This window comes from Limisphaerales bacterium, from assembly GCA_014382585.1.
Lineage (GTDB): Bacteria > Verrucomicrobiota > Verrucomicrobiia > Limisphaerales > UBA1100 > JACNJL01.
Genome location: JACNJL010000020.1, coordinates 1 through 44937 on the forward strand (window position 1 = coordinate 1; position 44937 = coordinate 44937).

Sequence of the window (44937 nt, forward strand, 5' to 3'; positions counted from 1 at the left end):
TGGCGAGGTTGCCGTACAGGTTAGCTCCCTGCTTGAGCAGCGCCTGAGGGTTCTGAAAATTTTGTAGTAACATCTGCGCGCGTGAGTATTGCGTGCCGTCGGTGAGTAGCATGTTTACCTTACCATCGGCCCCCATACTGTAGGAGCTGATGCTCGCTCCACCGGTCAGGGTAAGCGACGAGACAGTGCCCGTGTCCTTGTAAAGTTTGAACCCGCTTCCCGCCGTGGTGATGTCCACCGTGTTGGTGCCCGCCGTGGCGTCGGCGGAGGTGGTGTGGAAATAAATATCATTGGTGGATATCCGGGCGTAGTACGCCTTGCCGTCGGTTAACCCGCCGGGCATGGTGCCGCCGGTTACATAAAATGTATCGCCCGTAGACATCCCGTGGCCGGTGGCGAGAGTCATTTTATCGCTGGCGTAGGTGACACTGCTCACGGTGACCTCCGTTGGGCTGGCGACGGTGTGATTCACTTTATTTGCACCGGAGGCCGCATCGGCAGCGGTGTTGTGCAAACTGAAGGTGTCATCGGTGACCTTTGCCACAAAATAAACGGTGGACGTGGTAGCCGTTCCGCCGGCCACACTGGGCACGGTGCTGCTGAATTTCACCTGGTTGCCCGTGGTGTATGCATGGGCGGTTTTTGTGAAAATATTGGTGGAGGTATCCAGAGACACGCTGGAGCGATCCTCGGTGTATTTACCCACATCGAGCTTGATATCGCCAATCTCCGCCTGCTCAGCCGTAGTATTCGCGGGAGCCTGTTTATTGAGGCCCTGCACGCGGTAACCATCGTTGGTCACCAGCATACCATTCTTGTCCTCACGGAAATCTCCCGCGCGGGTGACGAACAACTCGTTGGTGGTGGCATCTTTCACCATGAAAAAGCCTTCACCAGTGATGGCCATATCCGTGCGCACGCCGGTTTGCTTGATGGCGCCTTGAGTAAACTGGTTTTTGATGGCCGACACGGTGACACCATTACCCACCTGCATGCCGGCTTGGCCACTGGTGGTTTCACCGTCTGGCGTGGGGGCCCGCATGGTTTGCGCGAGGGTGTCTGAGAAATCGACGCGGGCGCCCTTAAAGCCAACGGTGTTGATGTTGGCCAGGTTATTACCAATGGCATCGAGACTGGTTTGAAACTGCTTGATGCCGAGTACGCCGGTATTGAGTGATCGAATCATGACTTATTCCGTGGTTGTTTGTTGATTAGCTGCTGGCGTCTCCCCGCTCACGGAGGTGACTTGGTCCAGAGTGTAGGTTTTATCGCCTACAATAATCCTCGCTTCGCCATCCTTGACGTTGAGGTCGGTCACGATTCCTTTCGTAAATTCCATATCTCCAAGGTTCAGTCGCACCTCCTTGCCCAGCAGATTGGTGGCCTGCAGGAAGTCGTTGCCTTGGCGCAGTTTGGTGATGTCGGCACTCATTGTCTTGGTTTGCTCCAAGCTGCTGAACTGTGCCATTTGCGCGATAAACTCAGTATCGCTCACCGGCTGCATCGGGTCCTGATTGCGCATCTGGGTGACGAGCAATTTCAAAAATTCATTCTGACCCAGCATCTTCACCGGCACGCGCTCATTCGCCTCGGGCGCTTCGGCTTGAAGGCCGGTTATCTGTGTTGCGTTAACAATCATGGTTCGTTCCTCTTTGTTTCGTTAAACTAATTAGGCCCAACTTTCCCAGTTGACATTTTGGGCACGCGCGGTGGCGCGGCGGGGCGCAGATTGTTCTTCTTCATCACGGTTATTTTCCAGCTCACCCCAGTTGAGTGGCTCCTCATCATCCTCTCCGGCCGACGCGTGGCGGCGGCTTTCGGAAGGGTTAAAATCGTCTAAATCATCGGAAAAACGGGGCAATTCGGCCTCTTCACGAGCCAAATCTCGCAAGGTTACGCCGCGTTCTGCGAGCGATTGCTGCAGCTCATTCCATTGGCCGGCAAGCTGTTGGCCCTCGCCCTGCCCCAACCGCGCCTGGATTTCCAAGCCGCCTTGGTTGTAGCGAATGGTCAACTCCATTTGCTGATTCTCCGTCTGCAGTTTCACCGTCATCTGATCAGCGCCCTTGGCGCGAAACGTGGTGACGGCATTCCAAATTTTTTCAAGCGTGGCCGAAATCTGTCCGGGCACTGGCGTAAACGCCTGAGTCGCCGCCGTGCCGGTGGCGGCGGGAGTGGCGACCGCTTGCACGGGCGCGGTCAGTTCGCGGGCTTGTTCGCGCGGCAAATCCTGTTGTTGGCTGGACGCACCGCCGCCGAGCTCGGCACTGGTCGCCGGGCGCAGCTCTTCCCATCTCGCTACGGATCCTTCCGGCGCGAGGGGGGTTGTTTTTGCCATCATAGCCATCTTCGGGTTGTTCTGAGCAAATTGCGTGCCGTTCACAATTTCCCAATCGCCTTCAGGTAAATTTCCGGTTTTATCAGTCGATTGCGCGGGTTTTACCGCCGCGCCTTTGGCCATCGTAGCCGTGGGTAAATTTTGCCGGTCGGCTTCTAATTCCGCTTTGGCAGTGGCTTGTTTCACATCTTCCGATTTTAACTGCGCGCGCGCGGCCTGTTGCTTTTTCAATCGACCCGTTTGTTTGGCAGCCGATTGCTTGCGCGCCTGCATCGCCTTCAGTTCTTCTTTGGCTCCATCGGATTGGGTCTCAATGTTCACCTTGGCCTTGGGATCAACTTTGGGTGTTAACAATTTGGATTCACTCAAAAGTTTTTGGGCACCCTCTTCAGCCGGCGCATTTGTTGCGACTTGTTTTCCCTCCGATGGGTTTACCTTGGCCTTACTTGCTAGGTCCGCCTGCAATGGGGATGCATGGCCCAACCCGGCAAATTCATTGGCACGTTTTTTTTGCCGTGCGGCTTCTTCTTTGACTTGGAGTTCGACTTTGTCCTCGGCAGCTTTTTCCTGTTCAGCAACCTCGGCTTCTCCCGCAGCTTCACGAAACACCTTGTCAAAGCCTTGATCTTCCGAGGCCGGCTTGGCCGGGGTCATGAGGTCAAAAGCGTCCGTACCGGTTGTGTCGGTGGATTGTGTGGGTAAGGAAGTCATTATGGAGTGGGGGTTGGTGCCAAGCCGGATTCCGGCATAGTGCGGCGCCAGTCTTTGATGATTGTGTTGTAGAGCTTCACGTCCTCGGCATCACCGGAGGAAACCAGCGTATTCACGATGGTCGCCTGATTGGTCGGAGCCATGAACTGAAATATCTTGGGGTTCAATGCAGGATCATTATCCTGCGTTGCTCGGATAAGGTTTCTGAGGTTCGCCTCACGCGCCGCCGCATCCCCTTGATTCATGATATCTTCATAAATACCTGCCAAACGCATCAGCTTATTCGTTTCGTTCTGGCGAATTTGAATCACTTTGCCCTCAAATAATTTATCCAAATGTGCGCGGATCGTGGTGATGTTGTTGGTGTGAAAATGCATTTCCTTGAGTTGTTCATTGATGTGACTGTTCAACTCTTCCAATTCCCTCTCACGTTGTTTTAGATAATTCTCGCGTGCCTGAAGCCGCTGAATCAGGTCGCTCAATCCGGGATCCGTGATTTCCAAATCACCCGCGGCGGTACTCCGATTGATATCCCCGAATCGCCGGTCAATTGTGCGTTTATTGGCCTCTTCGTTTACATCATGTTTAAGGGATTCAGCGGTCTCTGCCGTGTCCACCATGCTCCGGGGCTTTTCGGCTTCCTTCTTTTCCTCAATCTTTTTTTCCTCTGCCGCCTGCTCGGCGACCCCGGATTTCTCAAGTGCCTCCTGCAACAGCACGTCTTTCGATACCAACGTCAGCCCCACCAGCGTGGCGATAAATAAGATTCCTCCCAGCAAGGCGACGAACCATCTTGATTTCAAAATCTTTTTCATAATCATCCTCCGTTAAATTTTTGCGGCCGCTCCTCTGGCTTCGCGCAGCAACACCATTTCGTCGATGGCGTTTTGCTCCGTGCGACGGGCTTCGTGCTGGTGCAGTGTTTGTTTTTTGTCGCGCATTTTTTCGAGTGCCTCGCGGCGTTGACGGGCTTCCAACAGCGATTGCCATTTTTCATCCATCACACTTTGCAAGCGAAGCAATTCCGGTTCCAACTCAGCCAACTGCGCGCGCAATGATCGCAGAGAGCCCTGCAATTGAGCCAAATCGCCGCTCTGCGCCTGGCCGTCGAAGGCGCTGCGGCAAGCCGTTAAATTCGCATCCACCGCTTCATCCAACGCGCGCCAGTGCAGTTGCAGCGTTTCCACTGCGCCGCGCGCCTGGGCGTACACGTCGCTGGCGGCTTGTTCCTCATTGGAACGAACTTCCAGCACGGTCTTGAGTGAAAAGTTAAACGGTTTCATTTCAGGCCATCATTGGCGGTTGGCCGCCGGGTTGTTGTTGCGGTTGAAATGGTTGCGGCGCAAATTGATCTCCGGGCTGCCCGACCCCTTGTACGGCTTGGGCGGCTTGGGCTTGGCCTAAGGTTTGGATGAGTTGTTCCCAGCTTTCATCCCGGCCATTGCCGACGGTGGTTTCCTGCCGCAAAAAATCGCGCATTGGTTCGTGCAAACTGATGGCTTCGTCGATTTTTGGATTGCTGCCGGCTTGATACGCACCGATGGAAATCAAATCCTGACTCTTGCGATACACCGCCATGCTTTCGCGCGCGTGGCCCATATGGGCGCGTTGCTCGGGCGTGAGCAAATCATGCGCCAACCGGCTCACACTTTCCAAAACATCAATAGCCGGATAATGATTTTGCGAAGCCAATTCGCGCGAGAGCACCAGGTGCCCATCGAGAATGGACCGCGCGGCGTCGGCCACCGGATCGTTCATATCATCGCCTTCCACGAGCACATTAAACAATCCGGTGATGGAGCCGTGCTCGTTGTTGCCCGCGCGTTCGAGCAATTGCGGCAGCAACGAAAAGACTGAAGGCGTGTAGCCGCGCGAACTGGGCGGCTCGCCAATCGCAAGGCCGATCTCGCGCTGGGCCATTGCGAAGCGCGTGATGGAATCCATCATCAACAACACATTTTTGCCCTGACTACGGAAATGTTCAGCAATCGTCATTGCCAAAAAAGTTCCCTTCACACGGGCCAGCGCCGGCTCATTGGAGGTAGCCACGACGACCACGGATTTTGCGCGGCCTTCTTCATCGAGATCGCGTTCCAAAAATTCGCGCACTTCACGGCCTCTCTCCCCGATGAGCGCGATGACGTTTACATCCGCTTCTGATTTACTGGCCATCATTCCCATCAAAGTGGATTTACCCACGCCGCTGCCGGCAAAGATGCCCAGGCGTTGACCGCGGCCGAGCGGCGTAAAGGTATCGATCGCTTTGATGCCGGTTTCAAACGTTTGATCAATGCGGCCGCGTTTCAGGGGGTGCGGCGTTTCGAGGTTTAGCTCGGCGAGCGGCAATTGAGGGATGGCGCCCAAATCGTCGAGCGGTTGGCCCATTCCATCAATCACGCGGCCCAACAATTCTTCGCCCACGGGCACGCGCAGGGAATGGCCGGTGGCCACCACTTCGCTGCCGGGACAGATGCCCTGCACTTCGCCGAGCGGCATGAGCAGCAGATTGCGATCACGGAAGCCCACTACTTCGGCCAACAGTTTTTGGCCGGTGATGCGTGACTCGATGCGGCAAATTTCGCCGACCGACGCCAGCGGGCCTTGCGATTCGATGACCAATCCGATCATCTGCGTCACGCGCCCGCGGTTCTCGACGAGGCGGGTATTGGACAGGCGCGAGCGCAACTGCCGCACCCCTTGGCTCATGCGGGAACTGGTTTTTTGTTCGTCGGCAATCATATTAATTTAGGCACTCACCGCTTCGCGCAACAGGGATTCGCGGGTTTCGCGACGGCCATCGATGACGCCGCAGCGGGTTTCCACGAGGCAACCGCCACGGGAAACTTCCGTGCCTTCCAAGTACCGCACGCGGCGTTGGTGGGGCGAGTCCTGCAACAGCTCGCTTTGGTGAGCCTTCAATAATTTCAAATCTTCGGGATGCAAATGGACCGACACCTCGGCATCCTGCTCGCAGTGCTCGAGCGTTTCGCGGATGGCCGCTTCGATGACGCCGGTGCTAATGGGCAAGCCATGCACGAGGCGGATGGCCGCTTCGGTGGAAAATTCAATCAACTCCGCTTCGAGTTCGTTGAGGCGCGCAGTGAGTTGCGACTGCACAGTTTCCTCGATGATCGTCAATTGCTGGTTGGCGCCTTCGGCCTTGGCCGCTTTCAGTTCCGCACGTAATGCGGCGAGTTGCGGTTCGTACTCGGCGGCAGCCTCGTCGCGGCCGCGTTGATGTCCGGCGGTTTCCTGCTCGGTCAGTTGCTCCTCATGCGTGGGACCGGCGGATTCCTCGGGCAACAGCGCCTCGGCGGGGCCAATGGCCAGCCGAATGCCGCGCAGCGGGGCTTCGGTGAAAATGTTGTCGATGGCTTGGACCATAAAATATTTGTTTGCTTATTCGCCTTCGAGTGAGATTTCGCCTTCGGTTTCGAGTTGGCGCACCACATCGATGATTGAGTTTTGGTTGGCTTCCACTTCGCGCAGAGAGACTTTGCCCATGTTGTCGATTTCCTCGCGCACATTTTCGGCGGCACGTTTGGAGAGGGAACCGAGCATGGCATCCTTGAGCGTGTCGGTGGCGGCACTGAGGGCGACGGCCAGTTTGCTGGCATCCACTTCGCGCATAATTTTTTGAATGGTCTTCACATCGAGCGTTTGCAAATCGTCGAAGGTGAACATCTTCATGCGAATGGAGCGCACTAAATCCGGCGCGCGTTCGTCCATGTTGTCGAGCAGCTTCTTACGCTCGTCCTTGTTCATGGCGTTGAGCACGGCAGCGGCGGATTTCTCGCCACCCGTTTGGTTCAGCGCACGGCTGACGCGTTCGCCCACCTTGGCAGAAAGCACTTCACCAAGAGTTTCCACCACCTCAATGGGGGTGGACTCAAGGGTGGCGAGTTTTTCGACCACCATTTCGCGCACACGATCGGGCATGCTCATGAGCACCTCGGATCCTTTTTGCGCGGGCAAATAGCTGACCACCAACGCGATGGTTTGGGGGTCTTCTTCTTTGAGTAAATTACAAATCGATGTGGAATCCAGATCGATGATTTGCTGCATCGTCGCCACACTCGTGCGGGCGGTGCCCACGCGGCCGATAATTTCCGCCGCCTTAAAAAGACCCACGGATTTTTCCAGCACGGCCCGGGTGAAATCCACCGAACCACTGATGCCCGACTGCGCTTCCACGGCCATACCGGTGAATTCCTGCAGCACGGCGCCCTGTTCGATGCTATCGAGCAGGGGCAAGTTGGCCATCTCGGCACACACCAGTTCGCGTTCGTTATCATCAAAATTCTTGATGATATCTGCCGCCGCATCCTCGCCCATGACAATCAGGAAGGTCGCCAGCTTCTGCGATTGGGTCAATTGCAGTCCCTTGGAAGCTTTTTTCTTTTTTTTGTGTGCTTCAGCCATGGTTCAACTTGGTTTTAAGTTTGTTTCAGTTCAGCTTGCGGCTCCATCACCGCCATCTTCAGCCTTATCTTCACCGGAGCCACCGAGCCAGCGGCGGGCGGCCACGGCCATGGATTCGGGGTTCTCTTTAATCATATCGCGGAGCACCTCGATGTTCACGCGCTCAGGCTGTTTCTTGCCGAGACCAAAGTCCATAATCAGCTTTTGTTTTTCCTGCTCGATGACTTCGACATCATCTTCATCCTCTTCTTCTGCCATGGCTTCGAGCATCTTGCGGCGCTCTTTCTCTTCCTTGCGGCGTTCCATAAGCTGCTGGATTTCGGCGGTCGAAAGTTTGGATGGATCTTTCAAAGCTTCTTCAATATCTTCCGATGATTTGGCCGAAGCCTCCATTTGTGCCTCGGCATCCATGCCGCCAGTGAGCGCTCCGGCCGCCGGGGCTGCTATCGCCGCACCTCCAGCCATTGCACCAGCGGGCGCGGCCACCATCGCGGTACCGGCGAGCAATTGACCCACGGGCACGCCGGTGGGGATCGCCTCTTCGGCGCTGCGTTTCACGAGCTTCACAAATGCCATTAACGCACCCGCACCCAGTAACACGTAAAGGATGTTACGAACCAAGTCACTGATCATCGCCTTTGTGGCGGCGGATTCAAGTTCCTCTTTTGCCGCGGTGAGATGGGCATCGTTAAAGACAACTTCCTCTACCGAAATTTTATCACGCCGCACAGAGCTATCGTCCGGATCAAGATGCAGGCCGATGGCGTTTTTGACCACATTAGTGAGTTGCATCATTGCGGCAGCATCACGGGCAGTCGCACCTTGAGCCACTAACACGGTGGTGGTAATGCGCTCGGGCTTGCCGACGGCTTTCACCACATTGGTGGTGTTTTGGCTGTTGTTAAACGAAATCGTTTTCTCTTCCTTGTTTTGTGTGTTGTTGGCCAAGGCACCTCCGGTGTTGTTGGTGCTGGTATTGGTGTTGGCGGTGGCCCCGGCCACGCCGCCGGGGCGCGGAGTGGTGTTGCCGGTGGTGTCGAGGGTGGACTGAAATTGATTGGTCACCACGCCCTCAGGATCAAACTTGATGGCGGTGTGAGTGATTTGGTCATGATTGAGTTCCGCGCTAACGGTGACGATGACCTGTCCCGGACCCAGCGCCGGCTCCAGTGTGGAGCGCACTTGGGCGGCCAAATATGTTTCAAAATTTCGGCGCGCCGTGAGTCGGTTGTTGGCCATCGCGAAGGAACCGTTCCCTTCGCCTTCAGTGGTGAGTTTGTTGCCGTAATTATCAGTCACCACTACGTTATTGGGCTGCAAGCCTTCAATGCCCCCAGCCACCAAATGGCGAATGGAATGCACCGCCTCGGGCCGGATCGCCCCGGCGCTATTCAAATTTAACAGTACGGCCGCCGTGGCTTTTTTGCTGTCATCCACAATCAACCGCGTCTTGGGTAGCACGACGTGTACGCGGGCGCTGCTGACTCCTTGAATCATCGAGATGCTCCGGGCCAACTCCCCCTGCAACGCGCGCACTTTATTATTCTGCTGCACAAAATCCGACATGCTCACCGTATTTTTATTGTCGAATAATTCCCAACCCACATCGCCCGCTTTCGGCAGGCCACGGCTGGCGAGAGTCATCCGTAGGCTATACACTTTATCGCGCGGCACCTTAATGCTGGTGCCACCGGCTCCCGCTTCGTAAGGAATATTTTGCTCCTCCAGCACCGTGATGATTTCACCGGCGGACTTGGAATCCATATTGCCGTACAGCAATGCAAAATCCGTTTTACTCGTGAAGAACACCACCACCGAAAGCGCGCCGGCGACGAGCAGGCCGGAGGCGACCACAGTTACTTTTTGGTTCACGCCAAGCTGCTGCCAGATGGTCAGGAGCTGCATCGCCATTGCTTTTATTTTATCCATTGTTCAGTGGGTTGGGGTTTTCAAAATTGGGGACACTAAATCTGCATGCGCATGAGTTCCTGATAACCTTCGAGGAGTTTGTTACGCACTTCCACCATCAGCTGGAACGCCACGCCGGCTTCCTGCATGGTGATCATCACCTGATGCAGCGGGATGTCTTTGCCCGCAAGCAAATCATTAACTGCCTGGGTGGAATCGAGCTGCTTGGCGTTGACCTCATTAACAAATTTATCCAGCACGCCACCAAAGCCAACCTGCTCCGGGGCACGTGCCGCTTCTGCTCCCTCCGGCGCCACGGGCGCACCGGCCTTGCTGGCATCAGTGATCTCGCGGCTGCGATCCATAATCGCGCGTTGCTGGCGGTAGATGTCCGCCAGCCCCTGCGCTGCAACTGGATTTACGGGTAACATATTTGTGTGTCGTTCAATTAATTCTTACCGATCGCCAATGTTTGCATAGCCATTTGGCGAGCGGTGCGGATGATGGAAAGGTTCGCCTCCATAGCGCGGGAAGAGGCGATCAAGTCCGCCATCTCTTCGTGTACATTTACGTTCGGGTATTTCACCATGCCTTCAGCGTCCGCATCGGGATGACCGGGCTGATGCATGAATTTGAACGGTCGGTTGTCCGTTTCGATTCCCGCCACGCGTATTTCGGCTTTGGCATTTAGGGGATCAAACTGATTGGCCATAATCGTCTCGAAACGGACGACTTGCCGTTGGTACGGGCCGCCTTTTTCGGTGCTCGTCGTGTTGGCGTTGGCAATGTTTTGGGAAATGACTTCCATGCGCACCTTCTCCGCTTGCAAAGCGGAGGCCGCGCTGCCGGCTCCGGGTAAAATGTTAATGTTCATAATAAGGGTCGTGAAAATTGTTATCGCGTTTTAATCGCCGAACGTAGTTTGGAAAACGTTCCGGAAATCATTTGGGTCTGCATGTGGTGGGCCACCATGTTTTTCTGTAACAGCATTAGCTCCTTCTCAAGCTGCACTGAGTTGCCATCGCGATTCTGCGCCGTGGCGGAAGTATCCACCGTGATCTTCGCCTGCACCCCGCGCACGGCATCGGCCGAGCCGGTGCCAATGGCGCGCGACAACTCGGAGGCAAACGTGGACTGCACGTCCATCCGCTTGTAATGCGGAGTCTCGACATTCGCCAAATTGCTGGCGATGGCCTCCTGCCGCAGCGTGGAAGCATCGAGCATCTTCTTCACGCCTTGGTAATTGGCACCGCTAAAAAGCGCATCAATCATGCCCCGCGTGCAGCAAGCCCCGTGCCATTATAGGGGCTTAAAAACGAATTTTCATAAACTGGCGTTTTTTGCGTATTTTCCGCGTTTTACGGCGAAAATATCTCACAGTAAAATCCAGCATCCTTGGCATTTTTTACCATTTATTCCAATTTTTGTGTTTTTACGATTTTTTGCCAAAAAATCCGTTTTTAGCCCGGGATCGGGTTTTCAAAAAGTTGGCCCAGGATTTGCTGCTCCCTGCCGGATAATCATGCTTGTCCTTGCGTGAACAAGGCCGGGCAACTAAGAGAATGAAGTTGATCGAATGAATCTGCGAACCATTCAAGTTACCGCTCTGCTGGGCGGCGCGCTGATATTTCAGGGTGCCCTGCCCCCGCGTGCGGGAGGTGCTGCGGGTGGTGCTGAATCCTCTCCGGCGCCGGCGATGCCACCGCGGTTGGTGCCGGAAACTCCCGGACAGGCTGCCGGACGATTGATGGCTGAGCATTGGGTGGTGATTTTGCGGAGTTGGTTTCAGGATAGTGCGCAATTTGTGGGACACCGCCAAGGTTTGGTGATTGCGGCAGATCACTTGGACAAACAATTTCCAGTAGCGCCTTGGACTCACCGGCCATTGTGCGGTCCGATGGCGTTGGCGCATCATTTGGCTCCGCTGTTGCCGGTGGGCGGCGGCCAGCCCCATCCTGAGGAATGGCTGAATCTCTACGCGAACAAAGTTCAAATCGCTCGTTACCAAAAAATTCTGGAAGATATTACCCACGTGTTCCAACGGCGCGGCATGTCACCCCTCGTCGCCCACACTGCGGCCATGCGTCAAATTTACACGCGCTGGGATCTTTATGAGCATCTCATCAAGTTTGGAGCGCCCCCCAAAACACAACAACCGCGCATCTCCAAAAATCCTTACGATCCGCATGCCATTTCCAGTGACGCCACCGACTATTATAACCGCGGGCTGATTTGCCAACGGATCGGCAATTTCAAAGATGCCGCTGCCGAGTACGAACGCGCCACCCGCTCACGTCACGCCATGGCGCAGGCGAGCCTCGCGTATCTTTATGAAACCGGCCAAGGCGTGTCCCGCGACCTGATGAAAGCGCTGGAACTTTACCAGCTCGCCGCTCAACAGGGCCATTCGGTGGCGCAATACAATCTCGGCCGCATTTACCAAAACGGGCTCAAGCACCTCAATCAAGTGGTTTCTCCCAACCCCGCACTGGCCGAGCAGTATCTGCGCCGCGCCGCCGCACAGGGCGTGGTGGCCGCCTATCATCAACTCGGCATCCTCTATTACACCCAAGGTGGCCGCGTGAATATGGCCGCGCTCACACCGGAGCAGCTCAAACTTTGGGATAAGAACAACGACGGCCAAGTCCATCCGTCGGAGAACCGTTTATATCAGGACGCGCACGACCATTTTTTGTTGGCTGCCCGACAGAGTTATGGCCCGTCGCTGCACGCGCTGGGCGTGATGTATCAACAGGGCCACGGGGTGAGTGTTGATCCGGGACGCGCGGCGCATTGGCTGGAACAAGCGGTCAAACACGATCAACCCGATTCCTTTTACAACCTCGCCCAACTACACGAAAACGGTCTCGGCGTGCCTCCCAATTTGCCACGCGCCTTTATACTGTATCGGCAGGCCGCCCGAATGGGGCACGCACCCAGCCAATATAATCTCGGTTTGTTTTATTATCAGGGCCGTCGCGCGGGCGAGCAAGTGACCCTGCAAGTAACGGCAGACTTTGCCGAGGCGCATCCGGCCGCCTTGCTGACGGCCGAGTTGGCAAAAGCCAGTGCGGTGCTGGCCAGCGCGCAGGCGCGGTATTTGCCGGTGCCCGGCAACGCAAAATCTCAACGGCTGGAGTTATTCGTACCCGTCGGTCAGGGCCGCCACGCGGCGGAGGTGCTGGGCAAGTGGTACGATGCCGAGCAACCGGGTGAAATGCCCGAACCAACATACGAAGTGCTGGGCGGCGATGATCCGGTCCGCGCGTATGCGTGGTGGTGGCTGGCCGCGCGCCAACATCAGCAAGCGGCCATCACGGGGCGCGATTCGTTGCAACGGTTGCTCACTCCCGAGCAACTTCGCAACGCCCGCACTCTGGCCGCCCAACTGCAAGCTGAATCGGCCGCGCCTAGGCCCGTTAACCCGATGGTGGACGCACAGGCGAACGCCACCTTCGCCGCCAAAGATTGGTCCACCGGATTTTTCGTTTCTCAAAATGGCTACGTCATCACCGGCAAACACCTCAAACACAGCGGCAACCAATATCAAGTGGTCACCGAAAACGGCGCATTCCCGGCGCATGAAGTCGTATTGAGGGGCGATTTAGATCAGTATCTGCTACTCAAGGTGAATGGGGATTATCAATTTCCCGCACTCTCGCTCAACTTCAGCCACGGCGTGCGACAGCGTGATCCGGTGCAAGTATTGGGCAACCAATTTACCTTCGCCCAACAAGGCACCGGCCCGCGTCCGGCGCTGGCGAAGACCCGCATCTCGGCCATTCTCGGAGCCCAGGCCGATCCGCGATTTTTCACGCTGCACAACCCCGCGTTAGGTGATCGGTTGGTCTTTACATTCGAAACCTACCTCGACCGCCGCGGCACGCCCAATGCCGGCAAACACCCTAACATGCCGCGTGGCGACGACCTGCACCGTCTACAAACAACCAGCCTCAAACGCCTGAAAGCCGCGCTACACGGGGCCCATAACTTACTGGGCAACGCCGACCTGCGCATCGGATATATATTGAAAGAAAAACTATGGTACGATGCCATCAACAAACGTTGGCATCGGTTACCCCAACCCCAGGCAAAAGAATTTGGCGCAGGTGAATGGGTCATCCTCGACGGTCAACGAATCCGCGAAGCCCCCCCCTTGGAACAAGTGGAAGAAGGCCGTGCATTATTGCAGGTTACCGTTGTGCCCGGCATAATAAATCAATCACACGAGACGACACAGACGACACTTCGACTGGCCAAGCTGGTGGAGGAAACGTTGGTAGGGCCGTTTGATGGTTTGAAAAACGACCTCACCTCACTTGAAAAAGCGCTGGGCGATGCCCACTTCAAAATGCTCCGCCGCACTCCGGGCTTTCGCGGAGTCGCCCTGCTCGATAATCAGGGCCAGGCAATTGGCCTGTTTTTCCCGGGATACTCAGGGCGCACCCCGGATGTATTTCAAAATTTCAGCTCCTACCACAAACACGTACTGAAGGCCGACCACTTAATCACCTTCCTCAATCGCCTGCCCGATGTGCGTTATCATACACGGCCACCAACACTGCCCAAACTGGCGGCCAGCGAAAAACTCAACTTTGATTCACAAGCTTACCTGCTCGCCAAAGCACGGTCCGCTATGGTACTCGTACAAGTAGCTGGCGATCAGGCCCCCCCCGCACCTGCGGAGGTGGCCACAAAAGGAGGCACACGCCAATGACTCAACTTGCCACTACTCTTGCAGGAGCGCTCGGCTTTGCCTTGGTGTGCGCGCTTGGATTTTATCAGGATCGCGGCTGGGATCGCACGCTCACCAGCGCCGCCATTGCTGCATTAGCATTTGGATTAGTAGGCCATTGGTGGATGCGCCTGTGGTTTGCCAGCCTCGTCAATGCCCAACAGGAACAAGCTCAGGTGGAAATGGAACGACAACAACAAGCGCAAGCCGAGGCACTGATCGCCGCCCAAGAAGAGGCCACTCCGGAATAACCCACAAAAGGAAAATTTGACCCATGGCCCAAGCCACCACCAGCCCGAAAAAACGACCCCAGCCACAACGCATCGCGGCGGCCCGGGCGTATCAAAAAATGCACCTCACCGAGGTGACCGAGGAGGAATTGCTGCTCAACTACGCGCCGGTGATTAGCCAGATGGTGCATCGCTTTGCGCCGCTAGTGCGGGTGACGGTGGACGTGGATGACTTGAAAAATATCGCCTGCCTCGCGCTCATCCAAAGCGCACACACGTTTGACCCCAGCTTAGGCGTAGTCTTCGAGGCGTATGCGCGGATGCGCATTCGCGGGGCGATCCTCGATGAGATTCGAAAATCCCAACCGCTTTCGCGCTCGGTGTATTCCCGGCGGCGCGAGCTGGAAGGCAGTCTCGAAAGTTTGCGCATAGAGCTCAACCGCCAGCCCACCGAAGAAGAAATCGCCGAACGCATCGGCACCACGGTGGATGGCTACCGCGACTTGCTCGACCAACTGCGGCCGGTGATTTTTGTGCCGCTGCATCAAATGCTCGAAAGCGATGATGAATTCGGCACGGGCGACCAGCATGTGGCTGATCTCACCCAGCCCGATCCATCCGACAATGCCGGCCGGCACGAGCTGCACGCGATGATTCGAGACCGCATTTTGCAGCTCTCTCGCCAGCAACAGAAGGTTTTACTCTTGTTTTATTACGAAGGATTGCGCATGAAAGACATCGCGGAGTTGATGAACATCAGCGAAAGCCGCGTGTGCCAGGTGAACACCGAGGCCGTGTTGTCATTGCGCGCCTATTTGCAACGACAGGAGCGTGTGTAACAAGGAGGAAAAACAATGCTAGTAATTGTAGGACTAATTATCATCTTTATCGGCGTGCTCACCGGCTTTGCCATGGCCGCCGGCGGTGGACACGGCATCGGCGAAATGTTTCAAAAAGCCGAATGGACCGCGGCCATGAGCCTCATCCACGCCAATGAATTCATCGCGCTGGGCGGCATGGTATTGGGATCCATGATTGTGATGGCTCCGATGACCGTGCTCAAAGGCGTGATCTCGCAATTGCTGGGCACCCTCAAAGGCGCGCCCTTCGCCAAAGCGGATTACGAGGAACTCTTCAAGTGCATGTACGAGCTGTTCCAGCTGGGCCGACGCGGCGGCATGATCGCGCTGGAGGAACACGTCATGAATCCCGAGGCGAGCAGTCTTTTTTCTAAATACCCGAAATTCCACGGCAACCATCATGCGGTGGAATACATGTGCGACGGCTTGAAACCGATTGTGGATGGCCGAATCAAACCCGACCAACTCGAGCCGCTGATGGCCAAGAGCCTGCACACTATGGAAGAGGAACATCACGGCCCAATTTTAGTCTTGAACAAAGTGGGCGACGGGCTGCCGGCGTTTGGGATTGTGGCGGCGGTGTTGGGTATCATCGTGGTGATGATGTACAAGCTCGGGCAAGGCGGCGAAGCCGTGGGACAGGGCATCGCCACGGCGCTCGCGGGAACGTTTTTTGGAATCTTCGGTTCCTATTGCGTCGTGGGACCGCTCGCCACCTGCGCGGAATTTAACGGCCATTCGGAAATGAATTATATGAAGGCGATCAAGTCCGGCGTGGTGAGCTTCGCCAATGGCTTGCCGCCACTGGTGGCCTGCGAAGTGGGCCGGCGTGAGCTGACTTCCGACGTCCGCATGGGCTCCGGCGAACTGGAGGACACTCTGAAATCCTCATCCTAAATGAACGAAACCCAACCCTTTTAATGGAGCAATAAACGATGGCAGGAGCTGGAGGAGCATGGAAAGTAGCGTTCGCGGATTTTGTAACCGCGATGATGGCACTGTTTATGTTGTTGTGGATTCTGAACCAGGACGAAAAGGTGAAAGGCGAAGTGCAGCAATACTTCAATACGCGCTTCAAGAGCGTCACCAAAATGTCCGTGGGCATCATCCCCATCCAAAACGCGGACCTCATCGAGGCCAAGCGCGCGGTGTTCGACAATGCCTCGGCCATTGACCTGCAGTTCATCCGCCGCATCAACGACGACATCGTTCGAGTATTTGCCGACAACCCGAACTTCATCGACATGAAAACCATGCGAGTGCAGATGACCAGCGAAGGATTGTTGATCGAATTTTTTAACGACCCCAACCGGCGACTCTTCGAAGGCCCAACCGCCACGCTCACAAAATACGGGCAGACGGTATTCGATACGCTGTCTTATGTGCTGGCGCGGCACCGTACCACACGCGTGGAAGTGGAAGGCCACACCGCGAGCAACATCGAGCTGGATGGCGAGCCGGTAAACACATGGGCCCTCTCCACACAACGGGCACTCGTCGCCCGCGAGGCGATGGATCGCAAAGCTATGAAATCCGAACAATTCATCAAAATAGCTGGCTTCAGCAGCAGCAAACCGCTCTCGGATTATTTACACGACCTCACCCATTCTCACCACGATCGCGTGACCATTATGGTTCGCGCGGGTAACCCCCGTTAACCATGGCCCGCGAATTTATCCCATTTGGCGGTGAGTTGGCCGATCCCTCGGAAGCCCCCACATTTGTGCGACGCGAGGCCCCCGGCTTAGAATCCGATGAGCTGGACACCCCCGCGGCCGCGCCGGTCACGCCCGCTGAAGCGGTAGATTTAACCGGGCACATTCGGAAAATCATTCTGGAAGGCGGTCTCACCGGCGAAGCGGCCGAGAACGCCATTTCCAAAATCAAATCTGCGGTGGCCGCCGCACCCGCGCGCGTGGCGTTGCCAGAAATTAAAATTACCGCCCCCGCCGCGCCCGAAACCGCAACCGACGAATCAAGCGACGGTGAGCCCAAACTCGCCACCATCGAGTACGAGCGCGAGGAGGAAATCATCAAACGCATCCGCGTGGGCTGCACTTGCGGCGAGACGATCCTGCTCGACTGCGATTACTAATTTCCGCCATTTCTGGCATCCTACTTGCTATGTTTAGCCGGACACTTGTGTTGTGTCCGTAAAGCAATCCAAGAAAACATATGGATTTACAAGTAGCAGGCTTAGTTTCCGGCTTTGACTGGAAATCGATGGTGGACCAACTCTCGAACGTAGAGCGGGCACCCCAGCGCCGTATGCGCGTAGAGCAGCGCACCATCAGCCAAAAAAATAACGCGCTCACCACGCTCAAAAATGAGCTCACCACGCTGAAAGCCAGTTCCAAGACACTGAAAGAAACCGAGCTATACGACAGCCGGTCGGTCAATTCCAGCCAAGCACACACTACCGCCAGCGCTCAGGAAGGTACTTCCTCCGGTGATTACCGTTTCGAAATTTATCAACTCGCCACCGCCGCCAAGCAACTGGGCAATACCGATGTCGGTGCCAGCGTCACCTCCAGTGCCGCACTTGATTCCGGCGGATTTGCCATTGCGGTTACCGAAGGCACGGTCACCGTACAAGGCAAGCAAATCACCATTGCCACCAGCGACTCGCTCGACACCACGCTGGCCGCGATTAAAACAGCCGTGGGCGGCAGCTTCGATTACTCCATCAGTAGCGACAAAGTTACCTTCACCGATTCGAGCGAGGTAGTCCTCGGCAGTGCCACGGACACCAGCAATTTACTGCAAGCCCTGCGCCTCAATGCCAACGGCACCAGCAGCATCACCAGCTCCGCCAACCTCGGCGGCATGGATCTTTCTAAAACCGCTGACGCCGCCAACTTTACCGACGGCGCCGGCAGCGCCAGCGGGTCTTTCAAAATCAACGAAACCTCCATCACCTACGCCGCCACCGACACCATCACGGACATCCTCGACAACATCAACAACTCCGAGGCCGGTGTGTACGCGAATTACGACACGGTGAACGACCGCTTTCTCATTACCAACAAAACCGAAGGCGACGTAGGCATCACCCTCGAAGATGTGAGCGGCGATTTCCTCGCCAAGACCCGCCTGCTCACCGCCAACAGCGGCGCCCTCTCGCGCGGCAATAACTTGCTTTATAAGGTAAATGATAATGGGCCCCTTGAGAGTCGCAGTAACACCATTACCCAAAACAGCTCAGGTGTGCAGGGCCTCTCCGTCACCGCTACCCAAGCCAGCGGGGCATCGCGAATCAGCAGCGTGGATACCTCCGGCGAAAGTATAACCACCACTGAAAGTCACAACTATTCCACCGGCGATGCCGTGACAATGTACAGCCCCGGCACCGTGCCCGGCGGGTTATCCTCCAGCACCACTTATTACGTAAAAGTCACGGCCAATGATAGCTTCACGCTGCACACCACCAAAGCCGATGCAGAGGCGGGCACCAGCGCAGTGGACCTCACCGGCGCCCAAAGTGGCGATGTCTATTTTCTGGATAGCAACCCCAAAAAAGCAACGATTTCTGTGAAATCCGATACGGAAACCGTCAAAACTGCCATCGCGGATTTGATCGCGCAGCTCAACAAAGTGCAATCGCTCATCTCCTCGCAGATCGCCAGCAGCACGGATGCCGACGGCAAAATCACGCTCGGCGTATTGGCTTCCGAGACGTTGCCCACGGAAATTGCCCGTGAGCTGCGCTCGACAATCACCGGCGACGTCTCCGGAATCACCAGTACCATCAAACGACTGGAATCCATCGGCTACACCTCCAGCGGTTACACCAATGAAATCTCGCTGAGCGATTCAGACAAACTCGACGATGCGCTCCGCGATAATCTCGGCCAAATCAAAAGCCTCTTCACCACCGCCACGTACGGCGTAGGCATTGCGATGTATGATTATTTGGACAACGTACTTGATGACGACGGGGCGATGGCCACGACACAGAAAAATATGACCGATCGGGTGACCGACATCACCCAGCAAATCACGGATCACGAACGGCTCGTGCAATCCAAACGGGACCAGCTCGTTCGCAGCTTCGTTGCGATGGAATCTTCGCAGGCCAAAATAAACCAACAAATGAGTTTTCTAAACGCCAGATTTAAATAGGTAACCTGAATCATCATGAAACGACTACGCACCTTCACCCTATTAGCCGCCAGCGGATTGCTGGTCGGTTGTGCTGCCCTCGAACGCACCGACAACGGCGCTTACATGGGCCCCTTCCACGCACCCAGCAACTCGCATCTTGTGCCCGGCGGCTTGCCGGCCGATCTGTTGCGGGTAGCGGTGATGCCCCTGATGCCCGGCCGCGGTAACGTGCCCGCCGAACGCGGCACGCCCCTGTTGCAAACGATCCTCACCGAGGAATTGTCGCGCGCGCGCCTGTTTGAGGTGGTCACAGTGACGTCTCATCGCCTTCACGGGTTGTTTAATGAGCGGGCTATTTATGCGGATGCAGCGTTGCCATTCGATTTTCTGCCCATGCTGGCCAAGGAAACAGGCTGCCAGGCGGTGCTCTTTTGCGAGCTCACCACGTACCGCGCTTATCCACCCATCGGTGTGGGCTGGAAACTTCATCTTTTCAGCCTTGAGGACGGTCAATTGATTTGGGCCACAGATGAGGTGTTCGATGCCGGGCAAACCACAGTCAATAACAGCCTGCGGCGACACATCCGTGAACACCAATCCTCAAGTGTTTTAGCCGCCACAGAGCTGTTAATCCTCAATTCACCTCGTGAATTAGGGCGTTATTCGCTGGGATCCATCTTTCAACATTTATCTGAAAAAAATGCTAAAGAGATGCTGCTCGCTGCCGATAATGAGGATAGTCAGAGTGTGTCCGGAAATCCGGAGCCGGTGACTCCTCCCACCGAGGAGCCAGAACCGCCCGGGCCAACGGTGCCAGAAGGGTCAGAAGAACCCGCGCCAGAGCCCCCGATTCCCGGCGCCACCTGAGTTGTGTGAGCGAAAAACCTTGTGTTTTTCGCGAAATACACGATATTTGGGACGGTTGCTATGAAAGAAGTTAGCCTTAATACAACGCGCCAAGCGCAAGGCCCGCAGAAAGCGGCTCAAGCGCAGGCGCAGCCGACTGACGGTGTGGGCATGGTCGCCCCGACCGATTCGTTGGAGGCGAATATGACCCGTCAGCCGGATTTCACCCGTGTGGAGGTGGACGCTGAGGCTCGGTTTGATCAGATCAAAGAACGCCTGCGCGAGGATGTGCAAGCCGATCGTTATCCGCCCGCCGAAGCGATTGAGCAATTTTCCAAACTGCTCGCCACTGAGATTGAGGTAAGCACCCCTCGCCCAGGTAAATCCTAACCTCCCTCCCCAAGCTGTTTCGGCACGCAACGTGCTGTGTACCACCCGATGAACAGCGCCAACAAGCTGAATGCGTATCGAGTGGCCGCGGTAAATACTTCCTCCGCGGAAAATCTCGTGGTGATGTTGTATGACGGTGCCATTCGATTCCTCGGCATCGCCATCAAGGCATTCGAGCGGGAAGACCCGTTGGATTTCAATTTTACCGTCCACGAAAACATCACGCGCACACAGGCTATCATCCGCGAACTCAACCGCAGCCTTGACCCCGAGAAAGCCGGTGAACTGGGTGACCACCTCGTGAGTTTATACGATTATTTTGATAACCGGCTGCAGGAAGCGAACGTGCAAAAAAACAAGGAGATTATTGAGGAAATCCGTACGCGCCTCTCTGAACTACGCGATGCATGGAATGAATCACTCAATCAAGTCAGCGAACCACCGGCTCCGGCCGCCGCACCGGCGCCAGCAATAGCGCCCGTGCCCGTGCCCGTTACCCAACCCATTCCCGTTGCCGCACCGGCACCTTCCCCCTCTTCGGGCGAATACACCGGGCTATCATTAATGGGCTAACGATGAGCTTACCCGCCACTACTACTCTACTTCGCGAATGGCACCGACTCGCCCGCGATGAATCTGTCGCCATCGCGCTGCAGGATTGGAACGAACTGAATCGGACCATCGATGCCAAGGCACGTTTGCAGGAATTGCTCGAGGATTACGCCGGCGAAGATTACACCCCCGAAGATCGCGAACTGGTCAACACCCTCGTCAGCATCACCCAGCAACATCAGCAGTTGCTGAGTAATGAAATGGACTCATTACAAAAACAAATTGCCAATGAAGATAAAAATCTTAGTAATGGCCGAAAAGTAGGGGCCGCCTACGGCCAGCGCACCGAGTCCTATTGGGGCACTTACAGCTGATCGAAGCTGAGTTTTTGCTCGGAAAATAGTGCCCCCCCCCATTTGATCCCGCCATTTCACAGCCTATAAAACAGGCTGTTTTAACGTGTTTTTTTTCTGTTTAAGCGGTTTTTAAAATAATCCGAGTGCTGGCACATAATGTGCTGCGTGGGTGGCCGATGAATATCAGTTTGTACCAGGCCGCCAGCGCTCTGGAGGGCAACCTCCAACGCCAGCACGTGATCGCGGAAAACCTCGCTTCCTCCAGCGTGCCCGGATTCAAGCGGCATAATATGACCTTTAACGCCGTCGACGCCTCGATGTTCGACGAATCCCTCAAAGCCGCCAACAAAACTCAGGTGCAGTGGATGCTGCCACGGTTCATCGTTTCCACCGATTTCCAGCAGGGTACGCTGATGCCCACCGGCGATAACACCAACGTCGCCCTCGATGGCCCGGGCTTCTTCGGGGTCAGCGGGCCTGATGGCGAAACACTGTACACCCGCGACGGAAGTTTCCGCACCAACAACCTCGGTCAGCTCATCACCAAAGACGGCAACCTACTCCAAGCCGTGGGCGGCGGACCGATCACGGTGGACACGAATTCCAAGTACCCCATCACCATCGCCAAAGACGGCACGGTGACGCAGGGCGGGCCTTCGTTGGGTCGCTTGAACGTGGTGAGCTTTGCCCCGGAAGATTTGCAAAAACTCCAACGCATCAATTCCGGCTACTTTACTTCGGGCGGCCTCACGCCATTGGCAGCGGATGAAAGTGAAACCGCCGTGGCCATGGGATTTTTGGAAGGTGCCAACACCACGCCTTCGCACGAGATGGGTCAGTTAATGACCACGCTCCGCCATTTTGAAGCCAACCAAAAGATCATGAAAATCCAGGACCAACATATGGGCCGATTGATCCGTGAACTGACTGACAACAAATAGGAGATAACCAATGTTACGCGCACTCTACACCTCCGCATCCGGCATGCAGGGCCAGCAAATGAACCTGGATGTCATCGCCAATAACCTGGCGAATGTGAACACCACCGGTTTTAAGAAATCGAAGATGGAGTTCCAGGATATGCTTTACCAAACCAACCGCGCCGCCGGCGCCGAGGCCGGGGGCGGCAACCAAGTGCCTACCAGCATGCAGGTGGGCCACGGGGCCCGTGCAGTGGCCACTTCCAAAGTGTTCACCAATGGCGAGCTGCACCAAACCGGTGACAAGCTGGATACGGCCATTCACGGCAACGGTTTTTTCAAGGTCACTTTGCCTGATGGCACGGATGCTTACACACGGGATGGCGCGTTTAAAATGAGCAACGCCGGCAACATCGTTACCAGTGACGGCCTGCCGGTAGCCAGTTTTGCCGGTATCACGGTTCCATCCAATGCCACGAATATTTCAATCAGCACTTCTGGCGCGGTGTCCACCACGGTGGACGGGGTCACTTCTAACGTGGGCCAGATCATGCTCTCGCGTTTCGCCAACCCCGGCGGCATGGAGAGTGTGGGTGGCAGTCTTTACAAATCCACACTGGCGGCCGGCACAGAAGAAACCGGCCTGCCGGGAGCCACCGGCATGGGCACCGTCCAGCAGGGTTGGTTGGAGCTTTCCAACGTAAAAGTGGTGGAGGAAATGGTGAACCTCATTAAAGCGCAACGCGCTTACGAAATTAATTCCAAAGCCATTCAGGCGGCGGACGAAATGATGCAAATGAGCAACCGCTTGCGCGGCTAACTTTAATCAACTCAACTGAACATGAAAAAAATCGTTGCCCTCATCCTTCTCGCCACCGCGCCCTTCGGCTTTGCGGTGCTGACCGATCTGCAGCCCGCCATCACCACCGCCCTCGGAACAGAGCTGGAGGTGGCCAATGGCCAATTGTCCCTCACTTCCGTGCAGCCGCTGCCGAAGGTGGAGGTGCCCGATGGATTTCCGCTTTCTGTAAAAATTACTCAGGCACCCGCCCAAGGGTTGGCGGCGTTTATGACCGTGAAATACGAAGTGATTGTCGGTGACCAATCACGCGGCGAGTTTACTGGATTTTTTAAGGCCCGCCTGTTGCGTGAGGTGTGGGTGGCCACGAAATTATGCCAACGGCTCAAGGCACTTGACGAGGTTTCGCTGAAACTCAAACAAATGGATGTCATCAACCTGCGCAACGGCGTGTGGGAAGGGGACAAACTCACTGCCGATTTACAGATCATCCAAGCCGTCACCCCCGGCACCGTGCTGCAGCCGTACCATGTGCGCCGCAAGCCGGTGGTGCTGAGGAATCAAACGGTGCAGGCAGAAATCCGCCACAAGGCGCTACACATCCGACTGCCGGTGATGGCGCTGGAAGACGGCGCGCCGGGCGATGTGATTCGCCTTCGCAACCCCAAATCTTTTAAGGAAATCCGCGGCACCGTGGTGAACAGCGACACGGTGTCCGTTAAATTCATTAGCCCCAACGGAAAATAATTATGAAACACACTTTTACACTCGCACTCACCCTCGCTTTGGCCGGCAGTGCCCTGGCGGATTCACTTTGGAAAGATGGCTCCAGCCGCGGCCCGGCCCTGGATAAAACTGCCCGCGCGATTGGCGACATTCTGTTTGTATCCATTTCCGAATCGGCCACGGTGGATCGGGATAATAAGAGCACCACCAGCCGCGTGGGCTCGGCCAACGCAGGCATCACTAGTTTTTTGTTTGGCACTCAGGCGGGCACCTCCACGGGAAGCCAGTTGGGCAAGCATCAAGGCACTTTCCCGAAAATGGAATTTACCAATACCACCACACACGAGGGTAAAGGCACTACGAAAAACGTGGATAAAATTACCGCCAAATTCGGTGTGCGCGTGGTGGATGTGCTACCGAATAACACGATGGTGATCGAGGGCATGCGCCAAACTTCTTATGGCGGTGAAACGCAGGTCGCCATTTTGCGCGGCACGGTGCGGCGCGAGGATGTTGATTCCTCCAATATGGTGATGAGCGAGCGTCTGGCCGATTTGCAGATTCGTTACGTGAACACTGGCGTTATCTCCGACTCGCAAAACAAGGGTTGGTTCCTGAAATTCTGGGACAAAGTAAGCCCATTTTAATCCACGAACCTTTACATTAAAAACCGGACTATGAAACATTTACAAATTCCATTCTGGGCAATGATTCCGCTGTTCGCCTTCGGGCAACAAGCGGGCATCACAATTCCGCCAGCCGCCAATCCCTCCGCCAACTTGCGGACCGTCAGCCCGCTGCGCGCCAATGCGGTGGGCGGAGGCGTGCGGATCAAGGACATCGCCTTTTTCAAGGGCGAACATCCCAATGGTATCCACGGCGTGGGCGTGGTCACCGGCCTAAACAACACCGGCGACAAAGATACGATTTATTCCAAACAAGCGATTTCCAACTTACTGAAGCATTATGGCATCAACGTGCCCGCCAGCTCGGTATCCACCAAAAACTCCGCCGTGGTGACACTAACGGCGAACCTGAACCCCTACGCCAAGAAAGGTTCGCGAATTGATATTTCCATCAACTCCATGGGAGACGCCACCTCGTTGACCGGCGGCTACCTGCACATGGCACCGCTGACCGCGGGCGGGCGGGTGTTTGCATTGGCCAGCGGGCCGCTCAGTAACAATTCTTTTTCCCTCGGCACCGGCAATGCGCAGGTGACGAAGAACCATCCTACCGGTGGCATCTTGGTCAATGGCGCGGTGGTGGAACGGGAAGTGCCAGTCACTCTTGTGGAGGATGGTTTTATGGAAATCTTTCTGCGCACGCCGGACAAAGTGCTGGCGGCGCGGATGAAGGAGGCCATCCTCGGTCAGGCACAGCGCCTTGGCGGTGTGGGTAATTTCGCCACGGCCATTGATGGCGGCACCATCCGCATCAAAGTGCCGGATCAGTTTCGCGCCGCGCCGGTGGATTTCGCCGCGCAGTTGCAAGCCATCACCGTGGTGCCCGATTCCCGGGCGGTCGTGGTAATGAATGAACGCACCGGCACCATCGTGGCCACTTCCCGCGTGCGGGTGCTCAGCTGCGCGGTGGCGCATGGCAACATTTATCTTACGGTGGCCAAGAGCGAAGATATTTCGCAGCCCAACGCGTTGTCGCAAACAGGCACCACCCAGCGGGTGCCGGCGGATGTAGCGAAGGTCACCGAAGGCGGTGGCGGTCTGCACGTGTTTCCTGAGCTGCCCACGGTGCAGGAAGTTTCCGAAGCGCTCAACAGCCTCGGCGCGACCCCGCGCGATATGATGACAATTTTTTCCGCGATGAAAGAAGCCGGCGCGCTGCAGGCTGAATTGAAGATGCAGTAAGCGTGCAGCAAACGATAGCGAACGAATTTTAACTGAACTATAAAAAATGGGCGGACTCGGAATATTAGGCACAATGGAGATGGCGCGGAATGCGATGCAGACCGCCCGCCAAGGTGCCGAGATTTCGGGCAACAACCTGGCCAACGCCTCCAACCCCATTTACGCGCGGCAACGCGTGAAAATTACCGCGGCCGTCGCGATCCCCACCGATAAGGGCCCGCAAGGTTCCGGCGCCGAAGTGGCGCGCATCGAGCAAATCCGCGATTACGCCATCGACAAACAGTTGGTGGAGGAGAAAGGCGTCACCGCATTTCTGGAATCCAAACAACGCGGCCTGCAAATGGCCGAATCAAGCCTGGGCCAAGCCTTGGATCGCCAAAGCGTGGATGCCGGCGATGCGTACAGCACATACGGCATCAGCGAAGGAGTCACGGATTTATTCAACTCCTTTCAATCGCTCAGCGCCAGCCCCACGTCCACTGCCGAACGCCAGACGGCGCTTTATAGCGCGCAGAAATTAACCGACAAATTCAGAAGCGTGGATCGTCGGCTGGATGAGCTGCGCAATTCGTTGAACAAAGAAGTCAAGGCCGACATCGTCAACGCCAACGCCAAGCTCGAGCAGGTGGCTTACCTCGCCTCGTCCATCGGCAACACAGAATTAGTGGAAGGCGCGGCTAATGAAATCCGCGACGTAATGCAGGAAACACTAGAGCAGCTCGCCGAGTACGTCAATGTGACCACCACCACCAATGACGACGGAGAAATGAGCCTCTTCATTGCCGGCGAAGAATTCATCACCGACAATGTGATGACCGATGTGATGAAAGTGGTCACCGATGGCAATGGCTACCATTCCGCCACCACCAGCGAAGGCACCGCATTAAACCTCACCAGCGGCAAGGTCGCCGGGGCCATTGATGCCCGCGATGGCGGGGTGGTGGATCTGCGCGAAAGCCTGAATACGCTGGCCTCGGAATTGATCACGCAAGTGAATGCCCTCCACACGACGGGCTACGATCTCAGCGGCAATAATGACACCACCCTGAATTTTTTCACTGGAAGCGGCGCGGCGGATATCAGCGTGAACAGCACATTGAGAGACGACGCACGCAAGCTGCAATTATCGGCCTCCGCCACCGAGGTGGGCGACAACACCATTGCCCGCGCGTTGGCTGATAAGCTGAAAGCGCCCTCTGCCAACCTGAATAATATGAATTACGCCGAGCATTACGGCAATACGGTGAGCAGCTTTGGGCAGGAACTTTCACTGGTGAACGTGCAGCTCAACGACCAAAAAGCCGTACAGGGAATGCTGCAAAAACAACGCGACTCGGTGCAGGGCGTTTCGATTGACGAAGAGGTGGCCAACCTCGTGATTTTCCAGCGCGCCTTCCAAGCCTCGGCGCGACTGATTAGCACTATGGATACCCTGATGGGGGACGTAATTAATATGCAACGCTAACTAAATTGATATGAGAGTCACTGCAGCCAGTTTTGGAAATGATTTTCGCACGCAGATTGCCAAGCTCGCCGAGCGGCAAATGCGGGTGCAAAAGCAAATCGCCACCGGCCAGCGGATCGACGCGCCCAGCGACGATCCCCAGGCAATGCGCCGCGTGCTTGATCTGCGCGCAGAACTGCGCGTGCTCAACCAATACCAGGACAACATCAGCAAGGTTCGCGAGAATTCCACCGTGGCGTATTCCTCGTTGAACGCGATGAAGAAGCTCAATGATCGCGCCGGAGAGATTGCCACCATGGCCGATGGCTCCAAATCCACCGAGGCATTGGGTGCGTACGGCAAGGAAATCAATCAACTCCTGGAGGAAGCCGTGCGGTTGGCCAACACCAAGCACCGCGACGTTTATATTTTCTCAGGCACCAACAGCACCACCGCCACCTACGGCACCACGCGCGACGCCAATGGCGACATCACGGGGGTCACGTGGGGCGGCAACAGTAACACCACCAAAGTGGATATTGCCTCCGACAGCACGGTGGATTCCAGCCACCCCGCCGAGGGCGCGGAAGGGGTTTTGAAGAATAGCACGAATGGCGCGGATTTCATCGCGCACTTGATCACGCTACGCGATGATCTGAACTCGGGCAACACCGCGAACATTAAGAGCACCGGCATCGCGAATATCAAATCTGACGAGACCAATTTCATCAACCATTTTAGCAATCTCGGCGCCATCCAGTCGCGGCTGGACACCTCCGAGGCGATCACCCGCAATCAGGCTTCCTCCATCGACCCCCTCGTCTCCAATGAGGCCGATGTGGATATGGCCGAGGCCTTTGTGCAGCTCAACGAAATCCAGAACGCGTACACCGCCGCGTTGCAATCGGGAGGTACGCTGTTGAAAACCTCCCTGCTTGACTACATCCGTTAAATGACCGAATTTTAGAAAAGACCAATGCCAGTCCCTATTGAAATGTCGACGATGAGCGCCAACCATATGGCGGTCGAGCGCTTGGCGGGCAACAATCAGTTGACCGAGGCGGAGAAAATTGGTGAGGTGAGCCGCCACTTTGAGGCCATTCTGCTCCGGCAGTTTTTAGGCAAGGCCCTGCAGCCGATGTTTGGCGGAGGCGGCATGGGCGGCGACGGCATGAACGCGGCCACCAAAGGTATTTATCAGGATATGATTACGAAAACGCTGGCCGACACCATCAGCAATACAGGTGAATTCGGGTTGGCAAATGCGTTTAACACGCAATTGATGCCGCGCAACCTGCAGGCACAGGAAGCCGCCGCCGCCGCCGCCAAGCTGACGGAGGAGAAAGCGAAATGAACGAAGCTCTGAATAATTTAATCGCCGCGTTGCGCGAGGAGATGACCCAGTACGGGGAGCTGCTGGCGTTAATGCAGGAACAACAGGAGCTGATCATCAACCGCTCAGCCAATGAATTGCTGATTAATTTACACGACGTCAACCAGCAGGTTGAAACAATTGCCACCCATCGCGAGCAACGCGAAGCGGCACGCCGCGTGCTGGTGCAATCGGTCGGCGGCACGGAGGACACCACCTTCAAACAAATGACCGCGCTCTTGCCCGAAGAATATCAGCCGCTGCTCAATGCCCTCGTGGAAGAGATCAATCAATTACTGCAACGCATTCAAACGTGGGTGAAGCAGAATCATTTACTGCTCAAACGCTCGCTGGATTTGATGTCGAAGATAATGCACACCATCTTCCCCACCTCCAGCGCCGCTGCCCAAACCTACGGACGCGGCGGCACGGTGAACCCCATCGCGCCCCCGCCCAGCACCCTGTACGAAGGACTCATCTAATGAAACGACACCGCGCTTTTTTAAACCCATTTAGTTACGCCCTCGCGTTGCTGGCCGTGTTGACTCTTTCGCGGCCCCTTTCGCTGCCCGCAGGCGAACGTGGCAGCGGTTTTCTCAAACGCATCGTCCCCGCCGGGCCGGGTTATTTAAACCGCGGCGCGCCCTTTAATTTGCGCACCGGTGCCCGCTCGCGGCCGCCTGTTTACTCCCTGCCCTCACTGCCCATCAACCCAGATCCGCAGCCCATCCCACTTTCGTCACGCCAGCCCGCGCAGCCGTTGAACCCCGCCAACGCACCCGGCCTCAGCGGCGGAGCAGGCGCAATGGGCGCACCCATCCCCGTAGCCCCCGTACCCGGCGCGCGCCCGTTCACGGTGCAAGCCCAGTCCATGATGATGCCCACTCTGCCCTTTCCCGCGGGCGGCGGATTCCATTCCGGCGGCACGAGCACGAACAACGCCAGCGCATTTCTGAACCCGCAAATCCTGCGTTACTTTAACCTCGGCGGCAGCACTAATTACCAGAGCCGCCTGATGTTCGACCAAAACTCGCTCTACAACCTGCCCTCACAAAATCCAATGATGCGGCGGGGCAGCAGCGCCACGTACGAAATTCGATGAACCCTACACGTCAAATTTTACTGTTAACCCTGTTGCTGGCGAGCGGCGTTTTGCACGCCGCCAAGCCCGCTGCCCCGCCTGCGCCGACAGCCATCAATGCCGATGCATTGGCCGCCAAAGAAGCTGTGCAGAAATTAGCCAATCGGCTTACTCCGTCGTTGCCCCCAATGCGCATCGGGATCCCCACTCCCATGGAGGAATACGGCCTGAGCATTGGCGATATCACGGTGACCCGTGTTTACAATCCACTCGGTCAACTGGCTTTAAATAAACATCTTCTGTTGAGCCGTCGGCTCAATCGGGTGACCAATCCGTGGGAAGAACTCGCGCCGGGCACCGCCATTGAAGTCGATGGCCGTAAAGCGGTGATCGTTCAAATTGAACCCGCTGCGGCGCCCAAAGATTTGGGTGCCGCCAATCTGCGGGTGACCATTCGTGCTCAGGAAATTGGCGGGCCAGAAATGAGGCTCACGTGGCAACAGGAATTACTCACCCTCAACCACCGTGTAGAGGCCAAGGAACGGCGCGGGATTGTCAATCGCGTCAAAAATGAATTACGCGTGGGTTCGCACCTGATTGTGGAGGGAAACCGCGCGATCATCACCGCCCTCTCGCTCACCGCGCTAGCCGGTGCCGCGCGCGAGGCCAACCCGCCCCACACACTCCGCGCCCGATACAGCGGCATCAGTAGCCCGCCCGGCGAGCTCACAGGCCAGGAAAACCGCGCTGAATCCCGTTCGGAACCCACCTGGCATTTCCTGCATAAACCCACCAGCGGCGGCGCCCATACCCAGCCACGAACGATGGCCGATAGCAGCATCCGAATGGTCACCTGGTCATTCGTCCAGCGCTCTGTGGATGGCAACCCCGATCCCGAAGGCGTCAAGCCCAGTGTAATAATTGTTCATCGTCGACGCGGTTTGGTAACGCGCATAGAGGCCCCCGTGGATGACCCCAACGTGGCGCGCATTGAAGCGCAATTTTCATTCGATGGCCGCGTGCTGAACCGCTCGTTCGATTGGCAACTCACCCGTAATGCCGCCCGAAACGTGCAGTGGGAACTCCGGCCGCATCCCTCGGAAACGTACGTGCTGATGTACGCCGTCAACGACCCCAACATTCGGTTCCAAGTCACTCCGCGCAGTTTGATCGAGGCCAACGAACGTGCCATGGCCAGCCTGCACTCCATGCGCAACCCCAATGCCGCCCGGCCGACTCTGGGGCATATTCCTAATTTCAGCACCAACTCCGTAGAACAACAACTCCGTATCCTCGATAACATTTACCAAAGCGATGCCTCACAAGTCATTAAAGGAGAAGCCAAACGACAGACCGTGATCACCCTCGCGCAACGTTATGAACGCCGGGCCATCCACAAAAAATCCCTCGCCAACGAACAAAAGTTAAGGGCGAAGATGGCATTGGCCGCCGCCCGCCATCTCGAGCTCAACGCCTGGGCTAACCAGCGCAAAGCCGATCTCCTGCGCTATCAATTACCCACGGCAGACCTTTCCGCGCTTGAGCTGGGTGCAGATCTGGCTCGGCCCAAGGATTTGGAAATGACGCTTACCACCATCGGCGATGCCGACCAAGCCGTGGCTGAATACGAACAAGCCACCCAAAGCAAGAGCCTCAGCGATAAGGCGCAGGATTACGCTGAGTTTTTCCGCAAAGCCCGGGTACAGGGAAACCGCGCCGATGAATTGCGCGCCGACGCCAAGAAACGCCGGGCGACAATCCACGATTACGAAAGCGAAACCACCCAGCTATACCTGCGCTCACTGAAGATGTGGCAGGAATACATCCTGCGAACCGAAGGCCTGCAGAAAGAAGAGCGCGGCCTCTTCGATCGCGGGCTGGTGGATAACCCGCTGCCACCGGATCCGCTCATCCCTGAAATCCTGCTACGCCAAGGCTGGATTTATCGTGAGCTGGGCCTTCCGGAAGAATCGGTGGACACATTTTTTGGCGTGCTTGCCTCTTCGATCAGGCAACAGGTGGACAACCTCGTACGATTCGATCGCATCAGCCTCGTGGCCCAAAGCCAGATCGCCAACGCTTATTACGAAGCACCCCAAAAACTTGAGGATTACCAACTTGCCGTCGAGAAGCTTCAAATAATTATGAAGCAACCTGCCGATGAACGCGCCGAAGATCACGAATTGGATCTCGAGCAAATTCAATTGCGCTACATGCGGGCGGTGTACAACGCCATCCGCGCCATTGACCGCCGCCTCACCCGCGACAACCGCCGCCTCAAAATGCTCTCAAACAGCACACTGGCCAGTGACAAACTGCAATCCCAGATTGCCGTTTTAGCGAAAGACCGCAACGAACACTGGCGCAGCCTCGCCGAACAATCCGCGCTATTCATCGAGCAATATACCAAGACGCTCTCCCGCCAAAGCGTCCGCTATGATGGCGAAGTACGATACTATAAAATTCTCGCCCATCAAGCCCTCGGCAACGAGCAGCACGTGCAACGCGAAATAGAAGTGCTGCTCCAAAACTCCTCCGTCACCAGTGAGCTTGAGGTCGTGTGGGAAGGCACGCGCCTGCAAATCGTGATGGACATCGCCAACTTACTTTACGCCGAAGCCATTCAGCTCCAAGGTGATTTGGAGCAACTTGCCCAACTCCCCGGTGAACCCACGCCGGGGCAAAACGCAAAAATCATCGCGGTGCAGCCGCGCTTGCACGACTCCCTGCAGACACACCTCAACGCCGCCATCACCTACTACCAATGGGCCCAAAGCCGTGATCAAACTTATCGCAGTCAGATTTTCCTCCGCCAGCAACTCGCCTTTTGCCACGAACGCCTCGGCCAGAAAAGCAAAGCGCTGGATTATTACAACCAACTCATCCGGTTATTTGAACTGCACCCGAACGACCTCACACCGGCATTAACTCTGGTAAAACACACGACCCTTTTCCGTCAGAACAATTTACGCATCGAAATCAAGCAACTCAACAAAAGCAACTGACCCCTTAACCCCAACCTGATGAGCTTCCCCCCAGAATCGCTTCATCCTGGAACCGGCGACGGCTTGCCCGCGCTGGAGCAGGAGCTTCGTGCCCATCTCACTTTATGCGGCGAACTCCTCGCCGTCGTGCAGCGCGAACACCAACAACTCAAGACCGGCCAGGTGGACGATCTCAACGCCTTACTCCAAGCGCGTGAAGGAATGCTCGAGCGCCTCACGCGCGCGCAGGAAACGCTCTTCACCCACAAGGACACGTGGATGGCACTCAACCCCACGCAGCGCGAGCAACACCCCACTATCGCCGCGCTCATCCGGCAGGATCTCGATCTCATTATGAAAATCGTTTCGCTCGATCGCGAAAACGAACAGCTCCTCCTCCGCCACAAACTCGTGCCTGCAAATCATCTCCCCCCCGCCCAGCGCCAAAACCCCAATCTCATTGCGCGGATGTACAAAGATCAGCCCTAGAAAATGTCCATCGAGAAAGTCATCATGGTCGCGCAGGAAGAATTCCTCCGCAAACAGGTCTCGCAATACCTGCGTAAAAAACGCATCGACGTCGCCGAGTGCGGCACCATCCAGGAAGCCCACGATTTCATGGGCAAAGGCAATTTCGATTTGATGTTGCTCGACCAATCGTTGCCCGACGGCGAGGGCGCGGAGTTTTTGGAAGAGGTCAACCTCCGCCCCGCCAAACCGATGGTGGTGATGATGGGCGCCGAAGGCTCGGTGGATCTCGCCGTGCAATGCATGGCCAAGGGCGCGTTTGATTATCTACTCAAACCGTTTTCCAATGAACAGGTGGAAATCATTCTGCGCAAGGCCGAGCAATTCGCGCAGGTCCTCAACGTCAATCAATTCCTAACCAGCCAGGAAGCCGAGGATCCGGAAAACGAAATCCTTGGCGAAAGCGATTCCACCAACCAACTCCGCAAACTCATTCGTCGCGTCGCCCAAACCAACGCCACCGTGCTCATCCAGGGCGAAAACGGCACCGGCAAAGAACTCGTCGCCCACGCGATGCATCGCAACTCCAACCGCAAGGACGGCCCTTTCATCAAACTCAACTGCGCCGCGCTGCCGGAGAATCTCGTAGAAAGCGAACTCTTCGGGCACGAAAAAGGATCCTTCACCGGTGCCACCAACAAACGCGAAGGCCGCTTCGAGCTGGCCCACGGCGGCACGATTTTCCTCGATGAAATCAGCGAACTTTCCCTGCCGCTTCAAAGCAAACTGCTGCGCGTTTTGCAGGAACGCGAGTTCGAACGCGTCGGCGGCAACCGCACCATCAAAGTCGATGTGCGCGTGGTGGCCGCCACCAACCGCAAGCTCGATCAAAGCGTAGAGAAAAATGAATTCCGGCAGGACCTCTATTTCCGCCTCAACGTGGTGCCCGTGCACGTGCCGCCGCTGCGCGAACGCGAAGGCGATGTGCCGCTGTTGGCCGAAGCCTTTTGCCAGCGCTTCATCCGCAACCACGGCGTGCCGGTGAAAGGGCTCGCGCCCGCATCCATCACCGCACTCCAAGCGCACGATTGGCCCGGCAACATTCGCGAACTGCAAAACGTCCTCGAACGCGCGGTGATCCTCTGCGGCGAAGACGGCTACATCCATCCCGAACAACTCGGCCTCACCGCCCCACCCCAAGCCGGCGCAGGCGATGCCCCCACCGGCGCCATCGAAGACAAACCCGCCGGGACTGCAGCGGCAACAACCGTTTCCAACGGCGCGCCAGCCAAGTTGGCGGATCTCGAAAAGCAGCACATTCTTTCCACGCTCAAACAATGCGAGGGCAACCGCACGCGCACCGCCGAGACACTGGACATCAACATCCGCACCCTGCGCAACAAGCTCAACGAATACAAAGAGCAGGGCGAGCCGGTCGATTGATCGCGCGCGCGGTTTCTGTTACAACGCCGGCATGTCCGGGCCGGACTCCCCTACTTTAACCCCGCTGCAACTGGGCCAACGCTGCCGTGAACACGGTGAACTGGCGCAAGCCGAAGCACACTTGCGCTCCGCGTTGGAAGCGGAGCCCGCGCTGCTGCCCGCCCATCTCGAGCTGGGATTGGTGCAGCAAATGCACGAGGACTGGCCCGCCGCGCGCGAATGCTTTGAGGCCGCCCACGCGCTGGACGCCAGCAACCCGCAAATCCTCAACGCCATCGGCTACTGCTGGCAACGCGAAGGTCAGTTTCGCAAAGCCATCACACCCTGGCGGCAAGCGGTAAAACTGGATGCCAACTATGCCCAAGTTTGGCAAAATCTCGCGCTCGCCCACGAGCACCTCAATGAACTCGCCGAGGCGATCGAGTGCCATCAACAGGCCGTGGCGCTGCAGCCCGAAGACGCCAACGCGCATCGATTACTCGGAATGGCGCAGTTGGATTTTGGCCTGCACGATGCCGCGCGCAAATGCAATGCGCGCGCGCTGGAACTCGCTCCGGAAGATCCGGAAGCGCATTGGCAGCGATTTTTCCTGCGCGCATTGGAGGGCGATTTCCCCGACGCGTGGGTGGATTACGAATGGCGTTTCAAACTCCCCGGCCGCACCACTCCAGACGTAGCGTTTGAGATTCCCCGCTGGGACGGACAGCCCGCCCACGAAGGCACGCTGCTGTTGCACGCCGAGCAGGGCTTTGGCGACACGCTGCAAATGCTGCGTTACCTCCCGCGCATCGCGATGCGGGTGAGGCGCGTGCAGCTTTGCGCCCCGCGTCCGCTTTTGCCATTGTTGGAAAATGTGCCCAGCCTCAATGAAGTTTTTGCCCATGTGCCGCAAACTCCCACCGCCGATTTTCATTTGCCGCTAATGAGCCTACCCGGTGAGTTTGGCGATTCACTGGAAACGTTTCCCAACGAAACGCCTTATTTAAAAGCGCCCGCTGGCCACCCCGTGCTGCCGCCCAGAAACGGCTCCCGCCCGCGGGTGGGACTGGCGTGGCGCGGCTCAGGCTCGCAACCGCTGGATCGCCGTTCACTGCCCGATACAGCGTTGGCAGTGCTACGGGAGGCAGAGGTTGATTGGTTTTCACTGCAGCCGGAGGGCGATGCGCCAGAAGGGTTCACGGATTTATCAGCACAGCTCACGGATTTTGGGGCCACGGCGCGGGTCATGGATGAGCTGGATTTGGTGGTGAGCGTGGACACTGCGGCGGCGCATTTGGCCGGCGCGCTGGGCCGGCCAACGTGGGTGCTGCTTTCGTTTGCGCCGGATTGGCGCTGGCTGTGGACGGGGGATTCCAGCCCGTGGTATCCGGAGGCGCGACTATTTCGTCAGGAACAAAATGAAGATTGGCGACCGCTCATCCGCCGCGTGTTGCGGGCCTTACAAGAATTGAAGGCATAAAAAAAGAGGCGACCCCGAAGGGTCGCCTGTGATTGGTTGGATAACCGTTTGACTACTACTGCAGGAGGCGGAGGGCCGACTGCGGCAGGAGGTTGGCTTGCGCCAGCATCGCGGTACCGGATTGGACCAGGATGTTGTAGCGGGCGAACTGAGTGCTCTCCGTCGCGACGTCCACATCTTTGATGCGGCTCACGGAAGCGGACAGGTTCTCACTCAGAATGCCGAGCTGCTCGTTGGTGAGGTTCAGGCGCTGAATGTTACCACCGATTTGCGCACGGTGAGTCGACACGTTTTCGATCGACGTGGTCAAGGTGCTCATGGTGCTGGTCACAGTGAAACCGGAGGCGATCACGGAGGTGATGTCCGTATCGTTCAGGTCACTGGCGTTCAGCGTCCAAGTATTGCCTTCGCTGTCTTTGGTCACGGCCAGGCCGGAACCGTCGAACAAGCTCACGCCGTTGAACTCTTTGGTGCCCAAATCGCTGATGTAATTCTTCAGGTCAGTGAACTCCGTGTTGTAGTTGGCCTTGTCATTCGAGGACTTCGTCGAATCGTTTGCAAGGTTCATCAACTCACTCATACGGTCCAAAGCTTTGGAGACTTTTCCGAGAAAGCCATCCTGAGTTTGGCTGTAGGACAGCGCGCTTGAGACGTTGTTGGAAGCAGCGTTGTTCCGGCTGATCTGGGCGTCGAACTTTGTCGCGACAGCCAAACCGGCAGCATCATCTTGAGGTGAAACGATCTTCGAACCTGAAGCCAAGCGGCTTAAGGCACCATTCAACTTGCTTGTGGAATCTGCGAGCAAACGCGCACTGCGGGCCGCACCGATATTTGTATTTATTACCATTTTGACAACTCCATTTGTCTGTTAAGACGGCGTCCTTGCCGTCGAGATGTTTTAGAGGCATCACACCCTCCGTGCTTTACCAGGCGTCACGAGGCCTTACCTGTTAAATCGGCAAGGCAGGGGGGTGACTTTAGAAAAAAAATGCGGCAATCTTCGAAGGTTGCCGAATTTCCACAAAAAAGGTCGTTTTTCGGCCTTTTTTTGCTGATTACTGGCGCTTTAGCAATAGACCAAAACTAACGGATTGATGGGGGTCATCCGATTGATGGAGTGGATTTTATTGATGTGCCGATCTTCGAGCTTCTTGCCTGCGTCCAGCAGTTTCATTCCGTTGGTATTGAAAATAGGCCGCGCAAGCTCCATCCCAGGCTTGAGCTCGATGAGGAGGATTTCGCGTTCGCCGCGGGGCATTCGCGTGAGTGGCACGGCTTTCACCAGTGCCCTCACGGCATCGGGATCGAACACGTGATCGGCCAGCTCGGTTTCCATATACTTGATGAGCTGCACGTCGGCAGCCGTTTGGTTGCAATAATAAATCACCGGCGCGAGTAGGCGCGCAAGGCGCGGGATGGTTTCACCCTTGAGCTTGTCAGGATAACCGGTGCCGTCCCAATGTTCGTGATGATGCTTCACCACTTCGGCAATGGACGCGAATGGGTTTATTTCCTCCTCATCCTCGGGGTCAGCCATTTGTAACTCGCCGAGGTGCAGCAAGATGTTGGAGCCAATCCCGGGATGTTCCTTGATGACGGCCCATTCTTCGTCGGTGCATTTTTCCGGATCCCGCATCCAACGGCGTACCACACCGATTTCAGTATTCATCAGGCCGATGTCGTGCGCTTCGGCGGCAGTGGATAAAATCTGGGTATCCTCGGGTGAAAGCTCCATCACTTCGCCGATGGATTTACAGATCGCTTTGGCGCGTTGGGCGGTATTGCCGAGGTTGGGGTGAAACGTGTAGAGCATTTTGTTGATCGCCTCAAAGGCAATTTGCCCGCCCATCGCACTCGCCATACTGCCGCCCCCGCCCCCGCCCCCGCCGCCGCCGCCGCCGCCGCCGCCCGCGGCCATTTGCTCATTGAGCTGGAGATTGCGATTTTGCAGTGCCTCAATTTCCTTCTTCATCCGGTAACATTGCGCGGCGTTCATAAGCGTGGCGTGCAGGTCATTGCTCATCCACGGCTTGGAGACGTAGCGGAAGATGAGGCCGCTGTTGAGCACCTCGGTGACTTCCGCGATGCTGATGCCGCTGGCAAGCAGGATACGTGTGGCATCGGGCTGTGCTTCCTGCGCTTCTTTGAGCAACTCAATACCAGAGGTGCCGGCGAGGTTTTGCTCGATCAGGATGATGCCAAAGACTTCCGCCTTCAAATGCTCGCGCGCAAGGGTGTCGCTATCCACCGTGGTGACGTGGAAGCCCATCTGCGGCAGTTGCTCCTTGAGCGCGGCGAGCACGAGCGCGTCGTCGTCGACGGCCAGCACCTTGTTTACGCTAGGGTCATTGTAGGGATCACTCATATCATTGCGTCGTTCAAGTCTCTTAACAGCCTAGCAGACCGCGCGCGCGAATGCACGCCGCGACCGCCGGGGGCACCATTTTCTCCCAAGCATCGTCACCGGCCTGGATGTGCTTCAGCACCTCCCGTGAGTGGATGGTGAGGTAATCGGGATTAAATTCATCAATGCCCCGGATAAAATTGTTTTCCACCAAATAATTAAAGAGCCCCTGCAAGTGCTTGGGCAAACAAAGATCTTTTGCATGAAGCACGCCGCCTTCCGGAATGGCGGCGGGGTACACGTACAGGCGAAGATCATTTTTGAATAATCGCCCACACGCTTCGAGCAGACCGCCCTCCAATTCGGCATAATATTTTTCCTCAAATATTTCGCGCAAGGTTGGCACGCCCAGCGTTACGCCCACCGGTTCTTTGGTATACCGAAAAAGATAGCGGGCGAGTTTATGAAACTCCGCGCAATTGGATACCATCACTTTGTGGTCGCCGCCGAGCCCTTCACCCATAGCCGCAAGGATGTCCACGCGCTCCAGAAAATCGCGCGAATCGATTTCTCCTTCGTGCGATAAGTTTTTCAGCGTCATTTCAAACAGCACCGTCACCTCCTTGCCCTCCACCCGTGGCTCCTCCACAAATTGCGCAAGGCTGCTTTGCAACATATGATGCGTGGTGTGCGTGACTGGCCGGAAACTGCCGCGCTCCAGGATGATGGGCTTGTGATATAGCGCCTCGGTGGGATGGGTCACTTCGCCGCTGGTGTCAAACAGGGTGGCTTGAGCCAGTCCCTGTTTCACTAATTCCAGCGCCATCAGCCGATTGTCCACCCCCTCAAAATCCGGCCCACTAAAACGCGCCAAGCCCACCTCCGCCCGGCGCGGGCCGAGGCCATCGAGGAGACTGCCGACCAACCGCCCCGGATCCGCGTGCGATTCCATCGCGCCGTGGATGAGGTTCACGCCGATGATGCCGACGGCCTCCTGTTGTTTCAGATTGTCCTTGTCCAGCAGGCGCACGTGCAGCACCAAATCGCTGGGCGGTTTGCCGGGGGCAGTTTGAAATCGGATTCCCATCCAACCCTGGCCATCCTGTTGACGGCTGAAACTGCGGGCGGCCACAGTATTGGCGTACACAAAAAAGCGCGTATCCGCGCCGCGCTCGGGCGCGAGGCGTTGGTCGAGTAAACCATATTCGTGATCCAACATATGGCGCAGACGATCCTCACTCACGTAGCGTTCGGAGGGGCCATAGATGGCGTCGCTCACGGCCATATCGTAGGCGCTCATGCTCTTGGCCACCGTGCCGGATGCGCCGCCCACGCGGAAAAACCACCGCGCCACTTCCTGCCCCGCGCCGATCTCAGCGAAGGTGCCGTATTGGCCGCGATCGAAATTGATGGCCTGCGCCTTTTGCGAAGTATTAAGCGTGGGTTCAGTCATTAGCAAAACGACTTAGAGTCCAAACGATTTCAGGTCGGACTTTGCCGCTTCGAGTTCCGCATCCAAATCCAGTTCCAGTCCGTAGCTCATTTGGTACTGGCCCAAAAACTGCCACTCGGGGAGCTCCTCGAAAGGCTGATCGTAATCCATAATGCGCGCGCCGAAAATATTAAGCTGTTTATAATTCACCAACGCATCCGCCACCGCCACACAGGCGGAGAGAAATTTGCTGTTGTCCGGCTGATCATCGAGCGTGGTGTTGAAGGGATCGTGATGATACCACACCGCGCGGATCACCTCGAGGTGTGCCTGCATACATTCGCAAATGGCCGCCCCGATTTGGGCGTGGGTCACGCCGAGGAACTCGCGCTCCACCAGCACGTGCCCACACGCACGTTCGGTGGCGCGGATGATGATCGCATCAAACTCCTCCGGAAAATAATGCTCGAGCAACAGCTTGCCGCAATCGTGCAGCAACCCGGCGAGATATTCCGAGCCGCACGGCGGACGATACGCCGCGGCCACACGCTCGGTGAGGCGCGCCACCATAATGCTGTGCAGCCAAAACGCGCCCCAATCCACCTGTGATTTTAAATGCTCAAAATTTTTCATTACGCCCATCGCAAAGGCGATGCGGCGAATTTGTTGCATCCCGATCAGCATCATCGCCTGATCGATGCTCGAGATGCGGCGCGCGGCAAAGCCCACCGAGCTGGCCACCCGAATGACGTCCGAAGCGAGGCCGGGATCCATTTGGATGACTTTGCCGACGTCTTCCATCTGGCAATTTTCATCCCGCGATATCTCCGCCAGCTTCATTGCGGCGGCATTGAAAGGGGGGATCACCGGATCGCCAGCGAGCAAATAGATAAGCTTGTCCGACACCCACTTTTTGTCGTGGGATTCGTAGGCAAGATATTTGACTAGTTTATCGGATTTGGACACGCGGCATTTATGCCGTCAAGCGCGACAGGAAGCCAATGAATTCTTGGCCGGTTACTTTGCCTTGGCGGACGGTGCCTTGTTGATCTTTTTCTCGCGGGACCATTGGTACGCGCGAAATGTCAGGACCGCGCTGTCGCGAAGGTCCAGCTTATCGCGGATGTGGTTTCGGTGAGCTTGAATGGTGTAGTGGCTCACTTTGAGGTTGCGGGATATTTGCACAGTGCTCAATCCCTGGCCAATGAGGTCAAACACTTCAATTTCACGCGGGCTCAAACGCTCAATGCCCTGCACACGGCCGTTGTGCTCACTTTTTCCGTTGGCGATGGGGTCGCCGTTGAACAGGGTTGATTCAAGTAATGTCTGCAATTCCCGTGAGAGGGTTTCCTGATGGTGCAATACCAATCGGTTAATTTTTTCATCGGTCACCGTGCCTCCACGAAGGGGGGTGCCCACGCCGAGCAGTCCAATCAGTTTTCCGTTCGGCGCGTTCACCAATCCGGTGCTGAGATCCACTGGAAACTCCCGCCCTTTGGCGTCGCGATTGATCAACCGTCCACACCAATGGCCTTGAAGCGTTTCCTCGTGAATTTGTTTCCGGAGTTTTTTGGTGAGTTTTTTGGGGTTCACCAAACCCTCCACTTGCGTGCCCAGCGCCATTTGAGAGGAATACCCATAAAGCCGCCGCCATGCGCCGTTCACATAAAGCAACTGGCCAGTCTGCGGATCAACCACGGAAATGGCGTCAGTGACCAACTCCCAGGTTTCTGCCAATAAACGCAAATGTTTGCGATGCCCCTTATGCGTCAGGCAACTTGCCAACCGAACAACCGATCTAGGCCGCATACAACCACAGTTGACCTCCTGTTTATTGATCTTTTTTCCGATTTTTTCCGCCCGTTTCGCCCGTTTCGCCCGTTTTGCCTTTTTTGAATTCATCGAGATTCGTCCCTTCTCTATTAATACGCATTCCAGGCATGAAATTACCGAAAAAAGTGAAAAAAGTGAAAAAATTCCCATCACCCGAAAGCGGGTGTGGGGAAAAAAGGGGTAATCCTGCTGTTTTACCCTAAACCAAGCGCCTAAACATCTTTTTCTTGATCCTTCGTTTGCTGATCAGCCTCGCTTTGAATGCTGGGCGAGCCGGGCATGGGCGGCAATGGCGGCAATCCCGGCTTGGGCGCAATCCCTCCCGCACCTGGCAGAGGAGGCAATCCCGGCGCACCCCCGAGTTTGGGTGGGGATGGCATCGCGGGCAACGCTGGCAGGGTTGGCATTTCTTTACCTTCGCCGGCATTCAAGCGGTCAGCCCGATCTTGTGCGATGCGTTGAAGTTTGTTTTTCAACATCGCTTGTTCCGCTGCCGCAGCTGGATCAGAATCAGGCGTGGGAGGGAAGGCGGGCAACTCCGGCTTAGGTGGTGGCCCTCCTACAGGACTGGCAGGGCTACCGGGGAAAGCTGGTAAAACAGGCTTGGGCGAGGCCCCTCCTGAAGCTCCCGAAGCTCCCGAACTGTCGGGCATAGGCGGCAGCGCGGGCTTGGGTGCGTCGGGGCCGGCTACCGGCAGTACCGTATCTGGATTGGCCGACCCGTCTTTTTTCTTTTTAGAAAATAATTTACCGAAGAATCCTTTCTTTTCTTCCGGCGCAGACGGCGCGGGCAGATCCGGCAATGTCGAGACGGGCGGGGAGTCGGGCGGGGGATCAGCGTTTGGAAACGCTGGAATTTCAGGTTTATCGCCAGCAGGTTTGGGCGGCGTTGGCAATGTCGACAATTTCGGTTTGTCAGCCGCTTTGGGAAACGCGGGGAGTTCGGGTTTATCTTCGCCGGAGGCGGGCAACGCAGGCAACGCGGGTTTGTCGCCGGCGGGTTTCGGCAGTTTAGGCAGCGTGGGCGGACCGGATGAATCGCTGCCAAGTGCGGGTAATGCCGGAAGTGCCGGTTTATCTCCACCGGGTTTGGGCAACTCGGGGAGAGCAGGTTTTTCGGCTGCGGGTTTGGGCAATGAGGGAAGTTTTGGTTTATCTTCCGAAACCGGCTTGAGCATCGCCACGGGTTTGGCGATCTTGGGTTTGGGCAACGGCTCTGCTTCACCGGATTTGGGTAGCGGCGGTTCCTCATCGGGGGCAGGCGGTTGATCGCGATCGATTACCGGCTTGGCCACTTGTACCGGCGCATCATCAATCCGGTCTTGTTGGATGAAATCCGCCTCATGCTCGGCCGCCGCCTGGAGACGAACCATTTTTTCCTCGTCCGCACGCACGATTTTGCGGGCATCGAGCTTGGCGATCATCGCTGTGATTTCGCCGGATTCGATGTTGACTTGTTCCTCAATTTTCTCGCGCCGTTTGAGCAATACTTCCTGTTCGTGCTCTAAACGGGAATGCTCATCGTCTTCCTCAAACTTGATGTCCTTGGCGCGTTTTTGAAACGCACTTTCCTTGTTCTCGATCTCCTGCTTGAGGGATGCCTCTTCCCCTCCCAGTTGCTCAATATCGGATTTGTGGTGGACAATCTCCTCCTCGTCGGCCTTCACGCGCTCGAGGTATCGCTCGCGGGCTGCGCGACTTTCTTCCTCGCGCCGAAGATCTTCCGTTTCCTTGCGCCGGATGCGCTCTGTTTCATCCTCGTGCAGTTGATGCAGTTCACGATCCAGATCAGTGAGGCGATCTTCGTGGTCGAGGTGAGCTGCTTTCTTGGCGCGAATGGTATGGCGCACCAAATCCTCGTCGTGCTCGTATTCCTGTTTTAACTTTTCAAGAGCGGCCTGGTTTTTCTCGAGTTTGGCAACGTCGGATTTTTTGACCTTGTCAATTTCACTATCAATCTGCGCTAACTCCTTGCGGGCGCGCTCGAGGGCGGTTTTGTGCGCCTCAAGTTCCTCACGCGCCATCAATTCTTCCCGGGCGCGAGCTTCTTTCAACTCGCGCTGGGCGTTTTCCACTGCCGATTCGGCCTCAATGCGAGATTTTCGTTTAGAGTCCACTGGGTCTATTTCTTTCTTTGCGCGACGCTTCGGGGTGGGGATAATCGGTTTAGCTTCGGGCTCAAGCGGCGGGGTGCTGCCCGCTTCAAATTCAATATCCGGATCCGTCTCGTCGTCGTTCTTAATGATAGGCAACGCCGGTTTATCCGGCTCGGGTGGCTTGGGTGATAGAAGCGGTTTACTGGGTTCAGGTGATTCCGGGGGTTCAGGTGATTTAGAAACCGGTTCCTCGGGCATAGGAACGACCGGTTTGGGCCCGGTTGGCAACGGGGGCACTGCGGGTTTCGCCGGAGCATCCTCGTCCGATGTAGGCGGAACAGGCGATACGAGGGGTAATTTAGGCTTAGGCAATGCCACATTAGCGGGAACAGGCGGGAGCCCTCCAGTAGGCTTGGATATTTCAGGCACTTTAGGAGTTTCAGGCACTTTGGGAGTTTCAGGTAAATCAGGTAAATCCAACTTCGGCACATCCGAAGGCTTGGGCAAGCCCGGCTCGGGCAAAGTAATTTTTCCAGCGATCGGCCCCAACCCCGGCGCCAACCCCGGCGCCGCCGCGGGTTTTGGCGGTGTGGTCGGCATAGGCGCAGGCACACTGGGAACCTTGGGCACTTCAGGTACTTCAGGCACATTGGGCACGGCCGGTGCAGGCGCAGTCGTTGGCACCAACGGCGCAGGGGGGCCGGGAGCAGCAACCTTTGGCACTTCAATCGCGCCGCCTGCCGGCCCCATCGAAATCGCCTCCATCGCCGCGGGCGCAGCGGGGGCAGGGGCAGCCGGAAACTCTTCAAGCTTTGCCACCATCGCCTGCAACGGCGACGCATACGCTGGATCCCCCGCCAAATTAATTGCGCCATCCGGATCCGTCACACTATCAAAAAACTCCGTCTCACCCGCATCCGTTCTGACTAGCTTATGAGTCGCCGTTTCCACACCCCGGCCCGAAGGCGTCAACGTCAATGGCGGCGCACCCTCTGAAATCGAAATTGATTCCCCTACATCCGACGTCTCAAACTCAACCCGCATCCCATCCGGCCCGTTCATGATATAGAAAAAAGTAGCCTCACCCACATCCGCCGGAGCTGGCGCGGGTACCGCCGGAGCTGGCGCGGGTACCGCCGGAGCTGGCGCGGGTACCGCCGGAGCTGGCGCGGGTACCGCCGGAGCTGGCGCGGGTACCGCCGGAGCTGGCGCGGGT

43 protein-coding genes are annotated in these 44937 nt (G+C 56.6%); 25 read left to right on the plus strand and 18 right to left on the minus strand.

Annotated elements, in window-relative coordinates:
- The 12 genes from H8E27_01740 to flgB form a co-directional block, all read right to left on the minus strand.
- A partial coding sequence (locus H8E27_01740) for a flagellar hook-basal body complex protein (GenBank protein ID MBC8324335.1) occupies positions 1–1186 on the minus strand: 1186 nt, incomplete at its 3' end.
- Between the two features lie 3 nt (positions 1187–1189).
- The gene (locus H8E27_01745) at positions 1190–1639 is read right to left on the minus strand and encodes a flagellar hook assembly protein FlgD (protein MBC8324336.1); all 450 of its coding nucleotides are present in this window, start codon (positions 1637–1639) and stop codon (positions 1190–1192) included.
- A gap of 30 nt (positions 1640–1669) precedes the next feature.
- Entirely contained in the window at positions 1670–3049 is a 1380-nt protein-coding gene (locus H8E27_01750; GenBank protein MBC8324337.1) for a hypothetical protein, read from the minus strand.
- Positions 3049–3864 (minus strand): hypothetical protein, encoded by an 816-nt coding sequence (locus H8E27_01755; protein ID MBC8324338.1) that lies wholly within the window; start codon positions 3862–3864, stop codon positions 3049–3051. The genes H8E27_01750 and H8E27_01755 overlap by 1 nt, the downstream gene beginning before the upstream one ends.
- Before the next feature lie 12 nt (positions 3865–3876).
- A complete protein-coding gene (gene fliJ, locus H8E27_01760) occupies positions 3877–4332 on the minus strand; it encodes a flagellar export protein FliJ (protein ID MBC8324339.1) in 456 nt (151 codons plus the stop codon).
- A gap of 1 nt (position 4333) precedes the next feature.
- Positions 4334–5755 (minus strand): FliI/YscN family ATPase, encoded by a 1422-nt coding sequence (locus tag H8E27_01765; GenBank protein MBC8324340.1) that lies wholly within the window; start codon positions 5753–5755, stop codon positions 4334–4336.
- Between the two features lie 39 nt (positions 5756–5794).
- Positions 5795–6433, minus strand: a complete 639-nt coding sequence (locus tag H8E27_01770) for a hypothetical protein (protein ID MBC8324341.1) — start codon at positions 6431–6433, stop codon at positions 5795–5797.
- Between the two features lie 15 nt (positions 6434–6448).
- Entirely contained in the window at positions 6449–7471 is a 1023-nt protein-coding gene (fliG, locus tag H8E27_01775; GenBank protein ID MBC8324342.1) for a flagellar motor switch protein FliG, read from the minus strand.
- 30 nt (positions 7472–7501) lie between these two features.
- On the minus strand, positions 7502–9382 hold the full coding sequence (gene fliF, locus H8E27_01780; protein ID MBC8324343.1) for a flagellar M-ring protein FliF: 1881 nt from the start codon (positions 9380–9382) through the stop codon (positions 7502–7504).
- A gap of 53 nt (positions 9383–9435) precedes the next feature.
- Positions 9436–9810, minus strand: coding sequence for a flagellar hook-basal body complex protein FliE (fliE, locus tag H8E27_01785; GenBank protein ID MBC8324344.1), 375 nt, complete (start codon positions 9808–9810; stop codon positions 9436–9438).
- A gap of 17 nt (positions 9811–9827) precedes the next feature.
- Complete coding sequence (gene flgC, locus H8E27_01790; GenBank protein ID MBC8324345.1) at positions 9828–10253, minus strand: flagellar basal body rod protein FlgC; 426 nt, start codon at positions 10251–10253, stop codon at positions 9828–9830.
- A 20-nt stretch (positions 10254–10273) separates the two neighbouring features.
- Positions 10274–10651 carry a flagellar basal body rod protein FlgB gene (flgB, locus tag H8E27_01795; GenBank protein ID MBC8324346.1) on the minus strand — a complete coding sequence of 126 codons (378 nt, stop codon included), beginning with the start codon at positions 10649–10651 and terminating at the stop codon, positions 10274–10276.
- Positions 10652–10955: 304 nt separating this feature from the next.
- Between flgB and H8E27_01800 the strand changes: the two genes are divergently transcribed.
- From H8E27_01800 to H8E27_01920, 25 genes are all read left to right on the plus strand, one after another.
- Positions 10956–14096 carry an SEL1-like repeat protein gene (locus tag H8E27_01800; GenBank protein MBC8324347.1) on the plus strand — a complete coding sequence of 1047 codons (3141 nt, stop codon included), beginning with the start codon at positions 10956–10958 and terminating at the stop codon, positions 14094–14096.
- Positions 14093–14365 (plus strand): hypothetical protein, encoded by a 273-nt coding sequence (locus H8E27_01805; GenBank protein MBC8324348.1) that lies wholly within the window; start codon positions 14093–14095, stop codon positions 14363–14365. Before H8E27_01800 ends, H8E27_01805 begins: the two co-directional genes overlap by 4 nt.
- 23 nt (positions 14366–14388) lie before the next feature.
- Positions 14389–15183 (plus strand): FliA/WhiG family RNA polymerase sigma factor, encoded by a 795-nt coding sequence (locus tag H8E27_01810; GenBank protein ID MBC8324349.1) that lies wholly within the window; start codon positions 14389–14391, stop codon positions 15181–15183.
- Between the two features lie 15 nt (positions 15184–15198).
- The gene (gene motA / locus H8E27_01815) at positions 15199–16101 is read left to right on the plus strand and encodes a flagellar motor stator protein MotA (GenBank protein ID MBC8324350.1); all 903 of its coding nucleotides are present in this window, start codon (positions 15199–15201) and stop codon (positions 16099–16101) included.
- Positions 16102–16139: 38 nt separating this feature from the next.
- Positions 16140–16862, plus strand: coding sequence for an OmpA family protein (locus H8E27_01820; GenBank protein ID MBC8324351.1), 723 nt, complete (start codon positions 16140–16142; stop codon positions 16860–16862).
- Positions 16863–16864: 2 nt separating this feature from the next.
- Positions 16865–17299 (plus strand): hypothetical protein, encoded by a 435-nt coding sequence (locus H8E27_01825; GenBank protein ID MBC8324352.1) that lies wholly within the window; start codon positions 16865–16867, stop codon positions 17297–17299.
- Between the two features lie 80 nt (positions 17300–17379).
- Entirely contained in the window at positions 17380–19326 is a 1947-nt protein-coding gene (gene fliD / locus H8E27_01830; GenBank protein ID MBC8324353.1) for a flagellar filament capping protein FliD, read from the plus strand.
- A 15-nt stretch (positions 19327–19341) separates the two neighbouring features.
- The gene (locus tag H8E27_01835) at positions 19342–20175 is read left to right on the plus strand and encodes a hypothetical protein (GenBank protein MBC8324354.1); all 834 of its coding nucleotides are present in this window, start codon (positions 19342–19344) and stop codon (positions 20173–20175) included.
- 60 nt (positions 20176–20235) lie between these two features.
- The gene (locus H8E27_01840) at positions 20236–20544 is read left to right on the plus strand and encodes a hypothetical protein (GenBank protein MBC8324355.1); all 309 of its coding nucleotides are present in this window, start codon (positions 20236–20238) and stop codon (positions 20542–20544) included.
- Between the two features lie 48 nt (positions 20545–20592).
- Positions 20593–21117: a flagellar export chaperone FliS gene (gene fliS / locus H8E27_01845; protein ID MBC8324356.1), complete on the plus strand. Its 525-nt coding sequence runs from the start codon at positions 20593–20595 to the stop codon at positions 21115–21117.
- Between the two features lie 2 nt (positions 21118–21119).
- The gene (locus H8E27_01850) at positions 21120–21470 is read left to right on the plus strand and encodes a hypothetical protein (protein ID MBC8324357.1); all 351 of its coding nucleotides are present in this window, start codon (positions 21120–21122) and stop codon (positions 21468–21470) included.
- 125 nt (positions 21471–21595) lie between these two features.
- Complete coding sequence (locus H8E27_01855) at positions 21596–22393, plus strand: flagellar hook basal-body protein (GenBank protein MBC8324358.1); 798 nt, start codon at positions 21596–21598, stop codon at positions 22391–22393.
- A gap of 10 nt (positions 22394–22403) precedes the next feature.
- Positions 22404–23192, plus strand: coding sequence for a flagellar basal-body rod protein FlgG (gene flgG, locus H8E27_01860; protein MBC8324359.1), 789 nt, complete (start codon positions 22404–22406; stop codon positions 23190–23192).
- A gap of 21 nt (positions 23193–23213) precedes the next feature.
- Entirely contained in the window at positions 23214–23918 is a 705-nt protein-coding gene (gene flgA / locus H8E27_01865; GenBank protein MBC8324360.1) for a flagellar basal body P-ring formation protein FlgA, read from the plus strand.
- Positions 23919–23920: 2 nt separating this feature from the next.
- Positions 23921–24544, plus strand: a complete 624-nt coding sequence (locus H8E27_01870; protein ID MBC8324361.1) for a flagellar basal body L-ring protein FlgH — start codon at positions 23921–23923, stop codon at positions 24542–24544.
- A 30-nt stretch (positions 24545–24574) separates the two neighbouring features.
- Entirely contained in the window at positions 24575–25765 is a 1191-nt protein-coding gene (locus tag H8E27_01875) for a flagellar basal body P-ring protein FlgI (GenBank protein MBC8324362.1), read from the plus strand.
- A gap of 46 nt (positions 25766–25811) precedes the next feature.
- Positions 25812–27230 (plus strand): flagellar hook-associated protein FlgK, encoded by a 1419-nt coding sequence (flgK, locus tag H8E27_01880; protein MBC8324363.1) that lies wholly within the window; start codon positions 25812–25814, stop codon positions 27228–27230.
- Positions 27231–27240: 10 nt separating this feature from the next.
- The gene (locus H8E27_01885) at positions 27241–28161 is read left to right on the plus strand and encodes a hypothetical protein (protein ID MBC8324364.1); all 921 of its coding nucleotides are present in this window, start codon (positions 27241–27243) and stop codon (positions 28159–28161) included.
- A gap of 24 nt (positions 28162–28185) precedes the next feature.
- Positions 28186–28563 (plus strand): hypothetical protein, encoded by a 378-nt coding sequence (locus tag H8E27_01890; GenBank protein ID MBC8324365.1) that lies wholly within the window; start codon positions 28186–28188, stop codon positions 28561–28563.
- Complete coding sequence (locus H8E27_01895; GenBank protein ID MBC8324366.1) at positions 28560–29063, plus strand: flagellar protein FlgN; 504 nt, start codon at positions 28560–28562, stop codon at positions 29061–29063. The genes H8E27_01890 and H8E27_01895 overlap by 4 nt, the downstream gene beginning before the upstream one ends.
- A complete protein-coding gene (locus tag H8E27_01900) occupies positions 29063–29683 on the plus strand; it encodes a hypothetical protein (protein ID MBC8324367.1) in 621 nt (206 codons plus the stop codon). The genes H8E27_01895 and H8E27_01900 overlap by 1 nt, the downstream gene beginning before the upstream one ends.
- The gene (locus tag H8E27_01905) at positions 29680–32667 is read left to right on the plus strand and encodes a tetratricopeptide repeat protein (protein ID MBC8324368.1); all 2988 of its coding nucleotides are present in this window, start codon (positions 29680–29682) and stop codon (positions 32665–32667) included. Before H8E27_01900 ends, H8E27_01905 begins: the two co-directional genes overlap by 4 nt.
- A gap of 18 nt (positions 32668–32685) precedes the next feature.
- A complete protein-coding gene (locus tag H8E27_01910; protein MBC8324369.1) occupies positions 32686–33135 on the plus strand; it encodes a hypothetical protein in 450 nt (149 codons plus the stop codon).
- A gap of 3 nt (positions 33136–33138) precedes the next feature.
- On the plus strand, positions 33139–34557 hold the full coding sequence (locus H8E27_01915; GenBank protein ID MBC8324370.1) for a sigma-54-dependent Fis family transcriptional regulator: 1419 nt from the start codon (positions 33139–33141) through the stop codon (positions 34555–34557).
- Between the two features lie 31 nt (positions 34558–34588).
- Positions 34589–36016: a tetratricopeptide repeat protein gene (locus tag H8E27_01920; protein MBC8324371.1), complete on the plus strand. Its 1428-nt coding sequence runs from the start codon at positions 34589–34591 to the stop codon at positions 36014–36016.
- 55 nt (positions 36017–36071) lie between these two features.
- Here the strand turns inward: H8E27_01920 and H8E27_01925 are convergent, their stop codons facing one another.
- From H8E27_01925 to H8E27_01950, 6 genes are all read right to left on the minus strand, one after another.
- Positions 36072–36863: a flagellin gene (locus H8E27_01925; GenBank protein ID MBC8324372.1), complete on the minus strand. Its 792-nt coding sequence runs from the start codon at positions 36861–36863 to the stop codon at positions 36072–36074.
- A gap of 219 nt (positions 36864–37082) precedes the next feature.
- Positions 37083–38381 carry a response regulator gene (locus H8E27_01930; GenBank protein MBC8324373.1) on the minus strand — a complete coding sequence of 433 codons (1299 nt, stop codon included), beginning with the start codon at positions 38379–38381 and terminating at the stop codon, positions 37083–37085.
- Positions 38382–38403: 22 nt separating this feature from the next.
- Entirely contained in the window at positions 38404–39813 is a 1410-nt protein-coding gene (locus H8E27_01935) for a TonB-dependent receptor (GenBank protein ID MBC8324374.1), read from the minus strand.
- Between the two features lie 12 nt (positions 39814–39825).
- A complete protein-coding gene (locus H8E27_01940) occupies positions 39826–40758 on the minus strand; it encodes an HDOD domain-containing protein (protein ID MBC8324375.1) in 933 nt (310 codons plus the stop codon).
- A 51-nt stretch (positions 40759–40809) separates the two neighbouring features.
- Complete coding sequence (locus tag H8E27_01945; GenBank protein MBC8324376.1) at positions 40810–41529, minus strand: PAS and helix-turn-helix domain-containing protein; 720 nt, start codon at positions 41527–41529, stop codon at positions 40810–40812.
- Between the two features lie 308 nt (positions 41530–41837).
- Positions 41838–44609: a hypothetical protein gene (locus tag H8E27_01950; protein ID MBC8324377.1), complete on the minus strand. Its 2772-nt coding sequence runs from the start codon at positions 44607–44609 to the stop codon at positions 41838–41840.
- Positions 44610–44937 lie beyond the last annotated feature (328 nt).

Bases quoted from the DNA above. Each gene is read 5' to 3' on its own strand.
- H8E27_01745 (MBC8324336.1), bottom strand. From the start codon at position 1,639: ATGATTGTTAACGCAACACAGATAACCGGCCTTCAAGCCGAAGCGCCC.
- H8E27_01750 (MBC8324337.1), bottom strand. From the start codon at position 3,049: ATGACTTCCTTACCCACACAATCCACCGACACAACCGGTACGGACGCT.
- H8E27_01755 (MBC8324338.1), bottom strand. From the start codon at position 3,864: ATGAAAAAGATTTTGAAATCAAGATGGTTCGTCGCCTTGCTGGGAGGA.
- fliJ (MBC8324339.1), bottom strand. From the start codon at position 4,332: ATGAAACCGTTTAACTTTTCACTCAAGACCGTGCTGGAAGTTCGTTCC.
- H8E27_01765 (MBC8324340.1), bottom strand. From the start codon at position 5,755: ATGAGCCAAGGGGTGCGGCAGTTGCGCTCGCGCCTGTCCAATACCCGC.
- H8E27_01770 (MBC8324341.1), bottom strand. From the start codon at position 6,433: ATGGTCCAAGCCATCGACAACATTTTCACCGAAGCCCCGCTGCGCGGC.
- fliG (MBC8324342.1), bottom strand. From the start codon at position 7,471: ATGGCTGAAGCACACAAAAAAAAGAAAAAAGCTTCCAAGGGACTGCAA.
- fliF (MBC8324343.1), bottom strand. From the start codon at position 9,382: ATGGCGATGCAGCTCCTGACCATCTGGCAGCAGCTTGGCGTGAACCAA.
- fliE (MBC8324344.1), bottom strand. From the start codon at position 9,810: ATGTTACCCGTAAATCCAGTTGCAGCGCAGGGGCTGGCGGACATCTAC.
- flgC (MBC8324345.1), bottom strand. From the start codon at position 10,253: ATGAACATTAACATTTTACCCGGAGCCGGCAGCGCGGCCTCCGCTTTG.
- flgB (MBC8324346.1), bottom strand. From the start codon at position 10,651: ATGATTGATGCGCTTTTTAGCGGTGCCAATTACCAAGGCGTGAAGAAG.
- H8E27_01800 (MBC8324347.1), top strand. From the start codon at position 10,956: ATGAATCTGCGAACCATTCAAGTTACCGCTCTGCTGGGCGGCGCGCTG.
- H8E27_01805 (MBC8324348.1), top strand. From the start codon at position 14,093: ATGACTCAACTTGCCACTACTCTTGCAGGAGCGCTCGGCTTTGCCTTG.
- H8E27_01810 (MBC8324349.1), top strand. From the start codon at position 14,389: ATGGCCCAAGCCACCACCAGCCCGAAAAAACGACCCCAGCCACAACGC.
- motA (MBC8324350.1), top strand. From the start codon at position 15,199: ATGCTAGTAATTGTAGGACTAATTATCATCTTTATCGGCGTGCTCACC.
- H8E27_01820 (MBC8324351.1), top strand. From the start codon at position 16,140: ATGGCAGGAGCTGGAGGAGCATGGAAAGTAGCGTTCGCGGATTTTGTA.
- H8E27_01825 (MBC8324352.1), top strand. From the start codon at position 16,865: ATGGCCCGCGAATTTATCCCATTTGGCGGTGAGTTGGCCGATCCCTCG.
- fliD (MBC8324353.1), top strand. From the start codon at position 17,380: ATGGATTTACAAGTAGCAGGCTTAGTTTCCGGCTTTGACTGGAAATCG.
- H8E27_01835 (MBC8324354.1), top strand. From the start codon at position 19,342: ATGAAACGACTACGCACCTTCACCCTATTAGCCGCCAGCGGATTGCTG.
- H8E27_01840 (MBC8324355.1), top strand. From the start codon at position 20,236: ATGAAAGAAGTTAGCCTTAATACAACGCGCCAAGCGCAAGGCCCGCAG.
- fliS (MBC8324356.1), top strand. From the start codon at position 20,593: ATGAACAGCGCCAACAAGCTGAATGCGTATCGAGTGGCCGCGGTAAAT.
- H8E27_01850 (MBC8324357.1), top strand. From the start codon at position 21,120: ATGAGCTTACCCGCCACTACTACTCTACTTCGCGAATGGCACCGACTC.
- flgG (MBC8324359.1), top strand. From the start codon at position 22,404: ATGTTACGCGCACTCTACACCTCCGCATCCGGCATGCAGGGCCAGCAA.
- flgA (MBC8324360.1), top strand. From the start codon at position 23,214: ATGAAAAAAATCGTTGCCCTCATCCTTCTCGCCACCGCGCCCTTCGGC.
- H8E27_01870 (MBC8324361.1), top strand. From the start codon at position 23,921: ATGAAACACACTTTTACACTCGCACTCACCCTCGCTTTGGCCGGCAGT.
- H8E27_01875 (MBC8324362.1), top strand. From the start codon at position 24,575: ATGAAACATTTACAAATTCCATTCTGGGCAATGATTCCGCTGTTCGCC.
- flgK (MBC8324363.1), top strand. From the start codon at position 25,812: ATGGGCGGACTCGGAATATTAGGCACAATGGAGATGGCGCGGAATGCG.
- H8E27_01885 (MBC8324364.1), top strand. From the start codon at position 27,241: ATGAGAGTCACTGCAGCCAGTTTTGGAAATGATTTTCGCACGCAGATT.
- H8E27_01890 (MBC8324365.1), top strand. From the start codon at position 28,186: ATGCCAGTCCCTATTGAAATGTCGACGATGAGCGCCAACCATATGGCG.
- H8E27_01895 (MBC8324366.1), top strand. From the start codon at position 28,560: ATGAACGAAGCTCTGAATAATTTAATCGCCGCGTTGCGCGAGGAGATG.
- H8E27_01900 (MBC8324367.1), top strand. From the start codon at position 29,063: ATGAAACGACACCGCGCTTTTTTAAACCCATTTAGTTACGCCCTCGCG.
- H8E27_01905 (MBC8324368.1), top strand. From the start codon at position 29,680: ATGAACCCTACACGTCAAATTTTACTGTTAACCCTGTTGCTGGCGAGC.
- H8E27_01910 (MBC8324369.1), top strand. From the start codon at position 32,686: ATGAGCTTCCCCCCAGAATCGCTTCATCCTGGAACCGGCGACGGCTTG.
- H8E27_01915 (MBC8324370.1), top strand. From the start codon at position 33,139: ATGTCCATCGAGAAAGTCATCATGGTCGCGCAGGAAGAATTCCTCCGC.
- H8E27_01920 (MBC8324371.1), top strand. From the start codon at position 34,589: ATGTCCGGGCCGGACTCCCCTACTTTAACCCCGCTGCAACTGGGCCAA.
- H8E27_01925 (MBC8324372.1), bottom strand. From the start codon at position 36,863: ATGGTAATAAATACAAATATCGGTGCGGCCCGCAGTGCGCGTTTGCTC.
- H8E27_01930 (MBC8324373.1), bottom strand. From the start codon at position 38,381: ATGAGTGATCCCTACAATGACCCTAGCGTAAACAAGGTGCTGGCCGTC.
- H8E27_01935 (MBC8324374.1), bottom strand. From the start codon at position 39,813: ATGACTGAACCCACGCTTAATACTTCGCAAAAGGCGCAGGCCATCAAT.